Origin of the sequence: Hyphomonas sp. (genome assembly GCF_013823385.1) — a bacterium.
In the GTDB taxonomy this organism is placed as follows: Bacteria; Pseudomonadota; Alphaproteobacteria; order Caulobacterales; family Hyphomonadaceae; genus Hyphomonas.
The window spans coordinates 1-51,781 of record NZ_PNMA01000029.1 but is presented as its reverse complement, the minus strand read 5'-3'; the positions used below and the strand labels follow the sequence as shown (position 1 = coordinate 51,781).

At 64.6% G+C, this 51,781-nt stretch carries 51 protein-coding genes; 29 read left to right on the top strand and 22 right to left on the bottom strand.

Going from position 1 to position 51,781, the window contains the following annotated elements; genetic code table 11:
- Positions 1-114 precede the first annotated feature (114 nt).
- Positions 115-1,383: a dicarboxylate/amino acid:cation symporter gene (locus C0456_RS15380; RefSeq protein WP_291053906.1), complete on the bottom strand. Its 1,269-nt coding sequence runs from the start codon at positions 1,381-1,383 to the stop codon at positions 115-117.
- A 207-nt stretch (positions 1,384-1,590) separates the two neighbouring features.
- Positions 1,591-3,795 carry a lytic transglycosylase domain-containing protein gene (locus tag C0456_RS15375; protein ID WP_291053904.1) on the bottom strand — a complete coding sequence of 735 codons (2,205 nt, stop codon included), beginning with the start codon at positions 3,793-3,795 and terminating at the stop codon, positions 1,591-1,593.
- Between the two features lie 99 nt (positions 3,796-3,894).
- Between C0456_RS15375 and dapA the strand changes: the two genes are divergently transcribed.
- Positions 3,895-4,776 (top strand): 4-hydroxy-tetrahydrodipicolinate synthase, encoded by an 882-nt coding sequence (gene dapA, locus C0456_RS15370; RefSeq protein WP_291053902.1) that lies wholly within the window; start codon positions 3,895-3,897, stop codon positions 4,774-4,776.
- Between the two features lie 9 nt (positions 4,777-4,785).
- Complete coding sequence (gene smpB / locus C0456_RS15365) at positions 4,786-5,271, top strand: SsrA-binding protein SmpB (protein ID WP_291053900.1); 486 nt, start codon at positions 4,786-4,788, stop codon at positions 5,269-5,271.
- A gap of 181 nt (positions 5,272-5,452) precedes the next feature.
- Here smpB and C0456_RS15360 read toward each other — a convergent pair whose 3' ends face one another.
- The gene (locus C0456_RS15360; RefSeq protein WP_291053898.1) at positions 5,453-6,496 is read right to left on the bottom strand and encodes an alcohol dehydrogenase family protein; all 1,044 of its coding nucleotides are present in this window, start codon (positions 6,494-6,496) and stop codon (positions 5,453-5,455) included.
- A 39-nt stretch (positions 6,497-6,535) separates the two neighbouring features.
- Entirely contained in the window at positions 6,536-7,555 is a 1,020-nt protein-coding gene (locus C0456_RS15355; RefSeq protein WP_291053896.1) for a phosphotransferase family protein, read from the bottom strand.
- A gap of 82 nt (positions 7,556-7,637) precedes the next feature.
- Between C0456_RS15355 and C0456_RS15350 the strand changes: the two genes are divergently transcribed.
- On the top strand, positions 7,638-8,276 hold the full coding sequence (locus tag C0456_RS15350) for a helix-turn-helix domain-containing protein (RefSeq protein ID WP_291053893.1): 639 nt from the start codon (positions 7,638-7,640) through the stop codon (positions 8,274-8,276).
- Here C0456_RS15350 and C0456_RS15345 read toward each other — a convergent pair.
- The 4 genes from C0456_RS15345 to C0456_RS15330 form a co-directional block, all read right to left on the bottom strand.
- The gene (locus tag C0456_RS15345; protein ID WP_291053891.1) at positions 8,273-8,932 is read right to left on the bottom strand and encodes a uracil-DNA glycosylase; all 660 of its coding nucleotides are present in this window, start codon (positions 8,930-8,932) and stop codon (positions 8,273-8,275) included. The genes C0456_RS15350 and C0456_RS15345 overlap by 4 nt on opposite strands.
- A gap of 128 nt (positions 8,933-9,060) precedes the next feature.
- Positions 9,061-9,405, bottom strand: coding sequence for an endonuclease domain-containing protein (locus C0456_RS15340; protein ID WP_291053889.1), 345 nt, complete (start codon positions 9,403-9,405; stop codon positions 9,061-9,063).
- A gap of 125 nt (positions 9,406-9,530) precedes the next feature.
- Positions 9,531-11,453, bottom strand: coding sequence for a gamma-glutamyltransferase family protein (locus tag C0456_RS15335; protein ID WP_291053887.1), 1,923 nt, complete (start codon positions 11,451-11,453; stop codon positions 9,531-9,533).
- Positions 11,450-11,887, bottom strand: a complete 438-nt coding sequence (locus C0456_RS15330) for a TIGR02301 family protein (protein WP_291053885.1) — start codon at positions 11,885-11,887, stop codon at positions 11,450-11,452. Before C0456_RS15330 ends, C0456_RS15335 begins: the two co-directional genes overlap by 4 nt.
- Here C0456_RS15330 and C0456_RS15325 point away from each other — a divergent pair.
- The 3 genes from C0456_RS15325 (at position 11,867) to C0456_RS15315 (ending at position 15,135) form a co-directional block, all read left to right on the top strand.
- A complete protein-coding gene (locus C0456_RS15325) occupies positions 11,867-12,862 on the top strand; it encodes an NAD(P)-dependent oxidoreductase (protein ID WP_291053883.1) in 996 nt (331 codons plus the stop codon). The two genes, C0456_RS15330 and C0456_RS15325, sit on opposite strands and share 21 nt — an antisense overlap.
- A 25-nt stretch (positions 12,863-12,887) precedes the next feature.
- Positions 12,888-14,066 carry a PQQ-dependent sugar dehydrogenase gene (locus tag C0456_RS15320; protein ID WP_291053882.1) on the top strand — a complete coding sequence of 393 codons (1,179 nt, stop codon included), beginning with the start codon at positions 12,888-12,890 and terminating at the stop codon, positions 14,064-14,066.
- A 64-nt stretch (positions 14,067-14,130) separates the two neighbouring features.
- Positions 14,131-15,135, top strand: coding sequence for a magnesium transporter CorA family protein (locus C0456_RS15315; RefSeq protein ID WP_291053880.1), 1,005 nt, complete (start codon positions 14,131-14,133; stop codon positions 15,133-15,135).
- 60 nt (positions 15,136-15,195) lie between these two features.
- Here the strand turns inward: C0456_RS15315 and C0456_RS15310 are convergent, their stop codons facing one another.
- Positions 15,196-16,173 carry a nitronate monooxygenase gene (locus C0456_RS15310; RefSeq protein ID WP_291053878.1) on the bottom strand — a complete coding sequence of 326 codons (978 nt, stop codon included), beginning with the start codon at positions 16,171-16,173 and terminating at the stop codon, positions 15,196-15,198.
- A gap of 216 nt (positions 16,174-16,389) precedes the next feature.
- Here C0456_RS15310 and C0456_RS15305 point away from each other — a divergent pair, with 216 nt between their 5' ends.
- Positions 16,390-16,614, top strand: coding sequence for a hypothetical protein (locus C0456_RS15305; RefSeq protein ID WP_291053876.1), 225 nt, complete (start codon positions 16,390-16,392; stop codon positions 16,612-16,614).
- Positions 16,615-16,777: 163 nt separating this feature from the next.
- On the top strand, positions 16,778-17,038 hold the full coding sequence (locus C0456_RS15300) for a hypothetical protein (protein WP_291053875.1): 261 nt from the start codon (positions 16,778-16,780) through the stop codon (positions 17,036-17,038).
- Between the two features lie 135 nt (positions 17,039-17,173).
- Here the strand turns inward: C0456_RS15300 and C0456_RS15295 are convergent, their stop codons facing one another.
- The 3 genes from C0456_RS15295 to C0456_RS15285 form a co-directional block, all read right to left on the bottom strand.
- A complete protein-coding gene (locus C0456_RS15295) occupies positions 17,174-17,959 on the bottom strand; it encodes an SDR family oxidoreductase (RefSeq protein WP_291053873.1) in 786 nt (261 codons plus the stop codon).
- Between the two features lie 170 nt (positions 17,960-18,129).
- Positions 18,130-18,567, bottom strand: coding sequence for an NUDIX hydrolase (locus C0456_RS15290; protein WP_291053871.1), 438 nt, complete (start codon positions 18,565-18,567; stop codon positions 18,130-18,132).
- On the bottom strand, positions 18,564-19,814 hold the full coding sequence (locus C0456_RS15285; RefSeq protein ID WP_291053869.1) for a hypothetical protein: 1,251 nt from the start codon (positions 19,812-19,814) through the stop codon (positions 18,564-18,566). Before C0456_RS15285 ends, C0456_RS15290 begins: the two co-directional genes overlap by 4 nt.
- An 85-nt stretch (positions 19,815-19,899) precedes the next feature.
- Here C0456_RS15285 and C0456_RS15280 point away from each other — a divergent pair, with 85 nt between their 5' ends.
- On the top strand, positions 19,900-20,907 hold the full coding sequence (locus C0456_RS15280) for a patatin-like phospholipase family protein (RefSeq protein ID WP_291053867.1): 1,008 nt from the start codon (positions 19,900-19,902) through the stop codon (positions 20,905-20,907).
- 212 nt (positions 20,908-21,119) lie between these two features.
- Positions 21,120-21,533, top strand: a complete 414-nt coding sequence (locus tag C0456_RS15275; RefSeq protein WP_291053865.1) for a hypothetical protein — start codon at positions 21,120-21,122, stop codon at positions 21,531-21,533.
- Between the two features lie 144 nt (positions 21,534-21,677).
- On the opposite strand, the gene rsmD is transcribed toward C0456_RS15275, so the two are convergent.
- Positions 21,678-22,238, bottom strand: a complete 561-nt coding sequence (gene rsmD / locus C0456_RS15270) for a 16S rRNA (guanine(966)-N(2))-methyltransferase RsmD (protein ID WP_291053863.1) — start codon at positions 22,236-22,238, stop codon at positions 21,678-21,680.
- A 98-nt stretch (positions 22,239-22,336) separates the two neighbouring features.
- Here rsmD and C0456_RS15265 point away from each other — a divergent pair, with 98 nt between their 5' ends.
- The 6 genes from C0456_RS15265 to C0456_RS15240 all read left to right on the top strand — a co-directional run bounded on the left by C0456_RS15265 (position 22,337) and on the right by C0456_RS15240 (position 26,476).
- Entirely contained in the window at positions 22,337-22,834 is a 498-nt protein-coding gene (locus tag C0456_RS15265) for a hypothetical protein (protein ID WP_291053861.1), read from the top strand.
- 72 nt (positions 22,835-22,906) lie between these two features.
- The gene (locus C0456_RS15260) at positions 22,907-23,575 is read left to right on the top strand and encodes a crotonase/enoyl-CoA hydratase family protein (protein WP_291053859.1); all 669 of its coding nucleotides are present in this window, start codon (positions 22,907-22,909) and stop codon (positions 23,573-23,575) included.
- A gap of 61 nt (positions 23,576-23,636) precedes the next feature.
- Positions 23,637-23,846, top strand: a complete 210-nt coding sequence (locus C0456_RS15255; RefSeq protein WP_291053857.1) for a type II toxin-antitoxin system VapB family antitoxin — start codon at positions 23,637-23,639, stop codon at positions 23,844-23,846.
- Positions 23,843-24,223 (top strand): PIN domain-containing protein, encoded by a 381-nt coding sequence (locus tag C0456_RS15250; RefSeq protein ID WP_291053855.1) that lies wholly within the window; start codon positions 23,843-23,845, stop codon positions 24,221-24,223. Before C0456_RS15255 ends, C0456_RS15250 begins: the two co-directional genes overlap by 4 nt.
- Entirely contained in the window at positions 24,220-24,672 is a 453-nt protein-coding gene (locus tag C0456_RS15245; protein ID WP_291053853.1) for a nucleoside deaminase, read from the top strand. Before C0456_RS15250 ends, C0456_RS15245 begins: the two co-directional genes overlap by 4 nt.
- Before the next feature lie 67 nt (positions 24,673-24,739).
- Positions 24,740-26,476, top strand: coding sequence for a cation:proton antiporter (locus tag C0456_RS15240; RefSeq protein ID WP_291053850.1), 1,737 nt, complete (start codon positions 24,740-24,742; stop codon positions 26,474-26,476).
- A 22-nt stretch (positions 26,477-26,498) separates the two neighbouring features.
- Here C0456_RS15240 and C0456_RS15235 read toward each other — a convergent pair whose 3' ends face one another.
- On the bottom strand, positions 26,499-27,392 hold the full coding sequence (locus C0456_RS15235) for a LysR family transcriptional regulator (RefSeq protein ID WP_291053848.1): 894 nt from the start codon (positions 27,390-27,392) through the stop codon (positions 26,499-26,501).
- Positions 27,393-27,558: 166 nt separating this feature from the next.
- The gene (locus C0456_RS15230; protein WP_291053846.1) at positions 27,559-28,305 is read right to left on the bottom strand and encodes a TSUP family transporter; all 747 of its coding nucleotides are present in this window, start codon (positions 28,303-28,305) and stop codon (positions 27,559-27,561) included.
- Between the two features lie 130 nt (positions 28,306-28,435).
- Between C0456_RS15230 and C0456_RS15225 the strand changes: the two genes are divergently transcribed.
- The 3 genes from C0456_RS15225 to C0456_RS15215 all read left to right on the top strand — a co-directional run bounded on the left by C0456_RS15225 (position 28,436) and on the right by C0456_RS15215 (position 32,671).
- Entirely contained in the window at positions 28,436-29,737 is a 1,302-nt protein-coding gene (locus C0456_RS15225; RefSeq protein WP_291053844.1) for an acyl-CoA dehydrogenase family protein, read from the top strand.
- Positions 29,738-29,982: 245 nt separating this feature from the next.
- Positions 29,983-31,296, top strand: a complete 1,314-nt coding sequence (locus C0456_RS15220) for an MATE family efflux transporter (RefSeq protein ID WP_291053842.1) — start codon at positions 29,983-29,985, stop codon at positions 31,294-31,296.
- Between the two features lie 85 nt (positions 31,297-31,381).
- Complete coding sequence (locus tag C0456_RS15215) at positions 31,382-32,671, top strand: acyl-CoA dehydrogenase family protein (RefSeq protein ID WP_291053840.1); 1,290 nt, start codon at positions 31,382-31,384, stop codon at positions 32,669-32,671.
- Here the strand turns inward: C0456_RS15215 and ttcA are convergent, their stop codons facing one another.
- Together ttcA and trmFO are read right to left on the bottom strand one after the other, a co-directional pair.
- Positions 32,672-33,559 (bottom strand): tRNA 2-thiocytidine(32) synthetase TtcA, encoded by an 888-nt coding sequence (gene ttcA / locus C0456_RS15210; RefSeq protein WP_291053838.1) that lies wholly within the window; start codon positions 33,557-33,559, stop codon positions 32,672-32,674.
- Between the two features lie 5 nt (positions 33,560-33,564).
- On the bottom strand, positions 33,565-34,968 hold the full coding sequence (gene trmFO / locus C0456_RS15205; protein WP_291053836.1) for a methylenetetrahydrofolate--tRNA-(uracil(54)-C(5))-methyltransferase (FADH(2)-oxidizing) TrmFO: 1,404 nt from the start codon (positions 34,966-34,968) through the stop codon (positions 33,565-33,567).
- Positions 34,969-35,066: 98 nt separating this feature from the next.
- Here trmFO and C0456_RS15200 point away from each other — a divergent pair, with 98 nt between their 5' ends.
- The gene (locus tag C0456_RS15200; RefSeq protein ID WP_291053834.1) at positions 35,067-35,882 is read left to right on the top strand and encodes a hypothetical protein; all 816 of its coding nucleotides are present in this window, start codon (positions 35,067-35,069) and stop codon (positions 35,880-35,882) included.
- A 54-nt stretch (positions 35,883-35,936) separates the two neighbouring features.
- Complete coding sequence (locus tag C0456_RS15195; protein WP_291053832.1) at positions 35,937-36,917, top strand: hypothetical protein; 981 nt, start codon at positions 35,937-35,939, stop codon at positions 36,915-36,917.
- Positions 36,918-36,940: 23 nt separating this feature from the next.
- Here C0456_RS15195 and uvrA read toward each other — a convergent pair whose 3' ends face one another.
- The gene (gene uvrA / locus C0456_RS15190; RefSeq protein ID WP_291053830.1) at positions 36,941-39,922 is read right to left on the bottom strand and encodes an excinuclease ABC subunit UvrA; all 2,982 of its coding nucleotides are present in this window, start codon (positions 39,920-39,922) and stop codon (positions 36,941-36,943) included.
- Positions 39,923-40,149: 227 nt separating this feature from the next.
- Here uvrA and ssb point away from each other — a divergent pair, with 227 nt between their 5' ends.
- The gene (gene ssb / locus C0456_RS15185; protein ID WP_291053828.1) at positions 40,150-40,638 is read left to right on the top strand and encodes a single-stranded DNA-binding protein; all 489 of its coding nucleotides are present in this window, start codon (positions 40,150-40,152) and stop codon (positions 40,636-40,638) included.
- A 10-nt stretch (positions 40,639-40,648) separates the two neighbouring features.
- Complete coding sequence (gene blaOXA / locus C0456_RS15180; protein ID WP_291053826.1) at positions 40,649-41,521, top strand: OXA-1090 family carbapenem-hydrolyzing class D beta-lactamase; 873 nt, start codon at positions 40,649-40,651, stop codon at positions 41,519-41,521.
- Here the strand turns inward: blaOXA and C0456_RS15175 are convergent.
- Both C0456_RS15175 and C0456_RS15170 read right to left on the bottom strand, forming a co-directional pair.
- Positions 41,518-42,177, bottom strand: coding sequence for a glutathione S-transferase family protein (locus C0456_RS15175; protein ID WP_291053824.1), 660 nt, complete (start codon positions 42,175-42,177; stop codon positions 41,518-41,520). The two genes, blaOXA and C0456_RS15175, sit on opposite strands and share 4 nt — an antisense overlap.
- Positions 42,178-42,208: 31 nt before the next feature.
- Positions 42,209-43,264 carry a kelch repeat-containing protein gene (locus tag C0456_RS15170; protein WP_291053822.1) on the bottom strand — a complete coding sequence of 352 codons (1,056 nt, stop codon included), beginning with the start codon at positions 43,262-43,264 and terminating at the stop codon, positions 42,209-42,211.
- A gap of 176 nt (positions 43,265-43,440) precedes the next feature.
- Here C0456_RS15170 and gyrA point away from each other — a divergent pair, with 176 nt between their 5' ends.
- Genes gyrA through queA form a run of 4 tightly spaced genes read left to right on the top strand, consistent with a single transcriptional unit; the run spans position 43,441 to position 48,738 of the window.
- Positions 43,441-46,221, top strand: coding sequence for a DNA gyrase subunit A (gyrA, locus tag C0456_RS15165; RefSeq protein WP_291053820.1), 2,781 nt, complete (start codon positions 43,441-43,443; stop codon positions 46,219-46,221).
- A gap of 52 nt (positions 46,222-46,273) precedes the next feature.
- Entirely contained in the window at positions 46,274-46,771 is a 498-nt protein-coding gene (gene coaD, locus C0456_RS15160; RefSeq protein ID WP_291053817.1) for a pantetheine-phosphate adenylyltransferase, read from the top strand.
- Positions 46,768-47,646 (top strand): peptidylprolyl isomerase, encoded by an 879-nt coding sequence (locus tag C0456_RS15155; RefSeq protein WP_291053815.1) that lies wholly within the window; start codon positions 46,768-46,770, stop codon positions 47,644-47,646. Before coaD ends, C0456_RS15155 begins: the two co-directional genes overlap by 4 nt.
- Before the next feature lie 36 nt (positions 47,647-47,682).
- Complete coding sequence (gene queA, locus C0456_RS15150; protein WP_291053813.1) at positions 47,683-48,738, top strand: tRNA preQ1(34) S-adenosylmethionine ribosyltransferase-isomerase QueA; 1,056 nt, start codon at positions 47,683-47,685, stop codon at positions 48,736-48,738.
- Between the two features lie 75 nt (positions 48,739-48,813).
- Here the strand turns inward: queA and C0456_RS15145 are convergent, their stop codons facing one another.
- Positions 48,814-49,278 carry a GIY-YIG nuclease family protein gene (locus C0456_RS15145; protein WP_291053811.1) on the bottom strand — a complete coding sequence of 155 codons (465 nt, stop codon included), beginning with the start codon at positions 49,276-49,278 and terminating at the stop codon, positions 48,814-48,816.
- 49 nt (positions 49,279-49,327) lie between these two features.
- A complete protein-coding gene (locus C0456_RS15140) occupies positions 49,328-49,951 on the bottom strand; it encodes a ribonuclease HII (RefSeq protein ID WP_291053809.1) in 624 nt (207 codons plus the stop codon).
- 268 nt (positions 49,952-50,219) lie between these two features.
- On the opposite strand from C0456_RS15140, the gene C0456_RS15135 reads away from it, so the two are divergent.
- Together C0456_RS15135 and C0456_RS15130 are read left to right on the top strand one after the other, a co-directional pair.
- Positions 50,220-50,636, top strand: coding sequence for a hypothetical protein (locus tag C0456_RS15135; RefSeq protein WP_367179287.1), 417 nt, complete (start codon positions 50,220-50,222; stop codon positions 50,634-50,636).
- 78 nt (positions 50,637-50,714) lie between these two features.
- Positions 50,715-51,488 carry an SDR family oxidoreductase gene (locus C0456_RS15130; RefSeq protein WP_291053805.1) on the top strand — a complete coding sequence of 258 codons (774 nt, stop codon included), beginning with the start codon at positions 50,715-50,717 and terminating at the stop codon, positions 51,486-51,488.
- The last annotated feature ends 293 nt before the right edge of the window (positions 51,489-51,781 follow it).

Here is a 51,781-nt window from a genome sequence, read left to right as displayed (position 1 = left end):
AGGTCCCCTCCCCACGGAGGTGGGGAGGGATAGGGTGGGGGCGCTATCGGCTTTGCGCCGTTGGAGGTTTTGGCGGAAAACTCCAAAAAACTCCAACGGCGCTCCAAGGGCGGATCAGGCGGTTTCCGGGGCGATGGTGCGGATGCCTTTGTCGCCCTTGTTCAGGATGGTGGTGACGGCGAGGTCTGCGGTGACGTTGCCGACCGTGCGGAAGATGTCGGGGATGACTTCCACGGCCAGGAGAAGCGGGAGGAGTTCGATCGGGGCGCCCATGGCGAAGCAGATGGGGGCGACCGAGACGAAGAAGCTGACCTGGCCGGGCAGGCCGACCGAGGAGATCGAGACGGCGAAGGCGACGAGGCCCGCCGCGATCATCTGGCCGGGCGTCGGCGTGATGCCGGAGACATGGCAGATGAAGAGGACAACGGCGAGATTGGCCACCGGGCTGGTGAGGCGGAAGACGGCGACCGACAGCGGCAGGACGAGGCCGGCGACATGTTCGGGTACGCCGAGATTGCGGCGGGCTGTTTCGACCATCACCGGCAGGGTGCCGATGGAGGACTGGGTGGAGAAGGCCACAACCTGCGCCTCGGAGACGGCGCGGGCAAAGCGCAGCGGGCTGACGCCGCCGAAGACGGCGGCGAGCGGATAGCAGAGCAGCACCACGGCGATACAGCCGGCCGAGACCAGAACGACATAATGGAAGAGGGCGCCGGTGGCGCCGAGGCCGCCGCGCAGGCCGAGCGTGAGGGCGAGGGCGAAGACGCCGAGGGGCGCGGCAAGCAGCACCCATTTGACGATGACGATCATCGCATCGGCCACCGCGTCAAAGAACTTCACCAGCAGGACGCGCTGTTCGTCCGGAAGGCGGGTGACGGCGAAGGCAAAGAAGAGGGCGAAGATCACCAGCGGCAGGATGGCATTGCTGGCCGCCGCCGCGAGCGGGTTGGACGGGACGAGCGAGGTGAGCCAGGCGGCAAAGTCGATTGTCTGGGGGGCGGAGACTTCACCTCCGGTGGCCCCGGCGATCAGGGCGCTGGCGCTCGCTTCATCCACGGGGAAGGCCGCAAGGGCCGCTTCGACGCCGATGAAGGTGAGCACGGTGGCGCCGATCAGCAGCAGCGAAAACCAGAGGATGGCCCGGACGGCGAGGCGCCCTGCGGTCATCGCATCAGAGACGGCGGCGACGCCGACCACGAGGAGGGAGAAGACCAGCGGGATGACGGTCATCTGCAGGCAACCGAGCCAGACCGAGCCGACGGCCTGAGCGGTTTCGGGCAGCCATCCGGGCACATCGCCGGCGCCGGCGACAAGGGCGCCGCCGACCAGGCCAAGCAGCAGGGCCGCGAGCACCTGCGCGGAAAGCGATTTCAGAAAGGACATGGATTGGCTCCCGGCTTACCCAGCCTGTTTCTGAGCATCGCCGGGCCGGGGGCGCAAGCTCCGAGGGGCATTTGGGGCGCGGGGGCGGGTCGCCGAGGGCGCGTTTGGGGCGAGGTTGTTCTCCCTCACCCCCGGCCCGTTGCTCAGGAAATCGCGGTGCGATTTCTTTTCTTCGCAACCCCACGGGAGAGGGGGCTAGAAGGAAGGTTAGCGGCGGCCGCGTTTGAGGTCTTCGGTGAGCTGGATGTCGGCTTCCTGGCCGGAGATGCGGTGGCGGTAGACCTGGATGTTTTCGAGGACGCGCTGGATATAGTTGCGGGTCTCCGAGAAGGGGACGAATTCCACCCAGTCGACGGGGTCGATCTGGCCGGTGCGGGGGTCGCCATAGTCGCGCACCCACTGGCTGGGGCGGGAGGGGCCGGCATTGTAGGCCGCCGCCGTCATGATGTAGCTGCCGCCGAACTGGCTGAGCAGCGTGTCGAGGTGCAGGCCGCCGAGGGTCATATTGTAGGCCGGGTCTGAGGTGAGCCAGGATTGCTCATAGGGCATGCCGCGCAGGCGGGCTTCGGCGCGCGCCGTCGATGGCATGAACTGCATCAGGCCGAGGGCGCCGACGGGGCTGCGGGCGTTGGGATTGAACTCGCTCTCCTGGCGCGTGATGGCGAGCATGAAGGCGCGCTCCACCTGCGGCTGGCGGGAGAGGGGATGCATCAGCACCGGATAGGCCGCTTCGGGCGCCAGCACGCCCTTGAAGAGGCCGGCCTTGCCGGCGCGCACGGCGGTGTCGGGCTGGCCCATCTGGTTGTTCAGCTGGGCGAGCAGTTCGAACTCCGCCGGGGTGGAGAGCACGTCATCGAGATGGTGGGAGAAGGTGCGGTAGATGCCCATCTCGCCGGTGGCGCCGATGAGGCGGAGGGCGCGGACCATCGGGTTTGCCTCGAAGGCGGCGATTTCTTCCGGCGACGGAACAATGGGCGGGCCGAAATGGATCTTGCGATCGCCGATCCGCTCGGCCGAGAGCTGGCCGTAATAGGTGTATTTGTGGGTGGCGGCGGCGCCATAGGCGGCGAGCGCCTGGTCTGACTGGCCAAGGGCGTCGCGCGCGCGGCCGGTCCAGTACTGGCCGCGCGTGAGGCTGACCGGGGAGGAAACGCCGTTGGACATCGCCTCGAAATGCTTGACCCCGCGGGTCGCGTCTCCGTTGAGGCGCAGGGCGATCCAGCCGGCGAGCCATTCGGCTTCGGCAAAGTCCGAGCCGCTGGACATGCCATGGGGGGCGGTGAGGTTATAGGCGCGCGAATAGTTGCGGGCTTTGAGATCATTGCGCACGGCAATGGCGCGCTCGCGCCAGAGACGGCCGCGCCCGGCGGCGGGCACGTCCTTGCCGTTGATCTGGGTGAGCAGCGGAGCGACAGCGTCGTCCATGTTCTTGGCACGGCGCCAGTTGGCGCGCTCATAGAGGAGGCCCGGATGGTTTTCCAGATTGGCCGGCACCGCGCGGATGGCGGCATCCACATTGTTGGCGCGCTTCATCAGGGCGAGGCGGGCATCGGTCAGCTGGCGGTAGTCTGCGGTGAGCTGGGGTTTCAGAGCCTCGGCGTCGGAGCGCTGGCCGGTCCAGAGGAGGAAGTCGACCCGGGCGCGGTGGTCGTCCTGGCTAAGGGACTGGCCCCAGCGGGCGAGCACGGTGCGCTGAAGCGAGGAGTCCAGCGTGTTGCTGCGCCAGACATCGCGGATCACTTCTTCGGCCTTCGCGCTCTGCCCGGTCTGGCGCAGGGCGTTGGCCAGGGCGACCTTGCCGGCGCCGGTGATGGGCCCGGACTCGGTGAGCCATTTGACCTTGGCTTCGGCCGAGAGGTTGCTCTCGTCGATGATCTCCTCGGCGCGGCGGCGCATCTTGTCGGTCTGCGGCCAGGTGGGGAGGGTGGTTAGGGCGAAGTTCACCTCGTCGAACGTCATGCCCGGCACGCCATCGGCGGCGCGCTTCCAGAGGATGAGATCGCGCACGGTGGGGTCGGCGGCGTCATACTGGAGGCGGGTAACCTCGCTCCAGGCGCCGCGATTGATGGCGGTGAAGGCGGCCTGCAGCTGGGCAACGCTGGCCGGGCTGATTGGCTGGGCCGGCAGCAGGCTGGGCATGGCGGCGGGCAGCGCGGCGGGGGTGCCTGTGGGGGTGGCCAGCGGCGCGGCGCCGGGGCTGGCGGGGGCGGCGCCGGGCAGCGTAACGCCGGGGGTCAGCGCGCGCAGCACCGGGGCGGGCGTCGTTTCCTCGGCCTGGGCAGGCGCTTGGACGGGCCGGGAGGCGGGAGAATCGGGGCGCGGCTTCAGGCTGGGGCTTTCGGGCCGGGAGGCGGCCGAAGTGCCCGTGAGCAGGAAAGAAATCGCCACAAAAACAGCGGAAATGCGGAGCATGGAACGGCTACCCGAGTTTATTTCTGCGCCAAAGCGTGACAAGTCAGCTTCCTGAGCCTAGCACGCATTTCCCAACCAATCCCTGAACGGCACGTTAAAATGTTTCACGGCTCAATCCCAGCCCTTGTAACACCCTTCAAGAATGGCGCGGTCGACGAAGCCGCCTTTGCGGCGCTGGTCGAACGCCAGATTGCCGGCGGATCGGCGGGCCTTGTGCCGGTCGGCACGACGGGGGAAACCTCCACGCTGTCGACCGAGGAACACAAGCGCGTTGTCTCGCTTTGTGTAGAAGTGGCAGCAGGACGCGTGCCGGTGATTGCCGGGGCCGGATCAAACTCTACCGACGAGGCGATCGATCTGGTGGCCCATGCCAAGGCCGCCGGGGCGGACGCGGCCCTGGTGGTGTGCCCCTATTACAACAATCCCAATCAGGATGGGCTGTACGCTCACTTTCGCGCGATCAATGACGCGGTGGCCCTGCCGGTGGTGCTTTATAACGTGCCGAGCCGGACGGTGGTGGACCTGAAACCGGAAACCGTGGCGCGGCTGGCCGAGTTGCCCAACATTGTCGGCATCAAGGACGCCACCGGCGACATGGACCGGGTGACCTATCATTCCGCCCTGATCGGGGATCTGGAACAGTTTGTTCAGCTCTCGGGGGATGACCCGTCGGCGCTGGGCTTCCTGGCCATGGGCGGGGCGGGGTGCATCTCTGTGACCGCGAATGTGGCGCCGGAGCTTTGCGCGGCGATGCATATGGCGTTCCATGACGGGGACCTGGAAAGCGCGCGCGCCATCGAGCGGCGGCTGATCGCCCTGCACCGGGCGATGTTCTGCTCGCCCTCGCCGGGGCCGGCGAAATATGCCCTCTCGCGCCTTGGCCTCTGCGCGCCGGAGGTTCGCCTGCCGCTGACCGGGCCAGATGACGCGGCGCGCGCCATGATCGACGAGGCCATGGCGCTGGCCGGGATCAATACCTAGGTAGCGCGTATGGCGACCAAGAAGAACGAGCAGATCAAGGGGCGTACCGACGGGCTGGTGGCGGAAAACCGCCGCTCCCGCCGCGAATATTCCGTGGAGGATACGCTGGAGGCCGGCATCATGCTGGTCGGCTCGGAAGTCAAATCCCTGCGCGAGGGGCGCGCCAATATCGCCGAAGCCTATGCGTCGGTGGAGCAGGGCGAGCTGTGGCTGATCAATGCCGAGATCCAGACCTATGGCGGGGCCAACCGCTTCAACCATGAACCGCGCCGGAAGCGCAAGCTGCTGGTGTCGAAGCGGGAGCTGTCGAAGCTCAGCCAGGAAGTGGAGCGGGCGGGGCGCACGATTGTTCCGCTGAAGCTTTATTTCAACGACAAGGGCCGGGCGAAACTGCTGATCGGCGTCGCGACGGGGCGCAAGGCCCATGACAAGCGCGAGCATGAAGCCAAGCGCGACTGGGCACGCGATAAGGCGCGGATATTGAAGGCGGGGTAGGGCTCCGCCGCAGAGGCCGCTGGCCCTCACCTCCCACGCCCTCTGGGCGCGGGCCCCTCCTCTCCCGGGGGGAGAGGGGTTCCACCGCGCCGTCTTTAGCCAATCGTTCGGCTGGATGCCACTCACCCCTCTCCCTCCGGGAGAGGAGGGGCCCATTGCGGAGCAATGGGAGGTGAGGGTCTCACAAACTCAGATCAAACACCATCTTCATGGCGCCGTCTGTGCGCTTGTCGAAGATGTCGTAGGCGCGGGCGCCGTCTGACAGGGGCAGCGTGTGGGTGATGTATTTTTCCGGCTTGAGGCGGCCGGACTGGACCAGCGGGATAAGCTCTGGCCATTCCTGGGGGACAGAACATGTCCCGATACGGAAGGTGAGGCCCATGCCGAAGGCTTTTGACATCGGAAACTCGAAGGTGCGGTCCTGCGCGACGCCGACGACCGAGACGGTGGCGCGCTTGCCGGCAAGGCCGAGGGCGGCGCGGATGGTGGCGGTGTGGCCAACCGCTTCGATGACGCTGTCGCACATGCGGCCCTTTGTGGCCTCCTGGATGAGGGCGCGGGCGTCCGCCGGGTCTGGCGTTTCAAGGCCGATGGCGCGGCCGGCGGCGCGGCGCTCCTCCACAAGGTCTATGCCGAAGACGCGCGAGGCGCCCATGATGAAGGCGGCTTCTGCGGCGAGGAGGCCGATGGGGCCGAGGCCGACGACCGCGACGGTGGCGCCGCGCTGGATGTCGGCATTGCGGGCGCCGAACCAGGCGGTGGCGAGGGCATCGGTCATCATCAGCGCCTGATCGAGGCTGACCCCGTCCGGAATTTTCTGGGCATTGAAGTCAGCGGCGGGCACACGGACGAATTCGGCCTGGCAACCCTGCAGCTTTGAGGAGAGGCCGTAGCAGCCCGCCGCATTGAACTCGCACTTGTTGACGATGCCGGCGAGGCAGGCGCGGCACTGGCCGCAGCCGACAGCGGCCGAGATCATCACCTTGTCACCGGCTTTGAGCTGGCGCACGCCCCGGCCCGCTTCGACCACTTCGCCGACCGCTTCATGGCCGACGCAATAGCCGGTATCTTCGGAGAAGGTTTCGCCGTGATAGATGTGCAGGTCGCTGCCGCAGATGGCGCATTTGTCGACCTTGATGATCGCGTCGCGGTCATCGTGGAGGGCGGGGTCTTTCATCGTTTCGTAGGCGATGTCGCGCGGGCCGCGATAGATGAGGGCTTTCATGAGGCAGATGCTCCGTTGTCGGAATTAGGTTTCGTGGCGTCAGCTGATCCAGCGATTGGCGCGTTGCAGGAGGCCGATGGTGCTGGCGTGGAGCTGGTCGCCCGTGGCTTTCGGGGCCTTTCCGGCGCAGGCGCGGGCGTAGGTGCCTTCCAGGATGATGCCGAGCTTGTAGCAGGCGAGGACGCCGTACCAGTGGATTTGGCTGAGGTCGCGGGTTGTCTGTTTGGCGTAGTGCGCAACGAGTTCGTCTGCGGACGGAAAGCCTTCCCAGGGCGTCACCGAGACGGTGCCGGTGCTACCCTCTGGCCAGGTGGCGAGGAGCCAGCCGAGATCGAGCAGCGGGTCACCGATGGTGGTGAGTTCCCAGTCGACGATGGCAGCAAGGCGCGGGGCGTCGAAGCGGTACATGACATTGGCGAGGTGATAGTCGCCATGGAGGATGCCGGGCTGGAATGTCCGCGGACGGTTTTCTTCCAGCCAGCGGCCGACGCCGTCAATGTCGGGCAGGTCTTTCAGGCCGTCCCATTCGGGAAACTCGGCATAGCTTTCGAGTTGGGCTTTCCAGCGGCCGACCTGGCGCTCGAGATAATTGTCGACCTTGCCGAGGCCTTCGAGGCCCAGGGCGATGTAATCCTGCGCGCCCAGCGCCGCGATGCCATCAACCAGAGAAAGCCCCATCTGGTGGCGCAGCTCCGGCGAAGAGGCGAAGGGCTCGGGCAGGCATGTGGTGGGATTATAGCCGTCGATTGGCTCCATCAGATAGAAGGCCGCGCCGAGGACGGTTTCATCCGGGCACGCCGCAATCAGGGCGGGATGGGGCACGTTCGTGTCCTTCAGGGCGGCCAGCATGCGCGCCTCGCGGCGCATGGTTTCGTTGGAGTTTGCGCGCAGCACCGGCGGCGGGCGGCGCAGCACATAGGCGCCGCCGGCGCGGGTGAATTTCAGGAGGATGTTCTGCGTGCCGCCGGCGAGGCGGACATCATTCTCGATGGGCCCGCTGCCGAGGCCCTGGCTGTCCATCCACGCCGCCAGCGCGGCAAGATCTACAGGATTGCTCACGATTTTCCTCCCGGCGGCCATTCTTTTAAATCAATTGGATAATATGGTTGACTGAAAGCGTGGCTTTTTGCAAGCTTGCCGTATGGTCCGCCTGCATGAAAAAGCCGAGAGTGAAGCTGTTGAGGCGCTGAAACGCGCGGCGATGAAGCTGTTTGCCGAGCGGGGGGTGGACGGGGTAACCGTGCGTGAGATTGCAGCGGCTGCCGGGCAGCGCAATCATGGGGCAGTGGGGTATCATTTCGGATCGAAGGCAGACCTTATCCGCACGCTGATCGTGGACGGGGCAAGGCTGATCAATGACCGGCGCAATGCGGCGCTGGAAGCGCTGGCGGCTTCGGACACGGCGCCTACGCTGGAGGACATTCTCGGCATCATTGTCTATCCGTCCGTAGACCTCACCCCGGAGGGGGAGGAGGAATGCTATAACCGGTTCATCGTGCTGTTCGCGATGACCCACCGGGCGCTGTTCATGGAGGCTCTCGGCGGGCAGTGGAATTCCGGCTTCAAACGCTGCCTGGATCTTCTGCGGGGGTTCATGGAGCATCTGCCGCGGGCCAAGCAGACCGAACGGATCGTGTTTCTGGAATCCTATCTGGGCTCTGTATTGGCGGCGCGGGAAGCGCGGCTCGCGGATACAAGCCGGTCGCACCCGACCTGGTCGCGGCCGGCGATGCTGCAGCATCTGGTGGGCACGATGGCGGCGATCGTGCGGGCGCCCTAGCCGGCGGCGCGGCGCGCCTCTGCAAAGACCGCTTCGAACATTTCGGCCGTCAGCCGGCCAGTGTTCGTGTTGTAGCGGGAGCAGTGATAGGAGGAGAGGAGGATGACGGGTTTGCCGTTTGCCGAGACTTCATATTTTGTTCCGTGGCCGAACGGATATTGGGCGACCTTGAGGCCAAGGGCGCGCAGGGTGGAATCATGGCTGATCTTGCCGAGGCAGAGGATGGCTTTGAGCTTTGGCAGGGAAGCGATGCGCGCTTCGAGGAAGGGCCGGCACTGGTTGATCTCGGCGCCGACGGGCTTGTTTTCCGGCGGTACGCAGCGCACGGCGTTGGTGATCATTGCGCCGGTGAGGACGAGGCCGTCATTCGGGTCGGCAGCGAAGGTGCCTTTGCTGAAACCGAACTTGTCGAGCGTGGCGTAGAGCAGGTCCCCCGCCCAATCGCCCGTGAACGGACGGCCGGTGCGGTTGGCGCCCGTGACGCCGGGGGCGAGGCCGACGATGAGAAGTTCTGCGCTATCGTTGCCGAAGCTGGGGACGGCGCCGTTGAACCAGGTGGGTTCCTTGGCGCGCACAGCCTCGCGGTACGCCACGAGGCGCGGGCAGAGGGGGCAGTCGCGGGGGGCTTCGGGGGCAGTGGGGGTGGTTTTCTTCATCTTGCGTCGCTTCTTAGCCCCTTCTCCCCTGGGGGAGAAGGGGTTAGGGATGAGGGGGTGGGGCAAAAGATGGAGTGGAGAGGTCGCCCCCCTCACCCCCAGCCCCTCTCCCCCAGGGGAGAGGGGAGTCAGAGGCCGAGTTTTTCCTGAACGAGGTGCATCAGATGGTCGGGGTATAGGGCGGCTTCAGAGGGGATGCGGAGGATAGTCCAGCCAAGACTTTCGAGCATCTGGTTACGTTTCTCATCGCGGTGTCGCGCTTCAGGCAGTTTGTGAATGCCGCCGTCGATTTCGATGACAAGGCTGGCGCGCGTGATCGCGAAATCGACAATCATGCCATTGATGGGATGCTGGCGGCGGACAGGGAAACCGTGATCGCGCAGGGTGCGGAGGGTTTGCCAGGCGATGTCTTCCGGCGCGTTGGCTAACTTGCGGAGGCGGCGGGCGTGCCGAATGGCAGGGTCGTCTGTCAAAGCCCCTTCTCTCCCTTGGGGAGAAGGGGTTGGGGATGAGGGGCGAGGCAGGGCGCAAAGTTTCGGGCGTCGTGAACCCTCACCCCCAACCCCCTCTCCCTTGAAAGGGCGAGGGGGCTTAGAGATCAATACCCATCCGCATTGCCGTCTTTGCGCATTTCGGTGGCGGCGATCCAGGCGCCGGATTGGAAGTCGCGCATGATGGCCTGGTAGCCGCCATAATTGGCTTCGCAGCAGGTGACTTCATAGCCGCGCTTTTCCAGCTCTGCGGCAGCAGAGGCGAGGCCGCGTTCGAGCATGACCTTGCCGGTGCCCACATTGCAATCCTCGCCGAGAGCGTTGGTGGGTTCGCAGCCGCCATCATGTTCCCAGCGCGCGGCGTCGCCGGCTTCCTGAAGGCCCATGCCGAAGTCCACGAGGTTGGTGATGATCTGCACATGGCCCTGCGGCTGGGTTGCCCCGCCCATCAGGCCGAAGCTGAGCCACGGCTCATACGGGCAGGCCATTTCGGGCGCGGTGGCGCGCACCTGACAGCCGGGCATATCTTTCCTGAAGGCGAAGGCCGGGATGATGGTGTGGAAGGGGCGTTTGCCGCCTTCAAAGACGTTGGGATGATCCGGGTCAAGACTGAAGAGTTCGCCCCGGTCCTGGAACATGAAGCCGAGACCATCGGCGACAAGACCAGAGCCCATGCCGCGATAATTTGACTGGATGAGGGAGACCATCATGCCGTTTTTGTCGGCAACGGTGAGGTAGGTGGTGTCGCCATCGCGCAGGGCGGCGTCGGTGATCTCCGTGCCCGGAGCAACCTCCGGCATGGCGCGGGCGGGGTCGATCAGTTCGGCGCGTTTGGCGTTATAGCCGGGGGCGACGAAGATCGACGGGTCGATGCCGGAATAGGCGGGGTCGGCGTAGCCGAGCGCCCGGTCTGCGAAGGCGAGGCGCTTGGCCTCGACCATGGCGGTGACGGCATCGGGCGAGCCGAAACCCATGGATTTGAGATCGAAGCGTTCGAGCATTTCCAGCATCTGGAGGGCAGCCACGCCCTGTGTATTCGGCCCGAGTTCGCAGACTTTCACTTCGCCGCGATATTCGATGCAGATCGGCTGGGTCCATTCGCCTTTATGTTCGGTGAAGTCGCTGAAATGGATCTTGCTGCCATGGCGGCGCAGATAGTTGGTCATCGTGCGGGCGGTCGCCCCGCTATAAAACTCACCGCGGCCGAGCGCGCCGATCCGCTCCAGCGTGTTTGCCAGGTCTGGATTGCGAAAGAGGGAACCGGCCACCGGGGCGGGGCTGAAATAGGTTTTCTTCGCGTTGTCATATTCTTCCAGTTCGCCGCGTTCATGGGCCGGTTCAAACCGCAGGGGGCCGCGCGACCAGTACCAGGCGATCATTTCGGGGATCGGGGCGCCTTCGCGCGCATAACGCACAGTTGGCGCGAGATTGTCTGCCATCGGACGCTTGCCGAATTTCTCATGCAGGGCAAACCAGCCATCGACCGTGCCCGGGACGGTGACGGTGATACTGCCGAAGGATGGGAGCGCCTTGCCCTCCTTGAACTGATCGGCCTTGGCCTGCGCGTCGGCGAGGGTGGCCGCCTTCGGGGACCGGCCCGAGCCATTATAGCCGTAGAGCTGCTGTGTTTCGGGATCCCAGACGATGGCATAGAGATCGCCGCCGATGCCGTTGCCGGTCGGCTCGACCAGGCCGAGCATGGCGTTGGCGGCGATGGCGGCGTCAACGGCCGAGCCGCCGGCCTTGAGCACGTCAAGCGCGGTCTGCGTGGCGAGGGGATGGGCGGTGGCGGCCGCGCCATTGGGGGCGACGACGGGCGAGCGGGTGGCGATGGGGCGGCCGCTTTCGGGGCGCTGGCCCATCTTGGGGAAGGCGGCGTTATCGAGCTTAGGCCCGGCATCGGGCGCGGGGGTGGCAGACGCGGTCACGGCGGCCGCCGCGCGGGCGGGTTCCGGCGTCTGGGCGCAGGCGGAAAGGGCAAGGGCGCAGGCCGCGCCGATCCACATGGCGGGCAACAGGGCGGGTTTCATTCGGCTCCTCCTCCGCCCCGGCGGGCGTCTTTCGGGAAATAATGGCTGGCGAGGCGCCCGGCGATCTGCTCGCCGGTGCGCGCATAGCGGGCTTCTGCCTCCACCGCACGGCCATCACAGATGCGGAACTGATCGCTGGTCTGGCTGTAGGTCTGGTTGAAGGCCGAAACGAGCGAGGAGCGCAGATTGCCGGGCTCGGGCGCTTCCACGGCCAGCAGATCGGCCATGTAGCGGCGCCAATACTGGTCTTCATTGCCATTGCAGAGCACGCGAATGGCATGGGCCCCGCCCAGAACGCCGGCCAGATCCGCCGCGTCGCGGAAATAATCAGGCCCGCGCACGGGCAGGTTTCCCTGCGGCAGGGCGGGCAGCGCGCTTGTGCTGGCGGCAAGGGCCAAGCTAAGCAGGCAGGCATGAAAACGCTTCTTCTTCATGCGCGGACTTTCGCGCGCATCGCGCCCCGGCTCAAGGGGCTGAACACTGCTCTGAACATCGTGACGGTGGACGACGCCCAGCGCTTCCATGATGCCTGGACGTCCACGGCGCTGGAGGGGATGCCGGAGGTGCATCTGGCGTTTGGCAATATTGATGCCTTCTATTCGCCGTCTGTGCGCGAATTCATGACGGCGATCCTGAAAAGCCCGGATTTTGACTGGTTCCAGTCGGCCGCTGCCGGCATCGAAAACCCGGCGCTGGTGGCCATCGGGCAGAAATCGCGGCGCTACACCACCAACCATACCCAGGCCGAAGCCATGGCCGAATGGGCAATCTGGCAGGCGCTGGACTTTTTCCGCGACGGGCCGGGCCACCGGGCAAATCAGGCGGAGGGAAAGTGGGAACGCATCCGCGTGCGGGAGATGAACGGCTCGCGCTGGCTGATCGTGGGCTATGGCTCGATCGGGCAGGCGGTGGGCAAGCGGGTAACGGCGCTGGGCGGGGTGGTGACGGGGATGCGGCGCACGCCGGGGCCGGCCGAGGGCGCCGCGCGGATTGCGCCGCCGGACACGCTGATGGCGGAATTGCCGGGGGCAGATGCCGTGCTGCTGTGCCCGCCGCACACGCCGGAGACCGAGGGCATGGCGAACGCGGCCTTCTTTGCGGCGATGAACCCCGATGCCCTGTTCCTCAATCTGGGGCGCGGCGCGCTGGTGGATGAGGCCGCGCTGATGGCGGCGCTGGACGCCGGGCGGCCCGCCTTTGCGGCCCTCGATGTGACCCAGACCGAGCCTCTGCCGGAAGAAAGCCCCCTCTGGCGGCATCACAAGGTCGTGATCACGCCGCATGACAGCTCCGATACGCCCGGAACCATTGCCCGGGGGGATGAGACTTTTCTTGCCAACCTGCGGCACTATCTGGACAATGAAACGTTGAAGCATCTTGTAGACCGGTCCGCCTTCATGGCCGGTTGATCCGGATACAGAGGAGTACCCCATAATGCGACATCTCAAGCTTGTTTCCGCCGCAGCCCTTGCGGCCGGCATGGCCCTTGCCGCCTGCGCGACGCCGGCTGAAAACTCAGCCGCCGGAGGGCAGGGCAGTTTCACCGTAACCGGCTCTGACCGGGTGAAGCTCACCGCAACCCCGCTGGAAACCTTTGATGCGCCCTGGGCGATGACATTTCTTCCCGATGGCCGCGCGCTGGTCACCGAGAAGGCAGGCACTTTCTGGCTGCTCAACGCCGATGGCACCAAGGCCGGCGAGATCACCGGCGGGCCGGAAGTGCAACCCTGGGGGCAAGGCGGGCTCGGCGATGTGATCCTTCATCCCGACTTTGCCAAGACAGGCGAAATCTATCTCTCCTATTCGGCGCGTGAGCCGCAGAATATGGAGGCATCGAATGCCGTGGTGGAACTGGCGAAGCTGAGCCTGACGGAGACGGGCGGGGCGCTCAGTGAACGGAAGATCATCTGGGAGCAGACGCCCAAGCATACCGGCAGCGGACATTATGGCCACCGCATGGTGGTCTCGCCCGACCGGCACCTCTTCATCACGTCGGGCGACCGCCAGCTGTTCACCCCGGCGCAGGACATGAACAGCAATATGGGCAAGATCGTCCGCCTCAATCTGGATGGCAGCGTGCCGGCGGATAACCCCTTCGCCGATCAGGGCGGGGTGGCCGCGCAGGTCTGGACGCTGGGACACCGCAACCCGCTGGGCATCGACTTTGACAATTCCGGCCGCCTCTGGGCGCAGGAAATGGGCCCGGCCCATGGCGACGAGCTGAACCTCATCATTCGCGGCGAGAATTACGGCTATCCGGAAGTTTCCAATGGCGATCATTATGATGGCCGCAAGATTCCCAATCATGACACACGGCCTGAATTTGCTGCGCCCGCCGCCTACTGGGTGCCGGCGATCAGCCCGGCGGGGCTCGTCATCTATTATGGCGGCATGTTTCCGGACTGGAACGGCAATGCCTTTATCGGCGGCCTTTCCTCCCAGGCGCTGATCCGCGTCAAGATCGATGAAGAAAGTGCCCGGGCCTCCGAAGGGGGGCGGTATAGCTGGAACAAGCGTATCCGCGAGGTCGAAGAAGGGCCGGACGGGGCGATCTATGTGCTGGAAGATGGCGACAATGGCCGTCTTATCCGCCTGACGCCTGCCAGCAACTAGCCGGGCAGTTGCCATTGCCCGCGACTTTGAGCAGACATGGGCGGACCAGTTCCGGGGGCCGCCCATGATCCGCACATTCACCAATACCGATGGCCGTTTCGTCCATTCCGGCGATACGCTCGAGCATCTGGACGGAGCCGTCTGGGTAGACATGCTGCGGCCCGACAGGGACGAAGAGACCGCTGTCGAACGCGCGCTGGGCATTGATGTGCCGACCATTGAGGAAATGAGCGAGATTGAGGTCTCCAGCCGTCTTTATACTGAAGATGGCGCCACCTTCATGACAGCCATGATGCTGTCCCACACAGATGCGGATAATGTGCTGCTCTCGCCGATCACCTTCATTCTGAAGGGGGAGCAGTTGATAACGGTGCGCTATGCAGAGCCGCGCTCCATCGATGCTTTCATTGTGCGTTGCCAGAAGAACGCGACCTATACTGCGGACGGTGTTGTGACTGGCCTGCTGGAGGGGCTGATCGAGCGGATAGGGGATGTGCTGGAGCGGACGGGGCATGAGCTTGATTCGCTTTCCGACAACATCTTCGCAATCAATGCGCCCAAGGTGATGGGGGGTGAGCCGGCGGAGACGAAGAAGCCCGCCAAGCCCAAGCCGCGAAACTATCAGGCCGTGCTCCAGCAGATCGGGCGCAAGGGAGACCTTCTCTCCAAGGCGCGCGAGAGCCTGATCTCGTTTCAGCGCCTTCTGACATTCGGGGTGGAAATCGCCGCGAGCCGCAAGCCGGGCAAGGAATATGAGGGCCGCATCCGCACGCTGTCGCGCGATGTGCAATCGCTGAGCGATCACACGACCTTCCTGACACAGAAGATCAATTTCCTGCTCGATGCCACGCTCGGCATGATCAATATCGAGCAGACCGGCATCATCAAGATTTTCTCGGTGGCGGCCGTCGTGTTCCTGCCGCCGACACTGATCGCGTCAATCTATGGCATGAACTTCGAATACATGCCGGAGCTTTCCTGGCCTTATGGCTATCCGATGGCGATTGGCCTGATGATCCTCTCGGCCATCGTGCCTTACCAGTTCTTCAAATGGCGCGGCTGGCTGTAGCCAAAAAAAGCGTGGGACAGGCTGGGCCTGCCCCACGCAATTCCGGTCTGGGCTGGCCTGTCAGGCCGTAACGCGCAGGGCTGCCATCCGCGTGATGGCGGCTTCGGCATCGCGCATGATGTCGGCGACGATTTCGGCGACGGGCTTCACTTCCTTCACGCCGCCGGCCGACTGGCCCATGGCGAAGCAGGACTTGTCCATCGAAAGCTTCGCTTCGTCCGTGATCCCACCAATGCCGCCGATGACGCCGGTCTGGGTCGAATGGATGGCCTGGAAGGGGAAGGGCTTGATATCTTGCGGGCGGCTTTCCCAGTCGTTGATGTAGTCATTGGTGCGGCAGCGCATTGGCTTGCCGGAGTAGCAGCGGGTGCGCGTCGTGTCGGTGTCCTCGGCGGAAACGACGGCCTGCTTGTACATGTTGGCGGCGTGGGCTTCGGCAGAGGCGATGAAGCGCGTGCCCATCCAGACGCCCTGGGCGCCGAGGGCGAGGGAGGCGGCGAGGCCCCGGCCATCATAGATGCCGCCAGCGGCGATGACGGGGATCTTCACCGCTTCAACGGCCTGGGCAACGAGCGGCATGGTGCCGACGAGGCCGGTATGGCCGCCGCCTTCGCCGCCCTGGAGAATCACGGCGTCGCAGCCGGCCTGCTCGGCCTTGATGGCATGCTTCACCGCGCCGCCGACAACCATGACCTTCAGGCCTGCCTTTTTCAGCCGGTCCATGATCGGCATGGGCACGCCGAGGCCGGCAATGAAGCTGTCGGCGCCGCCATTGATGATGACATCGACCGATTCTTCGAGGCTTTCCGGGCTGGCGGCCAGAAGGTCGACGCCGAAGGGCTTGTCGGTCAGCTGGCGCACCTTTTTCATCTGTCCGGCGATGAAATCCGGCGAGGTGCCGGCCATGCCGAGCACGCCATAGCCGCCCGCATTACACATCGCGGCGCAGACTTCCGCATAGGAAACCCCGCCCATGCCGGCGAGCATGATCGGATGCTGAACTTTTAGCAGATCAGTGAGGCGTGTCTTGATGGCCATCTTCTTTGTCCCTTTACCGGAGCGAATGCTTGGCTTCAGGGCTAAACTGCCGCCCCAGCGTCAACGCAAGAGCAGAAGCGAAGTGCCAATCTTGCCTTTTTTGCCGCCACTTTGCCGCAATCTGGCCGTGATCGGTCGCCAAAACTCTGGACGTTGGCCGGGTTGATCCGGGTAACGGGTGTCATCAGACAATAAACGTTAAGAGGGGAAGCTCTTATGAAGAAACTTTTCGCAGGTGTTGCCGCTGCAGCTTTCGTCGCCGGTGTGGCCTTTGCCGCCGAGCCGCCGGTTGAAGCAGAAGTCGCCGCTGAAGCCGCTGAAGTTGTCGTCGAAGCAGAAGTCGTTGCTGAAGAAGCCGCTGAAGAAGCTGAAGCCGCTGCCGAAGTGGCCGAAGAAGCTGCTGAAGTTGCTGAAGAAGCCGCTGACGAGACTGCTGAATAAGCAGGCATAAATTGCGATAATCGCCCCTTCCCGTAGCGGGAGGGGGCTTTTCTGTAACCAGCCCGCGAAAGGCTTTCCCTATCTGAAGAATGAACTTTCAGTAACGGGACAATGGTGCTAAAGCACCGGCCGTTCGCAAGAACACAACAGGGGTACTACCAACATGAAAAATCTGTTCCTGATCGGCGCTGCTGCGCTCGTTCTGGCCGCTTGCGGCGCCACCGAAGAAGCTGCTCCGGCAGCTGAGCCGGCGACCGTCGAAGAAGCTGCTGCTGAAGCTGGCGAAGCCACTGAAGAAGCAGTCGTCGAAGCATACGAAGCCACCGAAGAAGCTGCTGCTGACGCCGCTGCTGCTGTCGAAGGCGCTGCTGAAGAAGCTGCTGAAGCGACCGAAGAAGCTATCGAAGAAGTTGCTCCGCAGTAACCTGCGGGCCGGCTTGATCGGCTAAAAGACAAGGCCGCTTCCCATCGGGAGGCGGCCTTTTCTTTTGTGGTTAATTCCCATACGGACCGCTTTGCGGCGCGGGAGGGATGTGCCGTCCCGCGCCCTGGCAGAGCCTCAGAACTTTGCGTAGCCGCCGTCGATGACCAGCGTGTCGCCCGAATGGTATTTCGAGGCGTCCGAAGCCAGGTAAACCGCCATACCGCCGAAGTCTGCCGGTTCGCCCCAGCGGCGAATCGGGACGCGGGAGATGACCTTGGAGGTGAAGACTTCCTGGCCCTGGGCGCCTTCGGTCATGTCGGTGGCAATCCAGCCGGGGAGGATGGAATTGGCGCGGATTCCGTAGCGGCCATACTCGACGGCGCAGGCGTTCATCATGGCGATGAGGCCGCCCTTTGTGTGGGCGTAGGCCTGGTTGCGGCCAGCCCCTTCGATGCCGGCGAGGGAGGCGGTGCCGACGAGGCTGCCGCCAAGGTCGCCCTTCTTGGCGCGGGCGACCATCGACTTGGCCGCTTCGCGCAGGGTGAAGAAGGCGCCGACGGAATTGATGCGGGCGTTATATTCCCAGGTCTCCAGCGTCATGGTTTCAAAGGAGGCAGCGCCACGGCCGACGCCGGCATTCGCGATGCAGCAATCGATGCGGCCGAATTCTTCTTCGGCCTCTTTCATCGCCTTGATAACCTGAGCTTCTTCGCCAACATCGACGGCCCAGGCCTTGACCTTGCCGGTGCCGAGACCGGAGGCGGCTTTGACGGCGGCATCGTTGTCAGCCGTCTTGCGGCCCCAGATCACGACATCGGCGTTTGAGGCGGCGAGGGCCTCTACCATGCCGAGGCCAATGCCCTTGTTTCCGCCGGTGACGACGCAGACCTTGCCGCTCAAATCGAAGGGTTTGTAGACCATGAACCTGATTCCTCCCTGGTAATCTTCTGGATGACTGAAGCGTACAGACAGACCTGACGCAGGGGCGGGTCAAGAAAATAAATGGGGGATAAGGGCCGCAAAAAACTCCAACGATTCCTCCAAGCGATGGCCAAAAAACTCCAACGGCGCTGCAAGCGGCGGACGTTTTTTCAGAGGGCGGCGGCCATCGCGCGGGCCTTTTCGATCACCCGGCGGGTTTCCTCCCAGAGGGGCAGGGCGGCGAGACGCTCCGGCGAGATCCATTCGGCGTGGGCAGCATCATCCCCCGCGACGGGGTCGCCGGAAATCCAGACGGCGGCAAAATCGAACAGTACATAATGCCGCGCAACCTCGCCCGAGCGGCGGGAGGTGAAGATGGCATCGACCACATCAATGAGGCCGATGAGGCGGGCCTCCACGCCCGTTTCCTCTTTCAGCTCGCGCAGGGCGGCGGCCTCTGTGCGCTCGCCAAATTCGATGCGGCCACCAGGCAGCGACCAATCTCCGGCAAGCGGGGGCGTGCCGCGCCGGATGAGCAGCACGTCGTCTCCCCGGAAGCAGACGGTGCCGACGGCGGGGGTGGGGCGGCCGGGAAGCGGGGCGGTCATGGTTTCTCCAGAAGCGCGACGGCTTCGATATGGGCTGACCAGGGGAACTGGTCGATGGGATGAACGCGCAGGAGGCGGTAGCCGCCCTCCACCAGCGTGCGCAGGTCGCGCGCCAGCGTGGCCGGATCGCAGGAGACGTACGCCACGCGCGGCACGCTGGATTTTGCGATTTCGGCAGACTGGGCGGCAGCGCCTGCGCGGGCGGGGTCCAGCACGAGGGCGTCAAACCGGGCAAGCTCCGGCGCGGAAACGGGGTTGCGGAAGAGATCGCGCACTTCGGCAGTGACCGGATGCAGCCCCGGCGCGGCGCTGGCGGCGGCGCGCAGCGCCTCGATGGCGGCGCGCCCGCTTTCGGAAGCATAGACGGGCATATGCTCAGCCAGGCGCAGGGCAAATGTTCCGCAGCCGGAGAAAAGGTCTGCGCCACGCTTTGCGCCGCTGAGATGGGCCAGGACGAGACGGGCCATTTCCGCCTCTGCCTCGGCGCTGGCCTGAAGGAACCCGCCGGGGGGCGGCAGGAGGCTGGCGGTGCCCACCGGAAGGCGCGGGGCACGCTCTGTCAGCACATCTGCGCCTTCCAGCGAGACGCGGGCAAAGCCGGCCCGCAGGGCGGCGCTGCTTGCCTCGGCGCGGGCGAGGGGTTTGGCGTCTTTGGCAAGGCCGGTGATGTGCAGGTCGAGGCCTGTGGCGGTGTCAGTGACGAGGGCGCTCAATTCTTCCTTGCCGGTGAAGAGGGGGGCGAGGATGTCTTTCAGCTTCGGGATGGCCGAGACGATGGACGCGCGCAGGACAGGGCATTCTTCCAGCGCGATCAGGTCATGGCTTTTGCGGCCATGGAAACCGATGGTGATCGCCTTGCCGGATTTGCGGGCGGCAAAGGCGGCGCGGCGGCGGGAGGCGGGCGGGGTGACCCATGTGTCTGCCACCTCTGCCTCCAGCCCGCGAGCCTTCAGGGAACGGATGATCAGATCCCGCTTGAAGGCGGCATAGGGCGCCGGCGCCATATGTTGCAGCGTGCAGCCGCCGCAGCGGGTGAAGTGCCGGCAGGCCGGCGCGATCCGCTCCGGCGAGGGGGTGAGGACGCGTTCCAGCTTCAGCCGGTCGCCTTCGCCGCTGACCTCCACACGCTCTCCGGGCAGGGTGAAGGGCACCGATACCCAGCGGTCATTTTCCCGCGCGCGGCCATCACCCTGGGCGCCGACATGATCGATGGTCAGCGTGCGGGTGGGGGCGGGGCTGGCGGGCATCCGGATTCCTGGAAGGCGTTGGGGGGTAGCGATTGTTGGTTTCCTCCGTTAGCAGGGAGGAGGCGCAGCCGGAAGGAGCCGGAACATGGCAAAGGCCAATGGCAACGGGAAAGCGCGGCCGATCAGCCTGGCCCTGCAGGGTGGCGGCGCGCACGGCGCCTATACCTGGGGCATTCTGGACCGGCTGAGCGAGGAGGAGTCGCTGGCCATCGAGGCGATTTCGGCGACCTCTGCCGGGGCGATCAATGCGGTGGCCTATGCGGCGGGGCTGGCGGCGGGCGGGCCGGAAGGCGCGCGGGCGTCTCTGGAGCAGATGTGGCGGGCGGTGGCCGATGCCGGGGCGGGCATGAATGTGTTCGGCGCGGCGGGTTTCCAGATGGCGAGCGCCTGGCAGAACTTTGCGAGCCCTTACGACTTCAACCCCTTCAACTTCAATCCGCTGCGCCGGGTTGTGGAGCGGCAGGTGAATTTCGACGCGGTGCATGCCTCTGGCCTCAAGCTTTTCCTTTCGGCGACGAATGTGGAGACGGGGAAGGTGCGCGTCTTTTCCAAGGACGAGATTACCGCAGACGCCGTTCTGGCCTCAGCCTGCCTGCCGCAGACCTTCCAGGCGGTAGAGATTGGCGAGGAAGCCTTCTGGGATGGCGGCTATATGGGAAACCCGAGCCTTTTTCCGCTGATCTATTCGGGCGCGCCGCAGGATGTGCTCCTTGTACTGCTGAATCCGCTGGTGCGGCCGGGGGTTCCCAGGCGCGCGGCGGAGATCAATGAGCGGCTGAACGAGATCAGCTTCAATGCCTCCCTCATCGGCGAGCTGCGCGCGATTGCCTTCGTGCAGCGGCTGATCGATGACGGGATGCTGAAAGAGCCGGTGCTGAAGAAATACCGTAGGCTGAACGTTCACGCCATTCGCGGCGGGCAGGATCTGCTCGGCTATGGGATGGCGACGAAGTATGACGCGCGCTGGCGCTTCCTGCTGGAGCTGCGCGAGAAGGGCCGGGCGGCGGCCGGCCACTGGCTCTCCGGCTGCGCCCAGCATGTGGGGACGAAGACGTCGAGCTTTGATATCCGGAAGGAGTTTCTGGAGGGGTGAGGCGGACAAGGCATCGCATTGCGATGCCCCGCCGAACGCGGCGAAGCGGACGGAGGGGGCAGCGGCGGCGCACCTGGCTCCCCCCTCCGTCCGCTTCGCGTCCACCTCCCCCGTAAACGGGGGAGGAGAAGGGCGTGCGGGCGGCGAGGGCTGAATATGCGGCTTGGCCGCCTTGGGGTTTCGGGTAGAGTTGGCGCGGAAAGGATACGTCCATGCAGCGTTTTCTAATGTCTCTTCTTTTGGGCGGGCTGATTGCGGGCAGCGCGCTGGGTGATCCCAAGGCGACGGGCAATGAGCCGCTGACGGCGGAGGTGATGCGGGCAGAGCTGTTCGGTATACAGATGTCTGGCATCGTGGTGCAGACCGGGCAGCGCTGGAGCGAATGTATCGAGCCGGGCGGGCGGACGCTGTATGAGTTTGAGGGCTACCGGTCTGAAGGCGTTCTGGAGGTGACCGACAAGGCGGAGGCCTGCTTCACCTATCCGGGATCGGGCACCTCCTGTTTTCGCGGCCAGCGCGCGCCGAAGGGCTATATGTTCCGGCCGGTGGGCGGCGGGGCGACGTTCCATGCCAACAAGATCGAACGCGGCGTGAAGAAGTGCATCACGAGTGATCTGGTGGGCTAGGCTCTCAGGCTAAAGGGTCTGAGGCAGTCCGGACTCATCCTGAGCGAAGTCGAAGGATGGGCCACACAGAGCAGCGCTTACCCCGGCTCGTCCTTCGACTTCGCTCAGGATGAGCCGTCCGAAATGCCTATTCGGATTGCCGGGCTAGCCCCGCCTTAGAAACTGCACGCGGGCGGCGCCGAAGTCGCGCGTGTCGATGACTTCCCAGCCGGGGAACATCAGGGCTTCATCCGAGCCGGTTTCGACCATGGCGATGGCGTCCTCGCTGAGCCAGGCGCCCTTGATCAGGCAGTCGAGTGCGGGGGCGACGAGGCCCTTGTGATAGGGCGGGTCGAGGAAGGCGATGTTGAATGGACTGCCGACGCCGGCGGGCTTTTCGCCAAGGTCTGTGGCCGAGCGGCGGTGCAGGCGGGTGTTTCCGAAAAGGCCGAGGGCCTCGATATTGTCGCGGATGGCGCCGCGCGCGCCGTGATCGGTTTCGACGAACAGGCAGAAGGCCGCGCCCCGGCTCATCGCCTCCAGGCCGAGCGCGCCGGAGCCGGCGAAGAGGTCGATCACGCGGGCGCCTTCGAGGGGCGGGGCCCATGCGGCGTGGGCAAGGATGTTGAAGATGCTTTCGCGCGTCCGGTCGCTGGTCGGGCGCGTGGTCATGCCCTTGGGGGCGGAGAGGCTGCGGCCCTTGTGCTGTCCGGCGATGATGCGCATGGTTGGGGCACATATTCGAGGTGGCGGGGAATTGGAAGGGGATGGGAGAGTTTCCCAGCGTTGAGCAGCGGTTGCTTCATTCCGGAGTTCCGCCGGAGATGTCCGCTGTGATCGCGGAGGAGGTGCCGCGCTCTAAGGATGCGTTTAATGCCTCGTATGGCCAGTTTTTTATCGGCTTGGCGATTGGCATTGCACTGGCAGCGCTTACGATGCCTTTTGTTTATCTTGCTGCCTTGTGGCTTTGGGGAGGAGTTCGGCCATGTGGCGCCGGATTTCTTAGATCGGCACATGGCGTGGCCCTTTTACAGTTTTATCCGGCCACGTTTTTCGCTCATCTCATCGTTCACTTATGGTTGCGAACCGCACATCATAAAGCCCGGATGCAGTTTGCGGCGGTACATCTGTTGCGACTCTATTTTATAGGTGCCGGTAGAGAGAGTATGCGGCCGCTTATCGCAAAGCGTCCTGAGTGTGCCACCGCAGAGGGGTACTTCAGATACATCTGGCGCTGGTGGTTCGTTAGAGGGCTTGGCATGACGATTACCGCCCAAGCGTTCATACTTGCCGTGCTGTTTATAACTCCGCTCACCTGCTGACCCAACGCGAAGGCTTGATTTCTACTCTGACTAGAGTTTTATCTAAGATTCAACCAGGGAGATGTGCCGCCGATGACCGCCAGCGTGAAAATCGAGAATGAAATTGCCGTGGTGACGATGGATGATGGCAAGGCAAACGCCATCAGCCTGACCATGCTGGACGCGGTCAATGCGGCGCTGGATGAGGCGGAGACAGCGGCGAAGGTGATCGTGCTGGCCGGGCGGCCGGAGCGGTTTTCGGCGGGTTTTGACCTGAAGTTTCTCGCGTCTTCGGAGCCTGAGCAGGTGCGCGAGCTGGTGATGGGCGGGGGCAGGCTCGCCTTCCGGCTGTTTACCTCGGACAAGCCCGTCGTCATTGCGTGTACGGGCCATGCGATTGCGATGGGCGCGTTCCTGCTGCTGGGCGGAGACAGCCGGATCGCGGCCCGCGGCGCCTACAAGATCGGCGCGAACGAGACGGTGAACGGCATGACGCTGCCGGGCTTCGGCGTGGAACTGCCACGGGCGGGGCTCAACCCGATGTATCTGACGCAGGCGCTGGCGCAGGCAAAGCTCTACACGCCGGATGAGGCGCTGCCGGTGGGCTGGGTGGACCAGGTGGTGGCGCCGGGCGAGGTGATGGGCGCGGCGATGGCGGAGGCCGAGCGCCTGCTGCCGATCGCGAACTATGCCTACGGGCGGAACAAGAGGTATGCCCGCCAACCGGCGATCGACCTGATTGCGCCGACGCTGGAGGGGTAGGGCAGCGCTGGCATTGAGCATCATTTGATGCTAATAATGATGCTGACTGGAGGAGCCTGCCATGCGGACCACCCTGAATCTGGATGATGAGCTGATGGCGAAAGCCGCAGAGCTGACCGGCATTGAGGAAAAGCCTGCGCTGATCCGCGAGGCGCTCAAGGCGTTGATTGCGCGTGAAGCGGCGCGGCGTCTGGCGCTCCTGGCGGGCACCGAGCCCAATCTCAGGGCGCCGCCGCGGCGGCGGTTCCCGGCCGACGACACGGACGAATGATCCTGTTCGATACCTCTGCCTGGGTGGATCATTTCGGACCAGCCTCCTACACGCTGACGCCGTGGCTGCGGGCCGGGCAAGTGTTGATGCACCCGTTTGTGCTGGGCGAAATTGCGCTTGGATCGCTGACCCGGCGCGAACAGACGTTGAGGGACCTTGCTCTGTTGCCACAGGCTACACAGGCTTCGGATGAAGAAGTCTTGTCGCTGATTGAAGCGCGCGGGCTGTTTTCAAGGGGGATCGGACTTGTTGATGCCCATCTGCTCGCCTCTGTTCTTATCATGCCGGGGACGCAGCTTGGCACATTCGACAAACGCCTCGCCCGTATTGCCAGCGAACTGGAGGCGGGCGGTTTGGCCAATGAGGTAATGCAATGACCCTTGCGATGACCCGCGCGATGGAACTGGCGCGCATGGCGGCGGCGGCCGGCGAGGTTCCGGTGGGCGCCGTGGTGGTGGATCCGGAAACGGGCGCGATTGTGGGCGAGGGGTATAACCGCCCGGTCGGCAGCCATGACCCGAGCGCGCATGCCGAGATCGTGGCGATCCGCGCGGCGGCGCAGAAGCTCGGCAATTACCGGCTGCCGGGGCTCGATCTTTATGTGACGCTGGAGCCGTGCGCGATGTGTGCCGGGGCGATCAGCTTTGCGCGGATCGGGCGGCTGGTGTTTGCGGCCGCCGACATCAAGGGCGGGGCTGTGATGAGCGGGCCGCGTTTCTTCGAGCAGCCGACCTGTCACTGGCGGCCAGACTGGCGGCAGGACCCGCTGCACGAAGCCGAAGCGGCGGACCTGCTGCGTGACTTCTTCCGGCAGCGCCGGGGCTGACAAAGCCTGCGGCTCACAGCAAAGCTAAAGGCACGCGAGAGCCGGCGAAAACAGGGACTGACTGCTGATGGAACACGCTGCGCATGGGCCGAGCCCGACACTGATCAAGGATATGCTCGTCTTCCTTATCGCGGCGGGCATGCTTGTCCCGGCGATGCGCTGGCTGAAAATTCCCACCGTGATCGCCTTCATGCTGGCCGGTGTGGCGCTCGGGCCGTTTGCGCTGGGGCATTTTGCCGAAGAATTCCCGATCCTCACCTTCTTCTCGATCACGGAGCCTGAGGCGGCGCTTCCCTTTGCCGAACTCGGGGTTCTGTTCCTTCTGTTTCTTCTGGGGGTGGAGTTCTCGTTCCAGCGGCTGTGGGCCTTGCGCAAGGTGGTGCTGGGGGCCGGCGGCACGCAGACCCTGCTCAGCGCGGCCGCAATCGCCGCTGCGGGCTGGGCCCTGGGGCTGGACCTGGCGATTGCCATGATTCTGGGGCTTGCCTTTGCCCTCTCCTCGACGGCCATCGTGATGCAGCTGATGGTGGAGCAGAAGCGCGCGGCCCAGCCGGTCGGGCGAACGTCGCTGGGGGTCCTGCTTTTCCAGGATGTCATGGTGGCGCCGATCCTGATCTTCGTCGGCTTTGTCGCGATGAAGAGCGGCGCCAATCTGGGCGGCGTGCTGCTGGACGCGCTTGTCCGGGGACTGATTGCCATCGCCGTGATCTGGGTGCTGGGGCAGTTCGTGCTGGGCCGGGTTTTCCGCTTTGCCGCCTCCATTGGTGGGCGCGACTTCCTGATGGCGCTGACGCTGCTGACGGTTGTCGGCGCTGCCGCGATTACATACGGCGCCGGACTGTCGGTGGCGCTGGGCGCTTTCCTCGCCGGTCTGCTGGTGGGCGAGACAGAATTCAAGCACCAGACAGAGGTGGACCTCGAGCCGTTCAAGGGGCTGCTGCTCGGCATATTCTTCATGACGGTGGGGATGGGGCTCGACCTGCCGGCCATCAGCCAGCAGCTTGGCATGATCCTCGCGGTCCTTGCCGGGCTGATTGTCCTGAAGGTTGCGATTGCCTATCTGGCGTGCCGCCTTTTTGCCGGGGGGCACAAGGTTTCGATCGAGACCGCCTTGCTGCTGGCCCCGGCGGGGGAGTTTGCCTTCATCATTCTGACGGCGGCCCAGTCGGGCAACGCCATTCCGGCCGAAACGGCGACGTTTGCCGCTGCCGTTGCCGGCCTGTCGATGCTGCTGACCCCGCTGCTCGGCCAGCTCGGCCGCAGGCTGGCGGTGCGGGCGGCTGAGCCGGTGGATGCCGAGGGCATGGAACTGACCGATCCTTCGGAGATGGAAAACCATGTCGTGCTGGCCGGCTATGGCCGGGTCGGGCACGCGGTGGCGCGCATTCTGGCAAACGAGGAGGTGGAGCTTCTGGTGCTCGACCGGGATCCGGAGAAGGTACACAAGGCGCGGGAAGATGGGCTGACTGCCTATGTGGGCGACGCGGCCCGGACGGAGATCCTTCAGCTGACCGGGCTGGAAAAGGCGGTTCAGTTCATCGTGACCGTGGACGACGCCATCCGCGCGCGCGACATGGTGCGCTGCGCGCGCGCCCTGCACGGAGAGATCGAGATATTTGCCCGGGCCCATGACGGCAGCCATGCGGCCACGCTGATCAATGCCGGCGCCGGACATGTTGTGCCCGAAGCGATTGAATCCGGCCTGCAGATGGCCGGCATGTCTCTGGAAAGCTTCGGCTATGATACTGAAACGGTGAGAGACCTTCTGGCGCGGGTGCGCGATGAGGAATACCGCCGGGCCTGATCCGTATCCGGAAGAATGCCGTTCAGAGCGTGACGGAAACGTCCCGGATGAGGCCGCGCAGCCAGGTGAGGGCCGGGTCCTGGGCAAATTCGCGGTGCCAGTAGAGCATCGAGCCGGGGGAGTGGAACTCGAAAGGCAGGTCCAGCGTGGCAAGGCCTGACCCGGCCGCCACCGGCTTTGGCGCAGCGAGGGCAAGACGGGTGCAGCGGACGATCTCCAGAGCGGGCTGGTAATGCGGCAGGCGGTGGACGGGCGTGATCCGGTGGCCCATGGAACGGGCCATTTCCTCGATCAGGCTGCGCCCCTCGCGGCGGCTGGAGACGGCGATATGGCGCATGCTGAAGAAGTCTTCGGCGGTCAGCGGCGCCTGGGCCAGAGGATGATCGGCGGCCAGCACGCAGGTATAGTCGGTTGAGGAGAGCAGCGCGCGCTCAAGGTCTGCGCCGCGCAGGTCCTGTATGTCGATGGCCAGGTCCAGCCGTCCGGAGGCCAGCTCGCTGGCAATGGCCGAGCGGTGAAGCTGGCTCCAGGCGATGCGGATGCCCGGCGCCTGGGCTTCCAGCCGGCGGGCGATGGGCGGTGCGAAGATCAGCGCGCTGGCGTCCCGGCAGGAGATGTTGAAGACGCGGGTGGAGCGCGAGGGCTCGAACACCGAGCGCGGCTCAAGACCGTTGCGCAGCTTGTCGAGCGCTTCGCGGACGGCCGGCATCAGGGCTTCGGTCATCGCCGTCGGCTTCACGCCCCGGCCTTCACGCACGAAGAGGGGATCTTCAAAATGCAGGCGCAGGCGGGAGAGCGCATTGCTGACGGCCGGCTGGGTGATGTGGAGCATCTCGCTGGCCCGCGTCAGGCTGCGTTCGGCGTAGATCGCCTCCAGGACGGGGAGGAGATTGAGATCAAGGGCGCGAAGGTTCATGGCAGGCCTGTGGGAGGAACAGGGATAGTTATCACGGTGAGTGATGATATTGTTTCATAAAATAAAGTAGCCGAATAGTCTTGCGGGGCGCATAGTTGAGATTGTGATGTGGATGTCCCTGCCTGAATGCCCCGGAAAGCTGCCGGACGGCGCTGATATGGCTGGCTTAGAGCCAGCCGGCGGCGCGCGTCAGCATGAAGAGGCCCACAGCCGTGACCAGCAGGCGCATCCAGCGGCGGAAGTTGAGGTCCGTCATTCTTTCCAGCAGCTTGCCGCCCAGCGTCGTGCCCAGCATGGAGAGCGGCACGGCCACCGCAAAGAACCAGAGCGGGGGCAGGGAACTCACCGTTTCCGCCGCCCAGAGGGCCGAGCCCCAGAAGGCCACCTTCACCAGATGGGCAAACACCTGCGTGATCGCCTTGGTGGCGACCACGGCGCGCCGGTCCATCACGGTGCGGGCGAAGAAGATGTCGAGCAGCGGGCCGGTCACGCCGGCGAGCGTGTTCATGCCCTGCAGGAGGAAGCCGGCAGCTTCCGCCTGACCCCGGCGCTGCACGTCGATGTCGATCAGGTTCTTGGGAATCCAGACGGTGAAGGCTGCCGCTGCCAGCAGCAGATAGACGGCAGTGGCTTCCGGGCGCCAGGAAATGGCGAACAGAAGCAGGATCGCCGCAACCGAGCCGAGCGCGTAACGGCGGAAGATCGCCCAGTCGATATATTTGCGCCAGAGGATCGCGCGGTAGCCATTGGACACCATCTGCACCGTGCCGTGCACGACCATGGCGGTCGCCACCGGCACCATCGCAGTCAGCACGGCCATCAGGATCAGGCCGCCGGCCATGCCAAAGATGCCCGAGATGAAAGACGTGATCAGTACGGTGATCAGCAGGACAAGGGCGGCGGCTGGGCTCATGCCTGGCGCCTTAGCGCATTTCTCCCCGCCTCACGAGGGGGCGAAAGAATTTGCACGCGCCCCCTCATCTCAGCTACCCTGATGTCAGGGAATAGAAACAAACACACCCATCCAGAGAGGAAACACAGCCATGGCTGATACCCAACGCACCCCCGATGCTCTTGAAGAGCTCAATGACCTGCGCATGTCCGAAAGCGCCCGCCCGCTTTACGAGCATGTGAAGCGCTTCATCGCCGAAACCGTCGAGCCGATGTATGAGGAATTCGAGCGTCTCGGCGAAGGCAAGAAGGACATCTGGTCCTATGCGCCCGGCCAGCTCGAAGCCCTGGAAAAAGCCAAGGATGAAGCCAAGAAGCAGGGCCTCTGGAACTTCTTCCTGCCGGACGCCGAAACCGGCGAAGGCCTGAAAAACCTCGACTATGCCTATATCGCCGCTGAGCTTGGCAAATGCCCGCTGGCGTCCGAATCCATGAACTGCTCGGCGCCCGACACCGGCAATATGGAAGTGCTTGAGCGCGTGGGCACCCCCGCCCAGAAGGAACAGTGGCTGACGCCGCTGCTGGAAGGCAAGATCCGCTCGGCCTATGTGATGACCGAGCCGGGCATGGCCTCTTCGGATGCCAAGAACGTTTCGATGAGCGCCGTGCTTGAGGGCGATGAGTGGGTTCTCAATGGCGAGAAATACTACATCTCCGGCGCCGGCGATCCGCGCTGCAAGATCATGATCTGCATGGTGAAAACCAATAACGGCCCGGATGTGAACCGTCAGCAGTCTCAGATCCTCGTGCCGCTGCCGCATCCGGGTGTCACCATCGTTGGCCCGATGCACGTGTTTGGCGACCCCGACGCGCCCCATGGCCACATGCACCTGCGCTTCGAAAACGTCCGCGTACCGAAGGAAAACATGCTGCTCGGCGAAGGCCGCGGCTTCGAGATTTCGCAGCTGCGCCTCGGCCCCGGCCGTATCCACCACTGCATGCGTTCGCTCGGCGCGGCTGAGAAAGCGCTCGACCTGATGTGCATTCGCGGCCTCTCGCGTGAGGCGTTCGGCAAGCAGCTGATCAAGCTCGGCGGCAATACCGAGATCGTCAGCCGGGCCCGTATCGAGATCGAAGCGATGCGCCTGATGGTGCTGAAAGCCGCCAAGGCGATGGATGTGCTGGGCAACAAGGAAGCCCGCGTCTGGATTTCGATGGTGAAGGCCATGGTGCCCGAGCGCGTCTGCCAGATCATCGACCAGGCGATCCAGATCCACGGCGCCACCGGCGTCTCCCAATGGACCCCGCTTGCCCGCATGTATGCCAACCAGCGCACCCTGCGCCTGGCAGACGGCCCGGACGAAGTCCACCACATGGTCGTCGGCCGCCACGAGCTGCGCAAGTATGAAGGCGGCGTGGAAGACCCCGCACTGGCTGCGATCTGGCGGAAGTAATCTTCCGAACATACTGAAAAGAGACGGGCGCCTTCGGGCGCCCGTTTTGTTTTTGGGGCAGATGAGCGTTTGGGGCGCCCCCCTCCGCCCTTCGGGCACCTCCCCCGTAAACGGGGGAGGATGAGGGAGCGACCAGACGCAACGCGTCCTCCCCTGCAAAGCGGGGGAGGTGCCCCGAAGGGGCGGAGGGGGCTTTTGCCAGAGCCATTTCCCGCTGGCGCGAAACCCGCTAACGCCTGCGGGCCATGACCGCATCGCTCCTCACCCGTTCCCGCGCGCTGGCGCTTGCCTGGCCGATCATGCTGGCGCAGGTGGCGATGGCGACGACCGGCATTGTCGATACCGCCGTCATGGGACGCTATGGCACGGCGGTCGAGCTGGCCGCTGTGGGGCTGGCGGCCGTTGTGTTCAACTTTCTCTATTGGGGCTTCGGCTTCCTGCGCATGGCCACCACTGGCCTCACCGCGCAGGCCGATGGGGCAGGCGACGGGCTGGAAGTCAACGCGATCCTGATGCGCGCCCTGATGCTGGGCGCGGGCCTTGGCACGTTGCTGCTCATCACCTTCCCGCTGACCTCCCGGATCGCGCTGGCGCTGTTCCAGGCAGAGAGCGCTGTCGAGACCGAAGCATCGGGATATTTCTGGGCACGGATCTGGGGCGCGCCGGCCATCCTGATGGGCTATGCCATTTCAGGCTGGCTGATCGGCACGGGCCGCACGCGCGCCTTGCTGGCCATGCAGATCGTCCTCAATGGCATCAATGCCGGGCTCGACTATGCCTTCGTGGCGATCTGGGACTGGGGCGCGACCGGTATCGGCGCGGGCACGGCGATTGCCGAATGGGCGGCGCTCGGTTTCGGACTGATCCTCGTGCGCAAGGGGCTTGGCCCCGGCCCGCGCCTGCTTGACCGGGCAAAGCTTCTGGCGCTGTTCAACGCCAATCGCGACATCATGATCCGTACACTGGCGCTGCTGTTCACCTTTGCCTGGTTTGTCAATTCCGGCGCCAGGCAGGGCACGGCGGCGCTGGCGGGCAATCAGGTGCTCCTGCAGTTCATCGCCGTTTCCGCCTTCGTGCTGGACGCCTTTGCCTTTGTGGCAGAGAAGGAGGCGGGCGCGGCCTTCGGCGCGCGCGACCGGGCAAGGCTCAGGCGGGCGATGCGTGTAACCAGCGAGATTGCGCTTGCCTGCGGCGCGGTGTTTTCGCTGATCTTCTGGTTCGGGGGCGGGGCGGTGATCGCGGCCTTCATTGCCGACCCGGCCGCGCGGGACGCAGCCCTTGCCTATCTGCCCTGGTGCGCCGCCGTGCCCCTTATCGGCGTGGCCGCCTGGCAACTGGACGGGCTGTTCCTCGGCACCACGCAGGGAGAGGCCGTGCGCAATGCCGGCGTGGTGGCCATGATCGCCTATCTGGCGAGCGATCTTCTCTTGGCGCCGTTCTTTGCGAATGCGGGCGTGTGGACGGCATTCCTCTTGAGCTATGCCTACCGCGCCGGGGCGCTGGCGCTCTACTGGCCGCGCCTGATGGGGCAGATGGCGCCGCGCGCAGCGGCGCGCTGACGCGGGCCCATCCGCAAACATCCGTATTCCCCCCATTGATGCGCCAGCGCAGGCTCACCGGGATCAGTGAGACCGGAGAAAGACGATGCAGTTCGACTACAGCCCGAAAACGAAGGAATACATTGCCCGCGTTACCCAGTTCATGGACGCGCATGTCTATCCTGCTGTGCCCGCCTACAAGGCCCATCATGAGAAAGACCGCTGGGGCGTCAATCCGGTGCTCGAAGGGCTGAAGGAACGCGCGAAGGCGGAGGGCCTATGGAACCTCTTCCTGCCGCCAAATGCCGATCATGATGAGGGCATGTTCCGCGGAGCAGGGCTGACGAACGCCGAATATGCGCCGCTGGCGGAAATCATGGGGCGCGTCTCGTTCGGCTCGGAAGTGTTCAACTGCTCGGCGCCTGATACCGGTAATATGGAAGTGCTCCACCGCTATGGCTCGCCCTTCCAGAAAGAGCGCTGGCTGGGGCCGCTGCTGCGCGGGGAAATCCGCTCGGCCTTTCTGATGACAGAGCCGCTCGTAGCCTCGTCTGATGCGACCAATATCGAGACCTCGATCGTACGCGAGGGCGACGAATATGTGATCAATGGGCGCAAATGGTGGTCCTCCGGCGTGGGCGACCCGCGCTGCAAGGTCGCCATCGTGATGGGCAAGACCGATCCGGATGCAGAGCGCCACCGCCAGCAGAGCCAGATCCTTGTGCCGATGGACGCGCCGGGCATGAAGATCCTCCGTATGCTGCCCGTGTTCGGATATGATGACAGCCCGCACGGCCATGCCGAAGTGCTGCTGGAGAATGTCCGCGTGCCGGTGGCCAATCTCATTCTCGGTGAGGGGCGCGGCTTTGAGATTGCGCAGGGGCGTCTCGGGCCGGGACGCATCCACCATTGCATGCGCACCATCGGGGCGGCGGAAGTGGCGCTGGAGAAACTCTCCCGCCGGGTTTTGACGCGGGCGGCGTTTGGCAAGGCGCTCTACCAGCAATCCATCTGGGAGCAGAGGATCGGCGAGGCCCGCCTCGACATCGAGATGACACGCCTTCTCACGCTGAAAGCGGCCTATATGATGGACACGGTCGGCAATAAGGGCGCGGCCAATGAAATCGCCATGATCAAGGTGGCCGCGCCGCGCGCCGCCCTCAAGGTGATCGATGAGGCGATCCAGGCCCATGGCGGGGCGGGGGTGACCGATGATTTCGGCCTGGCCGAACTCTATGCCGGTATCCGCACGCTACGTCTGGCCGACGGGCCGGACGAGGTTCACCTGCGCGCGATTGCCCGCAATGAACTCAAGAAATACCGCGATGCGCCTGACTATCCGGCGCACCGCCCGGAGACCGGCATCGCCTGGCCGCCCACGCGCGAGATTGCATGATCAAAAGGGTACGTTCGGGTCGTCTTCGCCTTTGCCGCCGAGCGACAGCCCGGCAAAGTCGAACACCCGAGGATCATGCAGATGGCTCGGGCGCACGTTTGTAAGCGCCCGGGCCATCACCTGCCGCGTGCCGGGTTTCTTCTGTTCCCATTCGCTCAGCAGGCGGTTCATCGCCACGCGCTGAAGCCCGTCCTGGCTGCCGCAGAGATTGCAGGGGATGATGGGAAATTCCATCGCCTCGGCAAACTTCGCAAGGTCATCCTCGGCGGCTGTGATCAGGGGACGGAACACCTGCACATCGCCCTCATCATTCAAGAGCTTGGCCGGCATTGCGGCGAGCCGCCCGCCATGGATGAGGTTCATCATGAAGGTGGCGAGCGCGTCATCCCGGTGATGGCCGAGCACGATGGCCTCGCAGCCTTCCTCGCGCGCCACGCGGTAAAGAATGCCCCGGCGCAGGCGCGAACACATGGAGCAATAGGTGCGCCCCTCGGGTACCTTGTCCGTCACGATGGAGTAGGTGTCTTCGGTGATGATCTTGTGGGGAACGCCGTTTTTCGTCAGCCAGTCTGGCAGGATGTGCTTGGGAAAGCCCGGCTGGCCCTGATCGAGATTGCAGGCGATGAGGTCTACAGGCAGCGCGCCCTGCCATTGCAGGTCGAGCAACACGGCCAGAAGGCCATAGGAATCCTTGCCACCGGAAACACAGACCAGCCATTTCGGGCGCGGCTTCTCGCCGGTCTCGATGGCGCGGCGGTCGACCAGCCCATAGGTGTCGATCACCTCCAGCGCCCCGCGCACCAACCGCTTGCGCAGCTTCTTGAAGCTGACGCTGGAGGGCGTCTTTGCAAACAGCGGCAGGACAGGGGAGAGGGTCGTGTCAGCCATCGGTCCTACTCCGCCGCCACCACAGCTTCGCCTGCCAGCCAGGCGTCAAAGTCGTTCAGGGCACGGATGGCCTGCGCCGCTTTCTTCGAGCGGCCCTTGTCCTTGCCGCGCAGGCGTTTGCCGTCCGGGCCCTTCCGGTCATACTCCTCAATATCGGGGAAGAGACCGAAATTGACATTCATCGGCTGGAAGGTCTGCCCTTCGCCAAGGTGCCCGCCGGTGATATGGTTCACAAGGGCGCCAATGGCCGTGGTCGGCGGGGGCGGCTCCAGTTTCTGCCCAAGGCGTTCAGCGGCGGCAAGGCGCCCGGCGAGCAGGCCCATCGCCGCGCTCTCGACATAGCCCTCCACGCCGGTCACCTGGCCTGCAAAGCGCAGGCGCGGCATGGATTTCATGCGCAGCTGCCGGTCGAGCAGCTTGGGGGAGTTGAGGAAGGTGTTGCGGTGGATGCCGCCAAGGCGGGCAAACTCGGCCTTTTCGAGACCCGGGATCATCCGGAAAATGTCCGTCTGCGCCGCATATTTCAGCTTCGTCTGGAAGCCGACCATGTTCCACAGCGTGCCCAGCGCATTGTCCTGGCGCAGCTGCACGATGGCGTGGGCCTTGACCGTAGGGTCGTGCGGATTGGTGAGGCCCACCGGCTTCATCGGCCCGAAGCGCAGTGTCTCGCGCCCGCGCTCGGCCATCACTTCGATCGGCAGGCAGCCTTCAAAATACGGCGTGTCCTTTTCCCAATCCTTGAACTCTGTCTTGGGCGCAGCGAGCAGCGCGTCGAGGAAGGCATTGTACTGCTCTTCCGTCATCGGACAGTTGATATAAGCGGCCGTGTCCCCGGAAGGCCCCGCCTTGTCATAGCGGCTCTGGCGCCAGGCCTTGTCCATGTCGATGGAGTCGAAATAGACGATGGGGGCGATGGCGTCGAAGAAGGCAAGATCGGTTTCGCCGGTATGGGCGCGGATCGCTTCGGCCAGCGCCAGCGAGGTTAGCGGGCCGGTGGCCACGATCACGCTGTCCCAGTCCTCCGGCGGGATGCCGGCGATTTCCTCGCGCACGATGGTAACGAGGGGATGGGCTTCCAGCTTGGCGGTCACGGCCTCGGAGAAGCCCTCACGGTCAACCGCCAGCGCGCTGCCCGCAGGCACCTGATGGTCCTTTGCGGTGGTGATGATGATGCCGTTCGCCCGGCGCATTTCCTCATGGATCACCCCGACGGCGTTCGCCGTGTGGTCGTCCGAGCGGAACGAATTGGAACAGACGAGCTCGGCGAGCTTGTCGGTCTGGTGGGCATCGGTGCCGCGTGTCCCACGCATTTCGTGCAGGATCACGGGCACGCCGGCAGAAGCAATCTGCCAGGCCGCTTCGGAGCCGGCCATGCCGCCGCCGATTACATGAATGGGTTTCAGGGTCATGAGGCGGACATGAGCCCGCCGCCCCGGCGCGTCAAGATAGCGTTTGCCGGGCAGGGCGGGAGGCTTTAGGGGTGCGCCCCGAGATGAGACGAGACGAGATGACGACGCGCCTTGCCATTTTTCCCCTGATTTCCGCCGCCTGGGGCGGCGCGGCCCGCCTTCTGGTGCCCGCCGCGCCCTGGCTGATCCTGTTTGCGCTGGCCGGGGGACTGTACAGTTTTGCCCTGCGTTCGCAAAGCGGCCTCTGGCTGCCGCTGGGGGCTGCAATCCTGGCCTTTCTGGCCGGAACGGAGCTGTCGCGGCGCGCCTATCAGCGGCTGATCCCCGGCGCGGCGGCGAAGTTCCTGCCGCTCGCCCATGCCAATCTGGCTGCCTATGCGGCCTTCCTGTTCATTGGCTTCTTCGTCGTTTTCTTCCTGATGATGCTGCCGGGCATCCTCATCAATGAGGCGGGGCAGTATCAGCTGAATGACGAGTCTGACCCGGCCCTGGTGCGTGAGGCGTTCGTCGCGCTCCTGGGCACGCCCTATGGCGCGGTGTTCATCGCCTGCTGCGCGGTGGGGGCGGGGCTGCTCGGCTGGATCGCCCTGCGCCTGACGCTCTATGGCGCGGCGACCACCGCGCTCGGCAAGGCCCAGGTCTTCCGCACCTGGGGGCGCACCAAGGGGCATCTCAAAACACTCGGCCTGGCGAGCCTTGCCACGCATCTGCTGCCCTTTGCGCTCGGCGTGGCGATCAATGGCGCGCTCCACCGCGCGCTGCCGGATACGGGCATCGGCCATTTTATCGGTGGCGCTGCGGGCGTCATCGTGTTCGCGCCTTTCCTGCTGGCGGGCCACGCCATGGCGGCCGCCGCCTGGGAGACGCTGAAGCCGGAAGAGGCGCGGGCCGAGCCCCCCACTTCAGGAGATTGATGCGGGGTCCCATTCAGGTTTAGGTGCGCGTGTACCGGCTGAGGGGAGACCGAAATGAACACCGGATTTTCGTTTGATCGCGCGCTGACCTATCCCTTCAAGGCGCCGCATTTCAAGAGCTTCCCCTGGCTGTTCGCGCTGGCCTATGCCGCGATCTATGTCGCGCTTTTCCTGGTGATCGGCCTTCTGGGCTGGCAGGCGCTGGCCGAATGGGTCCTGGCTCTGCAGCAGCTGGAAAATGATCCCGATCCCATGCCGGCCGATGTGTTTGGCCTCCTGTTTGGCGGTTTCGGCAAGCTTTTGCCGCTGATCCTCATTGGCTCGGTGGCCGGCTGGGTGGTCTGGGCGATGTTCGAGACCGCCTCCCAGCGGCGCTATATCTTCGGGGCGAAATTCTCTCTCGGCTTTGGCGGGGATGAAGTGCGGATGATGATCGTCGGACTGCTCTGGGCGCTGATGAGCCTGGTCATCTTTGCCATTCCGGGTGTGCTGATGTTCGGCGCCTTTGGCGCGCTGCTGCAGATGGACTTCAGCGGACCGATGGACGATCAGGCCGCCGCCCGCTTCATGGGCACCTTCTTTGCGGGCTTCGGCCTGATGTTCCTCTTCTCGCTGCTCTACATCTTCATCGCGACGCGCCTTGCGCCCTGCTTCGGGCTGACGGTGAAGGAAAAGGAGATCCGCTTCTTCGATGCCTGGCGCGTGTCGCGCGGACGCTTCTGGCCGATCCTCGGCGCTTATGTGATCATTGTGGTGGTCGTCTCGGTGCTCTCGCAGATCATCTCGGCCATCGCGCAGATGCTGATGATGCCTTTCCTGATGAACCTGCCCGTAAACGGCGATGCGTCCGCAGAAGAAATGGCGGCAATTTTTCTCTCGCCCCTCTTCATCGCGCCGATGGCGATCATCTATTTCGCGCTGCTGTTCGTGCAGGGGCTGACCCAGCACTTTGTCGGCGCCCCGGCCGCGCTTGCCGCCCGGCACGACCCACGCAATGATCTGGGCGATGCCGAGCGGGTCGACATCTTCAACTGAGGCAGCCGGGCAGGCGGGGCGCCTTACTTTGCGCCCGCACCTGCCTTGGTTTTCTTCACGGGCTTTTTCGCCTTCGGCTTCTCTTCCGGGGCGGTTGCCTTGGACTTTGCGGCCGCCTTCTCCCGCTTGTTGCGGGCGGCGCGGCGTTCGTCCTGGCGGCGGAAGGTTTCGGCGAGGAATTTGCCGGTCCAGCTTTCCTTTACCGCGATGATGTCTTCCGGCGTGCCTTCGGCTACCAGCCGCCCGCCGCCATCCCCGCCCTCGGGGCCAAGGTCGAGCACCCAGTCGGCGGTCTTCACCACGTCGAGATTGTGCTCGATCACCACCACCGTGTTGCCCGCATCGACCAGTTCGTGGAGCACTTCCAGCAGCTTCTTCACATCCTCGAAATGCAGGCCGGTCGTCGGCTCGTCGAGGATATACAGGGTACGGCCGGTTGCCCGCTTGGAGAGTTCCTTGGCGAGCTTAACCCGCTGCGCCTCGCCGCCCGAAAGCGTGGTGGCCTGCTGGCCCACCTTGATATAGCCAAGGCCAACCTGGTTCAGCGTATCGAGCTTTGAGAAGATCGCCGGCATCGCGGCAAAGAATTTCGCTGCGTCCTCCACCGTCATGTCCAGAACGTCAGCAATCGACTTGCCCTTGAACAGGACGTCCAGCGTCTCGCGGTTGTAGCGTTTGCCCTTGCAGGTCTCGCAGGTCACATAGACATCCGGCAGGAAGTGCATCTCGATCTTGATGACGCCGTCGCCCTGGCACGCCTCGCAGCGCCCCCCCTTGACGTTGAAGCTGAACCGGCCGGGCGCATAGCCGCGCGCCTTGGCCTCGGGCAGGCCGGCATACCAGTCGCGAATCGGGCCGAAGGCGCCGGTATAGGTGGCGGGGTTCGACCGCGGCGTGCGCCCGATGGGCGACTGGTCGATATCGATCACCTTGTCGAGATGCTGCAGCCCCTCGAGGCTTTCATACGGAGACGGAGCATCCGATGCGCCATTCAGCTTGCGCGCCAGCGCCTTGTAGAGCGTCTCGATGATCAGGGTGGATTTGCCTCCGCCCGAGACACCGGTGATGGCCGTAAACGTGCCGAGCGGGATCGAGGCGGTGACGTTCTTGAGATTGTTCCCGCTTGCGCCTTTCAGCGTGATGCGGCGCGATCCTTTGACCACCGGCCGGCGCTTCGGAATGGAAATCTCGCGCGTGCCGTTGAGATAATCCGCCGTCAGACTTTTCGGGTTCTGCATCACCTCGTCCGGTGTGCCCGAGGCAATGATCTGCCCGCCATGCACGCCGGCGGCCGGGCCCATATCGATCACATGATCGGCCAGCAGGATTGCGTCCTCGTCATGCTCGACCACGATGACGGAGTTTCCAAGATCGCGCAGCCGCTTCAGCGTTTCCAGAAGGCGTTCATTGTCCCGCTGGTGCAGGCCGATCGAGGGCTCGTCCAGCACATAAAGCACGCCGGTCAGGCCAGAGCCGATCTGGCTGGCAAGCCGGATGCGCTGGCTTTCCCCGCCGGACAAGGTGCCCGAGCCGCGATTGAGGGTGAGATAATCCAGACCCACATCATTGAGGAAGATCAGCCGGTCGTTGATCTCCTTCAGGATGCGGCTGGCGATTTCGTTTTGCTGTTTCGTCAGCGACTTATGCACCTTGCCGAACCAGTCGCCTGCCTTGCGGATGGAAAATTCTCCGGCCTCGGAGATATCCAGCCCCGCAATCTTTACCGCCAGGGCCTGCGGCTTCAGGCGTTTGCCGCCGCAATCGGGGCAGGGCGCGGCTGACTGGAAGCGGCTGATTTCCTCGCGCACCCAGGCGGAGTCCGTTTCGCGGTAACGCCGGTCCAGATTGGGGATCACGCCCTCAAAGGTTTTCTTCACCTTGTAGCTGCGCATCCCGTCATCATAGACGAACTGGATTTCTTCCTCGCCCGTGCCGTAGAGGATGATGTCCTGCACCTTTTCCGGCAGTTTGTTCCAGGGCTTGCCAAGGTCAAACCGGTAATGGGTGGAGAGCGCCTGAAGCGTCTGCGTCTGATAGGGCGAGGAAGATTTCGCCCAGGGCGCAATCGCGCCGTTCAGAAGATCAAGATCCTTGTCCGGAACAATCAGTGCCGGGTCGATCTTCAGCTGCTCGCCGAGGCCATCGCAGGTCGGGCAGGCGCCGAAGGGATTGTTGAAGGAGAAGAGGCGCGGCTCGATTTCCGGAATGGAAAAGCCGGAAACAGGACAGGCGAAATTGGCGCTGAAGGTGATGCGCTTGGGCTCGGTTTCGCCCGGCGCAATGTCGGCATATTCGGCCACGGCAATGCCCTGGGCGAGGCCAAGCGCCGTCTCGAAGCTTTCGGCCAGGCGCTGCTCCATCCCGGCACGGACGACCACCCGGTCAACCACCACATCGATGTCATGCTTGAATTTCTTGTCGAGCTTGGGCGGGTCTTCCAGCTCGTGGAACTCGCCATTCACCTTCACCCGCTGGAAGCCGTTCTTCAAGAGCTCGGCAAACTCCTTGCGGAACTCGCCCTTGCGCCCGCGCACCATGGGCGCGAGAAGATAAAGCCGCGTGCCGTCTTCCAGCTCCATCGTCCGGTCGACCATCTGGCTGACCGTCTGGCTCTCGATCGGCAGGCCGGTCGCGGGCGAATAGGGAATACCGGCGCGCGCCCAGAGGAGGCGCATATAGTCATAAATCTCGGTCACCGTGCCGACGGTGGAGCGCGGGTTGCGGCTCGTCGTCTTCTGCTCGATGGAGATCGCTGGCGAGAGGCCCTCGATGCTCTCCACATCGGGCTTCTGCATCAGCTCCAGGAACTGTCGTGCATAGGCCGACAGCGATTCGACATAGCGGCGCTGGCCCTCGGCATAGATCGTGTCGAAGGCGAGCGAGGATTTGCCCGAGCCTGACAGGCCCGTCATCACGACCAGCTGGCCGCGCGGGATGTCCACATCGACATTCTTCAGATTGTGTTCCTTGGCGCCGCGCACGCGGATGAAGGCAGATTCGGCCATGGGGGAGGGTCGCTCAATCAGGTCAGGAGGGAATGGGGATCAGATGGGGTATATGTTGGTCCGAGTCCGGCTTGACGACAAGAACAAAATGTGAACTTCATGTGCAAGCTGCTTTTGGGCGCGGGCGGGGCGGTGGAATTTCATCCCGGTCAGGCGACAGGGCGCGCAGAGCAGAGTAGAACAACTCGAATCGGACTCGAAACAGAATTTCAGCGCGGAGGCCCCAAATGGCGGGATCGGTAAACAAGGTCATTCTGGTGGGCAATCTCGGGGCAGACCCCGAAGTGAAACAGTTCCAGAATGGCGGCCAGGTGTGCAACCTGCGCATCGCCACCTCGGAAACCTGGCGCGACAAGGCATCGGGCGAGCGCAAGGAAAAGACCGAATGGCACACCGTGGCCATCTTCTCCGAAGGCCTCATCAAGGTTGCCCAGAATTATCTGAAAAAAGGCTCGAAGGTTTATCTCGAAGGCAAGCTGCAGACCCGCAAATGGCAGGATAAGGACGGCAATGACCGGTACACGACCGAGATTGTCCTGCAGGGCTTTGATGCGACCCTCGTGATGCTGGATGGCCGCGGCGAAGGCGGCGGCGCGGGCGCTGGCGGCGGTGGCCGCGACCGTGACATGGGCTATTCCGGTGGGGCCGGGCGCCAGCAGATGAGCGGCCCGAAGGAAAGCTTCAGCCAGGATCTCGACGACGAGATCCCGTTCTGAGGAGGGAATGATGCTGGCCGCCGCCTCTTCTGCAGGAACACGCCTCCGGGCCGCCCTGTTGATGCTTGCGGCGGCGGTTCTGGCTGCCTGCGCCAGTTCCGGCTGGAGCGTGCCAGCGCCGGAAGAAAACCCGGTCGAACAGGCGCTGAGGCTGGAGGGCGTCAGCCCGGCAAAGTCCGCGCTGGTGATCTACCGGCTGGAGGACGAAAAGATCTGGGCCAGCGGCGGGGCGCGTATCCGTGAGCGGTTCACCCCGGCCTCTACCTCAAAGATCCCCCATACGCTGCTGGCCTATGAGGCTGGCGCCGTCACCGGCCCTGACGAACCGTTTGAGTGGGACGGCCAGAAACGTTTCGCTGACAGCTGGAACGAGGACCAGACTTTCGGGGATGCCTTCCAGCGCTCCACTGTCTGGATCTACCAGATCGTCGTGCCGCGCATCGGCGCTGCGCGCCTGACTGAAGGCCTCCAGGGCTTCGGTTATGGCAATGCTGAAATCGGCGGCCCCGAAAGCATCACGCGCTACTGGCTGGAAGGCCCGCTTGCCATTTCGGCGACCGAGCAGGTGGAATTCCTCTCCCGCCTCGCCCGCCGCACGCTGCCGCTCTCGGCGCGCAGCTATGATCTGGCCGTGCCGGTGATGGTGCTGGAAGAGGGCGAGGGCTGGACGCTTTACGGCAAGACCGGCTGGAAAAGCGTCGAAGGCCAGATGGATATCGGCTGGTTTGTCGGCTGGGTGGAGCAATCGGGCGGGCCGGCGCCAGGCACTTACGTCTTCGCCCTAAACATGGACATGCCCGGCGGCATGGAAGAGGCGCCCCGCCGCCGCGCGGCGGTAGAGCGCGCGCTCCGCGAGATCGGGGCGTTGCCGCCTTCGCCCTAATCCCGATCCGGCGCGCCGAGCGGAAAATATGGCCGGAAATACCGCGCCTCATCCACCACGCGCGCAAAGGCGGGCCGGGCCAGCAGCCGCGTGCGGTAGGCGCGCAAGGTGGCGTAGTCGCCTGAAATCTCATGCACCCAATCGGCGTAGAACAGCGACGGTGAGGCCGCGCAGTCTGCCATCGTGAAAGTCTCGCCCGCCGCCCAGCTCCGCCCCCGAAGCGCGCCTTCCAGCCAGGCATAGGCCCGCTCCAGCTTCTCTTTTGACAGCGCGATCCCTTCCTCCCGCTTGACCGGGTCGCCCGTCAGCGCGCCGTTCACGGCATGCTGGGCCGCGTCCATCACATGCAGGTCAAAGAAGCGGTCAAGGAAGCGCACGTCCAGCGCGGCCTTCGGATCGTCCGGCAGCAGGCGCACCGGGCCGGGATGGTAGAGATGAAGATATTCGAGGATGATGCTTGTCTCGGCGATGTTCCGGCTGCCATCGACCAGCAGCGGAAACTTGCCAATGGGCCAGCGCGCCAGCCAGTCTGCCGAGTGTTCCGGTGTCTCCGCACTCACGGTGCGGAATTCAAACGGTGTGGCATTCTCATAAAGGGCAATCAGCACCTTCTGCGTGTAGGAGGAGAATGGGTGACCATAGAGCGCGAGCGTCATTGCAGTGTCCTTCAGATAATCGGCTCTGGGGTCAGGGCCGGTAGATTTCTACCAGCGCGCTCGTCTCCACGCCGCTCGCTTTCAGCGCGCCGCCGATCACATGGATTGCCCCGTCCAGCGTGACCGCTCCCAAGCCATGCCGGGGATTGGGCATAGGCGCGATGGCGTCCCAGCTGTCATGGGCCGGATCATAGACCCAGGCTTCCGGATAGACCCCGCCGCCATTGTCGAAGAATTCCCCGCCAAAGGCGTAAAGCCTGCCGCCGGCGGCCGCCGCTGCCAGCCCGCCCTGCGCCTGGGGCATCGGCGCGGCGCGGCGCCAGCGGTCCTCGCGCGGATCATAGACCTCGTGTTCGGCAGAATTGCCCCCGCGTACGCTGCGTCCGCCCACCACATGCAGGTTTCCGGCAATCTCGGCGCCCGCCGCGCTGTTGCGCGCGCTCAGGCAGGGCGCGGCCTCCTCCCAGCGTCCATCCGGGCTGGTCAGCACGAAATGGTGCGTCTGGTCGGCCTGATCGGTCCAGGCGGCGTTTGCCTCTCCGGCGGGGGATCGCCCGCCCATCAGGTGCAGCGCGCCCGTGCCGCCTGTCAGAACCACTGCTTCGGCACACGGCCGGGGCAGGGCCGGCGCCGTCTCCCAGCGCTGGGCGGCGGCGTTGAGGCGCCAGCCTCTGCCCTGCATCTCCCACATCGCGGCGGGGGAGGAGGACTGAAACCCGCCAAGGGCATAGAGCGCCCCGGCAAAGCTCACGAGGTGAGGGTGGTGCCGGGCCACGGGCAGAGAGGCTTCCGGATGCCATCCCCGCCCGTCCGGCCGCCAGGCATGATGCGCCGCCGTAGGCCCGGTAATCCGGCCATTTTCGGCGATGAAGCCGCCCGCCAGATGGATCGCCCCGTCATGCAGGCAGGGGTAAATCTCCTGCACCGGGAAGGGCAGCGCCTCGCCCATCGACCAGCCTTCCGGCAGCGGCAGAGGCCGCCGGGCGGCTGGATCACTGGGGCCAGCACAGGCCGTTGCTGCCAGGGCGGCGCCCAGGCCGAGGCAGGCTTCACGCCGTGAGAGGCGAAACTTCAATGATTCTGGCATGTTAGGCTCCTTCCGGCCGGGGGCGGAAAACTGCCCGAAAGCCCGGATTTCACTGCAAATAAAGGCATCTGGACGGTAGCCCCCGGCGGGCGCGGCTGCTAGTCTCATATCCAGCAAAAATGGCGATTCGGACGCCCCGTCCTGAAGTCCGCCGGACCAATGCAGAAGGCCTTTCCATGAGCGATCCGACCACCCCTCCGGACGAGCCGGAAACCCCGGAAAATGGCGCGGGCAAACCCCCGCCCGAGGACGGTATCGAAGCGATCTCCATCGAGTCGGAGCTGAAATCCTCCTATCTCGACTATGCGATGAGCGTGATCGTCAGCCGCGCCCTGCCGGATGTGCGCGATGGCCTCAAGCCCGTTCACCGCCGCATCCTGTTTGCCATGAACGAGGGCGGCAACACGCCCGACAAGCCCTATTCCAAATCGGCCCGTATCGTCGGTGACGTGATCGGTAAGTACCACCCCCACGGCGACTCGGCGGTCTATGACGCCCTCGTGCGGATGGCCCAGCCCTTCTCGATGGGCGTGCCGCTGGTCGATGGCCAGGGCAACTTCGGCTCTATCGACAACGACCCGCCGGCTGCCATGCGTTACACCGAGAGCCGGATGACGAAGGAGGCGACCTATCTCCTCGCCGATCTCGACAAGGATACGGTCGACTTCCAGGACAACTATGACGGCAAGGAAAAAGAGCCTGTCGTCCTGCCCGCGCAGTTCCCGAACCTGCTGGTCAATGGCGGCGGCGGCATTGCGGTCGGCATGGCCACCAATATCCCGCCCCACAATTTGGGCGAGGTGATCGACGCCACGCTCGCGATGATCGACGATCCGCAGATTTCCGAAGAAGCCCTGTGCGATATCGTTCCGGGGCCGGACTTCCCCACCGGCGCGCTGATCATGGGCCGCTCGGGCAGCCGCAAGGCGCTGCTCACCGGGCGCGGCAGTGTCATCATCCGCTCAAAGACCGATATTGAGCAGGCCAAGAATGGCCGCGAAGCGATCATCGTCAGCGAGATTCCCTACCAGGTGAACAAGGCGGCGATGATCACCAAGATCGCCGAACTCGTCCGTGAGAAGAAGATCGAGGGCATCTCGGATCTGCGCGACGAGTCTGACCGCAACGGCATCCGCGTCGTCATCGAGATCAAGCGCGACGCCAGCGCGGACGTAGTGCTCAACCAGCTCTACCGTTTCAGCCAGCTGCAAAGCTCGTTTGCAGTCAACATGCTGGCGCTGAATGGCGGCCGGCCGGAGCTGATGAACCTGCGCAAGGTGCTCGAATGCTTCATCGCCTTCCGCGAGGAAGTGATCGTCCGGCGCACCAAGCATGAGCTGGGCAAGGCCCGCGACCGCGCCCACGTCCTCGTCGGCCTCGCGCTGGCCGTCGCCAACATTGACGAAGTCATCCGCCTTATCCGCACATCGCCCGATCCGGCCACGGCGCGCCAGCGCCTGCTCGACAAGGCCTGGCCACAGCAGGATATGGGCCCGCTGATCGACCTGATCGCAGACCGGCGCACGCGCCGCGGCACCGAAGACGGCACGATCTACCTCTCCGACGAGCAGGCCCGCTCGATCCTCAACCTCCCGCTCCACCGGCTCACCGGCCTCGGCCGTGACGAGATCGGCAATGAAGCCCGGGGCCTCGCCGACAAGATCGCCGAATATCTCGACATTCTCCGCTCCCGCCCGCGCATCCTCGGCATCATCAAGGCTGAGCTCGCCGAGGTGAAGGAAAAGTTCGCCGTGCCGCGCCGCTCGCAATTCGTCGATGGCGGCGTCGATATGGACGACGAAGACCTCATCGAGGTCGAAGATATGGTCGTCACGGTCACCCATGGCGGCTATGTCAAGCGCACGCCGCTCTCGACCTACCGTACACAGAACAGGGGCGGGAAGGGCCGCTCCGGCATGTCGATGAAGGACGAGGATTTCATCGTCCGCGTCTTCTCGGCAACGACGCATACGGAAATCCTGTTCTTCTCCTCGGCCGGCATGGTCTACAAGGAGAAGGTGTGGCGCCTGCCCGTTGGCGGGCCAACTTCGCGCGGCAAGGCGCTGGTCAACATCTTCCCGCTGGCCGCCGATGAGCGCATCGAAAGCGTCATGCCGCTGCCAGACAGCGAAGAAGCCGCCGAACATCTCGATGTCATGTTCGCCACGCGCTCTGGCAATGTCCGCCGCAACCGCCTGGCAGATTTCACGCGCGTCAACCGCGCCGGCAAGATCGCGATGAAGCTTGATGAAGGCGATGGCATCGTCTCGGTCCAGCTCTGCTCGGAGAAGGATGATGTCCTGCTGACCACAGCGCTCGGCCAGGCCATCCGGTTTGAAGTGACCGATGTGCGCGTCTTCGCGGGCCGGGATTCCACCGGCGTGCGCGGCATCCGTCTGGCCAGCGGTGATGAAGTCATCTCCATGGGCATCCTGCGCCATATGGATGTCACCTCCGAAGAGGCCCGCGCCTATCTCAAGCACGCTGCGGCCATGCGGCGCGCGGCCACCGGCGAGGAAGAGGAAATCTCCGACGACGAGGAAGAAGCCGTCGCCGAGGCCGCCCTGTCGGCCGAGCGCATCGCCGAGCTTGGCGCGGCCGAAGAGTTCATCTTCACCGTCGCCGATGACGGCATGGGCAAGCGCTCCTCGGCCTATGACTACCGCGTCACCGGCCGGGGCGGAAAAGGCCTCGTTGCCCAGAATATCTGGGGCCGCGACAAGAAAGGCGGGCCGGTCAAGAAGGTCGCCCAGTCCTTCCCGGTCGGGGATGATGACGAGGTCATGCTGGTCACCGATGGCGGCCAGCTGATCCGCACGCCGGTTGACCAGATCCGCATTGCGGGCCGCTCCACCGGCGGTGTCTGGGTGCTGCGCACGGGCGAAGGCGAACGGGTTGTCTCTGCGGCGCGGCTTGTCGATGACGGCGAAGGCGGTATGGATAAGCCGGAGGGTTGATGTTGCAGCGCGGCGGAAGGCTCTCGGTATAATTAACGAGAGGAGGCGCCCCGTGCATCGTATCGGCCTTTACCCCGGCACTTTCGATCCGCCGACAGCCGGCCATATCGACATTTTCAGCCGTGCCATGAAGCTTGTGGACACGCTGATCATCGGTGTGGCCATCAATGAGGCCAAAAAGCCGCTGTTCACGCTGGCAGAGCGCGTGGCCATGGTCGAATACGAGTGCGAGAAGCTGAAAGGGCCGGGCCTGGCAGAGATCAAGGTCCAGCCCATGCACGGCCTGCTGATGCACTTTGCCGAAAAGTGCAACGCCAACATCATCGTGCGCGGTTTGCGCGCCGTTCAGGACTTCGAATACGAGTTCCAGATGACGGCCATGAACGAGCAACTGAATCCGAACATTGAAACCGTCTTCCTGATGGCCGATGTTCGTCATCAGGCGGTGGCTTCGCGGCTGGTCAAGGAAATCGCGAGCCTCGGCGGCGACATCACGCCGTTCGTAACCCCGTCGGTGAAAAAAGCTCTGCTGGAGAAGTACAAGCAATGAAGATACGTGGCTTTGCAGCGGCGGTGGCTCTGGCGGGACTTTTCCTGCCGGCCTGCGCTGACCCCGTCGATGGCGCCTGGTCGTTCGACGCGCCGGAAGATGTCGCTGCCAGCCCGGAATGGCGCCCGGTGGACCCGGAGCGGCTGTTCATCTTCGACACCAATAAAGGCCGCATCCTGATCGAGGCTTTTCCGGAAGTGGCGCCAAACCATGTGGCGCATTTTGCGGCCATCACCCGTTCGGGCGATTATGACGGCACGAGCTTTCACCGCGTGATCGATGATTTCATGGCCCAGGGCGGGGATATCTTCGCGCTGAAGGGCAGGGAGTCCGGCCAGCCGAATGTGAAGGGCGAGTTCACCTTCCGCCGCGATGTGGCGAAGATGCCGTTGGAGGCCACCATCGGCCCGGAAGACAGCGCCAAGCATGGCTATTATCATGGTGTCCCGATCCAGACCCAGCCTTCCTTCTTTGCTGAAATGTCGGTGGACGGACTGGTCGAAAGCTCCATCCCCCACTGTGCCAGCATCGTTTCCACCGCCCGCACCAGCGATCCGGACTCGGCCAATGGCCAGTTCTTCCTGATGCGCGGCTATTCCCCGCATCTTGATCGTCTCTACTCCTCCTGGGGCCGCGTGATCGATGGCCAGGATGTGGTGATGTCCATCAAGACCGGTTCGCAGCAGAATAACGGGTCGGTCACCGATCCGGACATTCTGAAATCGGCAAGGATCGCCGCAGACCTTCCGGAGGCGGAGCGTCCGAAGGCCTATGTCCTGCGCACTGATACAGATGCCTTCCGCGCTGCGCTGGAGGCAAAGGGCGAAGTCAATATCTGCGAGCTTTCCCCGGTTCCGGCCGTCATCCTGGAATAGAGGGGCCGCGCGCCGGTATTTCCGGTCAAAGCCATCATGGACCTTTCCGTCTTCCAGTTCGATCTTCCCGAAGATCTCATCGCGCTCCGCCCGGCTGAGCCGCAGGATAGCGCGCGCCTGCTGGTCGTGCATGGCGATGGCCGGCTGGAGGACGCGACCGTTCGTGATCTGCCGAAATATCTAAGCGCCGGCGATGTGCTCGTCTTCAATGATACGCGCGTGCTGCCCGCCGCCCTCAAGGGCGTCCGCCCGGCCCGCGACGGGGCCAGCCGCGATGTCGAGGTGGACGTAAACCTGGTCGAGCGTCAGGGCGATTGCCTCTGGCTGGCGCTTGCCCGGCCGGGCCGCCGCCTCAAGGAAGGCGACGAGATCCATTTCGCCGAAGGCTTTACCGCCACCATCGGCGCGCGCCGGGAAGGCGGGGAAATCCTCCTGAACTTCAATTGCGAGGGCGAGGCGATGATCGCCGCGCTCGACGCGCACGGCGCCATGCCGCTGCCGCCCTATATCGCCCGCCGCCGCCCGGCCGATGCGAAAGACCGCGAAACCTACCAGACCCGCTTTGCCGGGGAGGAGGCCGCCAGTGTCGCCGCCCCCACCGCCGGCCTGCATTTCACGCCCCGCCTCCTGGCAGAGGTTGAGGCCGCTGGCCTCAAGCGCGAAACCGTCCGCCTGCATGTCGGCCTCGGCACGTTCAAGCCGCTGGAAGAAAAGCACCTTGCCGAAAACCGTCTGCATGAGGAATGGCGCCGCGTCACGCCGGAGGTGGCAGATCGCCTGAATGCTGCCCGTGCGGCCGGCGCCCGCCTCGTCCCGGTCGGCACCACCGCCATGCGCACGCTGGAAAGCTGCGCCGGCGAAGACGGCCTCATCCAAGCGGCCAGCGGCCCAACCGACATTTTCCTCAAACCCGGCGATCCCATCCGCGCCACAGATGCGCTGATGACGAATTTCCACCTGCCAGGCTCCAGCCTCTTCATGCTCGTCTGTGCCCTGATGGGCACCGGCATCATGCGCGCCGCCTACGCCCACGCCATCGCAGAAAAGTATCGTTTCTACTCCTACGGCGATGCGTGCCTGCTGCTGCCATAAGCGCCTTCATCCCTCTCCCTCTGGGAGAGGAGGGGCCCATCGCAACGCGATGGGAGGTGAGGGCCTTGCCTGCGCTTACCCCGCCTTGCGCTTGCCGAAGCCGATCAGTCCGGCAAAGAACTCCGCCCACCACCGGCGCCAGCGCCAGGCGCGGCGCAGCTTGGCATTGCGCGGCGCGTCCAGCTCGCCTCGGGGAATGAGGATGTCGTTCATCTTCGGCTGATAGCGGCGGATCAGGTCTTCCTCGATGCGCGCCCGGTCCATCCCCCCACGGACGACCAGCACATGCCGCTCGGTGGCCCCGCGCCTCCACCAGGCTTCCCACCAGCGCTCATGCCCGTAGAGGCGCGACTTGAAGTTCGTCGCCTTGCCTATGTAAAGCGGGAACAGGAAGAAGGCGAAGCGGCGCACCACGAAGATGTAAATCCCGCCGCCCTCGGGAATGCCCTTGCGTGTCAGCGTGATCTTGAACCGGTAGGCCTGGCCGCTTTCGCCATACCAGGTGTGCCAGCCGAAAAGAAACCAGTTGAGAAGAAACATCTGCGGCGCGTCCCCATGAGAGCCTGCCCGGGAAATTCTTCGGTGCCGGTTAACAGTGTCTTAAAAGCGCCCGCACCGGGGCAAAGCTCTGGCGATGCACCGCACACGGACCAAGCCGTGCCAGCGCCTCGGCATGGGCGGCCGTGCCATAGCCCTTATGCCCGGAAAACCCATAGCCTGGGTATGAATTGCAGAGCGAGACCATCTGCGCGTCGCGGTGGGTCTTGGCCAGGATGGAGGCAGCCGAGATGGAAGGCTCCGTCAGGTCGCCCTTGATGATGGCGCGCGCCGGGGCGGGCAGGTCTGCCGGCAGGGCGTTGCCATCGATCAGGATGACCGCGCCGGTGTCCGGTCTTGTCCCGCTGTGTCCGGATTTGTCCGAAACTGTCCGGAAAATGTCCGCGATTGCCCGCTGCATGGCCAGGAATGTCGCCTGCCGGATGTTCAGCGTGTCGATCTCGTCCACGCTCGCTTCGGCCACGGCCCAGGCCAGCGCCCGCTCCCGGATCAGCGGGGCGAGCCGGTCGCGCGCCTTCTCCGACAGCTTCTTGGAATCGGTCAGCCCCTCGACGGGCCGCGCCGGATCCAGCACCACTGCTGCCGCCGTCACCGGCCCCGCCCAGGGGCCCCGGCCTGCCTCGTCCACGCCGATGATCAGGGAGAAACTGCTCATCCCGCCATCACAGCAGGAGTCGCGCCGCCCTGCCAAGATCGCCGCTGTTGACGCCCGCGCGCCACAGGCCTACGCCTTGTCCCCATGTGCCGCGCCAAACGCCCGCTCCAGCAACAGACCCGCCTGCAATCGCTGGCGGCGCGCGGCCGCATGGGGAAACGCCGGGCCAGGTAAGGCCCCTCCGATCCTCCGCTGAATGTCGCGCCCGCCCGGTCCTCCGAGGCGGGTTTTTCAATTATGGAACAAGGAATTACAACCAATGTCTGAGATGACGGATGAAGAGATGGAACGCGTCGCGCGCGGCGTTCTGGCCTGTACGCTGCCCAAGGAAGAATGGACCCATGCGGCCCATTTCGCCTTCGCCATCTGGATGCAGACAGAGCGGGGCGGGGATCTCCTCCCGGCCGTCCGCGCGGCCATCTGCGCCTATAATGTCTCCACCGGCGGCGAGAATACCGACACGGCCGGCTATCACGAGACGATCACAGTTGCCTCCCTCGCGGTCGTCGCGGCGCATGTCGCGGCCCATCCGGGGGCAACGAGGGCCGAGCTCCTGGCCAGCTTGCTTGCCGGTCCCTGCGGCCGGTCAGACTGGATCTTCACCCATTGGACGCGGGAGCGCCTCCTGAGCCTGGAAGCCCGCCGCGAATGGGTGCCGCCAGACCTTCAGCCACTGCCTGGCTGAGAGGCTTCGCGCGGGGGAAGGGCTGGCCATCGCCCCCGGCCTTGGCCAGCATGAGCCCAGAAAAAACGGGAGGAACACATGGATCTCAGCCTGACCGACAAAGTCATCTTCATCGCCGGCGCCAGCCGGGGCATCGGCCATGGTATCGCCAAAAGCCTGCTGGAAGAGGGGGCCAAAGTCGCCCTCACCGCGCGCGGCGCCGAGGCGCTGGAGGCAACCCGCAAGGAGTTCGCCGCCACCTATGGCGACGGGAAGGTCTGGTCCTTCGCGGGCGACCTCACCCAGTCGGAAGGTATCAACGCCGCCGTCGAAGCCTGTGAGAAAGCCTTCGGCCCCATTCGCGGCGCGGTCGCCAATGTCGGCCTGTCGCCCTCGCCGCTGGGCCTCGATGTGAGCGATGAGGAATGGCAGGGCGGGCTCGACCAGAACCTCAACTCCGCCTTCCGACTCGCCCGCGCGGCCATCCCCCGCATCTCCGCCAATGGCGGCGGCAGCTTCCTCTTCATCTCCTCGATCGCGGGCCTTGCCTCGCTCGGCTCGCCGCTGATCTACGGCGCCACCAAGGCGGCGGTGAACCACCTCTCCACCTCGATTGCCCGCTTCTCCGGCAAGACGAATGTGCGGGTAAATACAATTGCGCCGGGCAACATCATCTTCCCCGGCGGGGACTGGGAGCGCAACGCCACCGGCCCGCGCGCCGAGGCCTGGGCCAAATGGATCAAGCGGGAAGTGCCGCTGAACCGCTTCGGCACCCCGCAGGAAATCGGCGACACTGCCGCCTTCCTCCTGTCCGACCGGGCAAGCTTCATCAACGGCGCCGTCGTCGCCGTAGACGGCGGCCAGACACGCTGACAGGGCAGGGGCGCTCGCAGCGCCGTTGGAGTTTCTTGGAGTTTTCCGGAAAAAACGCCAACCGCGCCGCGCCCCTCCACCGGAAAGCCCCCCTCTCCCCCCAGAGCAACAGACCCCCTCCCCGCTGGCGGGGAGGGCGGGGGTGGGGCCGCTCTCCCCACAACACGCCATCGCCTCAAAAAACCGCGGTACATCCCCCACGCCTATCCACCCCCCAAACCCCAGCGCCCACAGCACATCCCGCCCCAGATCCCCCCGCCCAATCCGGCCGGGTCTGCCGCCCCTCTATCCTC

What these genes read in the sequence shown, in the direction of transcription:
- C0456_RS15380 (WP_291053906.1), bottom strand. Translation starts at nt 1,383, where the DNA reads ATGTCCTTTCTGAAATCGCTTTCCGCGCAGGTGCTCGCGGCCCTGCTG.
- C0456_RS15375 (WP_291053904.1), bottom strand. Translation starts at nt 3,795, where the DNA reads ATGCTCCGCATTTCCGCTGTTTTTGTGGCGATTTCTTTCCTGCTCACG.
- dapA (WP_291053902.1), top strand. Translation starts at nt 3,895, where the DNA reads ATGTTTCACGGCTCAATCCCAGCCCTTGTAACACCCTTCAAGAATGGC.
- smpB (WP_291053900.1), top strand. Translation starts at nt 4,786, where the DNA reads ATGGCGACCAAGAAGAACGAGCAGATCAAGGGGCGTACCGACGGGCTG.
- C0456_RS15360 (WP_291053898.1), bottom strand. Translation starts at nt 6,496, where the DNA reads ATGAAAGCCCTCATCTATCGCGGCCCGCGCGACATCGCCTACGAAACG.
- C0456_RS15350 (WP_291053893.1), top strand. Translation starts at nt 7,638, where the DNA reads ATGGTCCGCCTGCATGAAAAAGCCGAGAGTGAAGCTGTTGAGGCGCTG.
- C0456_RS15345 (WP_291053891.1), bottom strand. Translation starts at nt 8,932, where the DNA reads ATGAAGAAAACCACCCCCACTGCCCCCGAAGCCCCCCGCGACTGCCCC.
- C0456_RS15335 (WP_291053887.1), bottom strand. Translation starts at nt 11,453, where the DNA reads ATGAAACCCGCCCTGTTGCCCGCCATGTGGATCGGCGCGGCCTGCGCC.
- C0456_RS15325 (WP_291053883.1), top strand. Translation starts at nt 11,867, where the DNA reads ATGAAAACGCTTCTTCTTCATGCGCGGACTTTCGCGCGCATCGCGCCC.
- C0456_RS15330 (WP_291053885.1), bottom strand. Translation starts at nt 11,887, where the DNA reads ATGAAGAAGAAGCGTTTTCATGCCTGCCTGCTTAGCTTGGCCCTTGCC.
- C0456_RS15320 (WP_291053882.1), top strand. Translation starts at nt 12,888, where the DNA reads ATGCGACATCTCAAGCTTGTTTCCGCCGCAGCCCTTGCGGCCGGCATG.
- C0456_RS15315 (WP_291053880.1), top strand. Translation starts at nt 14,131, where the DNA reads ATGATCCGCACATTCACCAATACCGATGGCCGTTTCGTCCATTCCGGC.
- C0456_RS15310 (WP_291053878.1), bottom strand. Translation starts at nt 16,173, where the DNA reads ATGGCCATCAAGACACGCCTCACTGATCTGCTAAAAGTTCAGCATCCG.
- C0456_RS15305 (WP_291053876.1), top strand. Translation starts at nt 16,390, where the DNA reads ATGAAGAAACTTTTCGCAGGTGTTGCCGCTGCAGCTTTCGTCGCCGGT.
- C0456_RS15300 (WP_291053875.1), top strand. Translation starts at nt 16,778, where the DNA reads ATGAAAAATCTGTTCCTGATCGGCGCTGCTGCGCTCGTTCTGGCCGCT.
- C0456_RS15295 (WP_291053873.1), bottom strand. Translation starts at nt 17,959, where the DNA reads ATGGTCTACAAACCCTTCGATTTGAGCGGCAAGGTCTGCGTCGTCACC.
- C0456_RS15290 (WP_291053871.1), bottom strand. Translation starts at nt 18,567, where the DNA reads ATGACCGCCCCGCTTCCCGGCCGCCCCACCCCCGCCGTCGGCACCGTC.
- C0456_RS15285 (WP_291053869.1), bottom strand. Translation starts at nt 19,814, where the DNA reads ATGCCCGCCAGCCCCGCCCCCACCCGCACGCTGACCATCGATCATGTC.
- C0456_RS15280 (WP_291053867.1), top strand. Translation starts at nt 19,900, where the DNA reads ATGGCAAAGGCCAATGGCAACGGGAAAGCGCGGCCGATCAGCCTGGCC.
- C0456_RS15275 (WP_291053865.1), top strand. Translation starts at nt 21,120, where the DNA reads ATGCAGCGTTTTCTAATGTCTCTTCTTTTGGGCGGGCTGATTGCGGGC.
- rsmD (WP_291053863.1), bottom strand. Translation starts at nt 22,238, where the DNA reads ATGCGCATCATCGCCGGACAGCACAAGGGCCGCAGCCTCTCCGCCCCC.
- C0456_RS15265 (WP_291053861.1), top strand. Translation starts at nt 22,337, where the DNA reads ATGTCCGCTGTGATCGCGGAGGAGGTGCCGCGCTCTAAGGATGCGTTT.
- C0456_RS15260 (WP_291053859.1), top strand. Translation starts at nt 22,907, where the DNA reads ATGACCGCCAGCGTGAAAATCGAGAATGAAATTGCCGTGGTGACGATG.
- C0456_RS15255 (WP_291053857.1), top strand. Translation starts at nt 23,637, where the DNA reads ATGCGGACCACCCTGAATCTGGATGATGAGCTGATGGCGAAAGCCGCA.
- C0456_RS15250 (WP_291053855.1), top strand. Translation starts at nt 23,843, where the DNA reads ATGATCCTGTTCGATACCTCTGCCTGGGTGGATCATTTCGGACCAGCC.
- C0456_RS15245 (WP_291053853.1), top strand. Translation starts at nt 24,220, where the DNA reads ATGACCCTTGCGATGACCCGCGCGATGGAACTGGCGCGCATGGCGGCG.
- C0456_RS15240 (WP_291053850.1), top strand. Translation starts at nt 24,740, where the DNA reads ATGGAACACGCTGCGCATGGGCCGAGCCCGACACTGATCAAGGATATG.
- C0456_RS15235 (WP_291053848.1), bottom strand. Translation starts at nt 27,392, where the DNA reads ATGAACCTTCGCGCCCTTGATCTCAATCTCCTCCCCGTCCTGGAGGCG.
- C0456_RS15230 (WP_291053846.1), bottom strand. Translation starts at nt 28,305, where the DNA reads ATGAGCCCAGCCGCCGCCCTTGTCCTGCTGATCACCGTACTGATCACG.
- C0456_RS15225 (WP_291053844.1), top strand. Translation starts at nt 28,436, where the DNA reads ATGGCTGATACCCAACGCACCCCCGATGCTCTTGAAGAGCTCAATGAC.
- C0456_RS15220 (WP_291053842.1), top strand. Translation starts at nt 29,983, where the DNA reads ATGACCGCATCGCTCCTCACCCGTTCCCGCGCGCTGGCGCTTGCCTGG.
- C0456_RS15215 (WP_291053840.1), top strand. Translation starts at nt 31,382, where the DNA reads ATGCAGTTCGACTACAGCCCGAAAACGAAGGAATACATTGCCCGCGTT.
- ttcA (WP_291053838.1), bottom strand. Translation starts at nt 33,559, where the DNA reads ATGGCTGACACGACCCTCTCCCCTGTCCTGCCGCTGTTTGCAAAGACG.
- trmFO (WP_291053836.1), bottom strand. Translation starts at nt 34,968, where the DNA reads ATGACCCTGAAACCCATTCATGTAATCGGCGGCGGCATGGCCGGCTCC.
- C0456_RS15200 (WP_291053834.1), top strand. Translation starts at nt 35,067, where the DNA reads ATGACGACGCGCCTTGCCATTTTTCCCCTGATTTCCGCCGCCTGGGGC.
- C0456_RS15195 (WP_291053832.1), top strand. Translation starts at nt 35,937, where the DNA reads ATGAACACCGGATTTTCGTTTGATCGCGCGCTGACCTATCCCTTCAAG.
- uvrA (WP_291053830.1), bottom strand. Translation starts at nt 39,922, where the DNA reads ATGGCCGAATCTGCCTTCATCCGCGTGCGCGGCGCCAAGGAACACAAT.
- ssb (WP_291053828.1), top strand. Translation starts at nt 40,150, where the DNA reads ATGGCGGGATCGGTAAACAAGGTCATTCTGGTGGGCAATCTCGGGGCA.
- blaOXA (WP_291053826.1), top strand. Translation starts at nt 40,649, where the DNA reads ATGCTGGCCGCCGCCTCTTCTGCAGGAACACGCCTCCGGGCCGCCCTG.
- C0456_RS15175 (WP_291053824.1), bottom strand. Translation starts at nt 42,177, where the DNA reads ATGACGCTCGCGCTCTATGGTCACCCATTCTCCTCCTACACGCAGAAG.
- C0456_RS15170 (WP_291053822.1), bottom strand. Translation starts at nt 43,264, where the DNA reads ATGCCAGAATCATTGAAGTTTCGCCTCTCACGGCGTGAAGCCTGCCTC.
- gyrA (WP_291053820.1), top strand. Translation starts at nt 43,441, where the DNA reads ATGAGCGATCCGACCACCCCTCCGGACGAGCCGGAAACCCCGGAAAAT.
- C0456_RS15155 (WP_291053815.1), top strand. Translation starts at nt 46,768, where the DNA reads ATGAAGATACGTGGCTTTGCAGCGGCGGTGGCTCTGGCGGGACTTTTC.
- queA (WP_291053813.1), top strand. Translation starts at nt 47,683, where the DNA reads ATGGACCTTTCCGTCTTCCAGTTCGATCTTCCCGAAGATCTCATCGCG.
- C0456_RS15145 (WP_291053811.1), bottom strand. Translation starts at nt 49,278, where the DNA reads ATGTTTCTTCTCAACTGGTTTCTTTTCGGCTGGCACACCTGGTATGGC.
- C0456_RS15140 (WP_291053809.1), bottom strand. Translation starts at nt 49,951, where the DNA reads ATGAGCAGTTTCTCCCTGATCATCGGCGTGGACGAGGCAGGCCGGGGC.
- C0456_RS15135 (WP_367179287.1), top strand. Translation starts at nt 50,220, where the DNA reads ATGACGGATGAAGAGATGGAACGCGTCGCGCGCGGCGTTCTGGCCTGT.
- C0456_RS15130 (WP_291053805.1), top strand. Translation starts at nt 50,715, where the DNA reads ATGGATCTCAGCCTGACCGACAAAGTCATCTTCATCGCCGGCGCCAGC.